52 protein-coding genes and 2 pseudogenes (1 of these 54 only partly in view) are annotated in these 57,276 nt (G+C 60.7%); 32 read left to right on the plus strand and 22 right to left on the minus strand.

Features of this window, described 5'->3' with window-relative positions:
• Positions 1-208: 208 nt before the first annotated feature.
• From KGA97_RS04715 to KGA97_RS04755, 9 genes are all read left to right on the plus strand, one after another.
• A complete protein-coding gene (locus KGA97_RS04715; protein ID WP_008036370.1) occupies positions 209-658 on the plus strand; it encodes a hypothetical protein in 450 nt (149 codons plus the stop codon).
• A gap of 52 nt (positions 659-710) precedes the next feature.
• Positions 711-1,130, plus strand: coding sequence for a hypothetical protein (locus tag KGA97_RS04720; protein ID WP_223480276.1), 420 nt, complete (start codon positions 711-713; stop codon positions 1,128-1,130).
• On the plus strand, positions 1,127-3,826 hold the full coding sequence (mdeB, locus tag KGA97_RS04725) for an alpha-ketoglutarate dehydrogenase (protein ID WP_223480277.1): 2,700 nt from the start codon (positions 1,127-1,129) through the stop codon (positions 3,824-3,826). The genes KGA97_RS04720 and mdeB overlap by 4 nt, the downstream gene beginning before the upstream one ends.
• Positions 3,827-3,866: 40 nt before the next feature.
• Complete coding sequence (locus tag KGA97_RS04730; protein WP_223480278.1) at positions 3,867-5,111, plus strand: dihydrolipoyllysine-residue acetyltransferase; 1,245 nt, start codon at positions 3,867-3,869, stop codon at positions 5,109-5,111.
• Positions 5,112-5,236: 125 nt separating this feature from the next.
• Positions 5,237-5,437 carry a YbdD/YjiX family protein gene (locus tag KGA97_RS04735; protein WP_008033844.1) on the plus strand — a complete coding sequence of 67 codons (201 nt, stop codon included), beginning with the start codon at positions 5,237-5,239 and terminating at the stop codon, positions 5,435-5,437.
• Positions 5,438-5,594: 157 nt separating this feature from the next.
• Positions 5,595-6,101 (plus strand): GNAT family N-acetyltransferase, encoded by a 507-nt coding sequence (locus KGA97_RS04740; RefSeq protein WP_223480279.1) that lies wholly within the window; start codon positions 5,595-5,597, stop codon positions 6,099-6,101.
• Entirely contained in the window at positions 6,092-6,496 is a 405-nt protein-coding gene (locus tag KGA97_RS04745) for an NUDIX hydrolase (RefSeq protein WP_223480280.1), read from the plus strand. Before KGA97_RS04740 ends, KGA97_RS04745 begins: the two co-directional genes overlap by 10 nt.
• A gap of 207 nt (positions 6,497-6,703) precedes the next feature.
• Positions 6,704-7,924 carry a helix-turn-helix domain-containing protein gene (locus tag KGA97_RS04750; protein ID WP_223480281.1) on the plus strand — a complete coding sequence of 407 codons (1,221 nt, stop codon included), beginning with the start codon at positions 6,704-6,706 and terminating at the stop codon, positions 7,922-7,924.
• Between the two features lie 35 nt (positions 7,925-7,959).
• Positions 7,960-8,592, plus strand: a complete 633-nt coding sequence (locus KGA97_RS04755) for a glutaminyl-peptide cyclotransferase (protein WP_223480282.1) — start codon at positions 7,960-7,962, stop codon at positions 8,590-8,592.
• A 30-nt stretch (positions 8,593-8,622) separates the two neighbouring features.
• Here the strand turns inward: KGA97_RS04755 and KGA97_RS04760 are convergent, their stop codons facing one another.
• Both KGA97_RS04760 and KGA97_RS04765 read right to left on the minus strand, forming a co-directional pair.
• On the minus strand, positions 8,623-9,483 hold the full coding sequence (locus tag KGA97_RS04760) for a CAP domain-containing protein (RefSeq protein ID WP_223480283.1): 861 nt from the start codon (positions 9,481-9,483) through the stop codon (positions 8,623-8,625).
• Between the two features lie 333 nt (positions 9,484-9,816).
• Positions 9,817-10,719: a LysR substrate-binding domain-containing protein gene (locus tag KGA97_RS04765; protein ID WP_008033861.1), complete on the minus strand. Its 903-nt coding sequence runs from the start codon at positions 10,717-10,719 to the stop codon at positions 9,817-9,819.
• A 107-nt stretch (positions 10,720-10,826) separates the two neighbouring features.
• Here KGA97_RS04765 and KGA97_RS04770 point away from each other — a divergent pair, with 107 nt between their 5' ends.
• On the plus strand, positions 10,827-12,224 hold the full coding sequence (locus KGA97_RS04770) for an MFS transporter (RefSeq protein ID WP_207284608.1): 1,398 nt from the start codon (positions 10,827-10,829) through the stop codon (positions 12,222-12,224).
• Positions 12,221-13,495, plus strand: coding sequence for a glucarate dehydratase family protein (locus KGA97_RS04775; protein WP_008033863.1), 1,275 nt, complete (start codon positions 12,221-12,223; stop codon positions 13,493-13,495). Before KGA97_RS04770 ends, KGA97_RS04775 begins: the two co-directional genes overlap by 4 nt.
• Here KGA97_RS04775 and KGA97_RS04780 read toward each other — a convergent pair.
• From KGA97_RS04780 to KGA97_RS04790, 3 genes are all read right to left on the minus strand, one after another.
• Positions 13,479-13,787 (minus strand): hypothetical protein, encoded by a 309-nt coding sequence (locus tag KGA97_RS04780; protein WP_223480284.1) that lies wholly within the window; start codon positions 13,785-13,787, stop codon positions 13,479-13,481. The genes KGA97_RS04775 and KGA97_RS04780 overlap by 17 nt on opposite strands.
• A gap of 133 nt (positions 13,788-13,920) precedes the next feature.
• Entirely contained in the window at positions 13,921-14,553 is a 633-nt protein-coding gene (locus KGA97_RS04785) for a response regulator (RefSeq protein ID WP_017339266.1), read from the minus strand.
• 26 nt (positions 14,554-14,579) lie between these two features.
• Positions 14,580-15,941 (minus strand): cache domain-containing protein, encoded by a 1,362-nt coding sequence (locus tag KGA97_RS04790; RefSeq protein WP_223414841.1) that lies wholly within the window; start codon positions 15,939-15,941, stop codon positions 14,580-14,582.
• Between the two features lie 340 nt (positions 15,942-16,281).
• Here KGA97_RS04790 and KGA97_RS04795 point away from each other — a divergent pair, with 340 nt between their 5' ends.
• Complete coding sequence (locus KGA97_RS04795) at positions 16,282-18,339, plus strand: carbon starvation CstA family protein (RefSeq protein WP_008024713.1); 2,058 nt, start codon at positions 16,282-16,284, stop codon at positions 18,337-18,339.
• Between the two features lie 14 nt (positions 18,340-18,353).
• Positions 18,354-18,551, plus strand: coding sequence for a YbdD/YjiX family protein (locus KGA97_RS04800; RefSeq protein WP_007900300.1), 198 nt, complete (start codon positions 18,354-18,356; stop codon positions 18,549-18,551).
• 136 nt (positions 18,552-18,687) lie between these two features.
• Here KGA97_RS04800 and KGA97_RS04805 read toward each other — a convergent pair whose 3' ends face one another.
• Complete coding sequence (locus tag KGA97_RS04805; RefSeq protein ID WP_223480285.1) at positions 18,688-18,915, minus strand: hypothetical protein; 228 nt, start codon at positions 18,913-18,915, stop codon at positions 18,688-18,690.
• A gap of 233 nt (positions 18,916-19,148) precedes the next feature.
• Here KGA97_RS04805 and KGA97_RS04810 point away from each other — a divergent pair, with 233 nt between their 5' ends.
• On the plus strand, positions 19,149-19,880 hold the full coding sequence (locus tag KGA97_RS04810; protein ID WP_223480286.1) for a CPBP family intramembrane glutamic endopeptidase: 732 nt from the start codon (positions 19,149-19,151) through the stop codon (positions 19,878-19,880).
• Between the two features lie 21 nt (positions 19,881-19,901).
• Here the strand turns inward: KGA97_RS04810 and KGA97_RS04815 are convergent, their stop codons facing one another.
• The 5 genes from KGA97_RS04815 to KGA97_RS04835 all read right to left on the minus strand — a co-directional run bounded on the left by KGA97_RS04815 (position 19,902) and on the right by KGA97_RS04835 (position 24,787).
• On the minus strand, positions 19,902-21,113 hold the full coding sequence (locus tag KGA97_RS04815) for an MFS transporter (RefSeq protein ID WP_223480287.1): 1,212 nt from the start codon (positions 21,111-21,113) through the stop codon (positions 19,902-19,904).
• The gene (locus tag KGA97_RS04820) at positions 21,110-21,502 is read right to left on the minus strand and encodes a GlcG/HbpS family heme-binding protein (RefSeq protein WP_008039127.1); all 393 of its coding nucleotides are present in this window, start codon (positions 21,500-21,502) and stop codon (positions 21,110-21,112) included. The genes KGA97_RS04815 and KGA97_RS04820 overlap by 4 nt, the downstream gene beginning before the upstream one ends.
• 84 nt (positions 21,503-21,586) lie before the next feature.
• Positions 21,587-22,306 (minus strand): IclR family transcriptional regulator, encoded by a 720-nt coding sequence (locus KGA97_RS04825; RefSeq protein ID WP_223480288.1) that lies wholly within the window; start codon positions 22,304-22,306, stop codon positions 21,587-21,589.
• A 309-nt stretch (positions 22,307-22,615) separates the two neighbouring features.
• Positions 22,616-23,731: a Gfo/Idh/MocA family protein gene (locus KGA97_RS04830; protein WP_223480289.1), complete on the minus strand. Its 1,116-nt coding sequence runs from the start codon at positions 23,729-23,731 to the stop codon at positions 22,616-22,618.
• Between the two features lie 135 nt (positions 23,732-23,866).
• Positions 23,867-24,787 (minus strand): MurR/RpiR family transcriptional regulator, encoded by a 921-nt coding sequence (locus tag KGA97_RS04835; RefSeq protein ID WP_008039123.1) that lies wholly within the window; start codon positions 24,785-24,787, stop codon positions 23,867-23,869.
• Positions 24,788-25,108: 321 nt separating this feature from the next.
• On the opposite strand from KGA97_RS04835, the gene KGA97_RS04840 reads away from it, so the two are divergent.
• The 13 genes and pseudogenes from KGA97_RS04840 to KGA97_RS29530 all read left to right on the plus strand — a co-directional run bounded on the left by KGA97_RS04840 (position 25,109) and on the right by KGA97_RS29530 (position 41,848).
• Entirely contained in the window at positions 25,109-27,046 is a 1,938-nt protein-coding gene (locus KGA97_RS04840; RefSeq protein ID WP_223480290.1) for a bifunctional 5-dehydro-2-deoxygluconokinase/5-dehydro-2-deoxyphosphogluconate aldolase, read from the plus strand.
• 136 nt (positions 27,047-27,182) lie between these two features.
• On the plus strand, positions 27,183-28,076 hold the full coding sequence (iolE, locus tag KGA97_RS04845) for a myo-inosose-2 dehydratase (protein WP_223435177.1): 894 nt from the start codon (positions 27,183-27,185) through the stop codon (positions 28,074-28,076).
• On the plus strand, positions 28,073-28,882 hold the full coding sequence (iolB, locus tag KGA97_RS04850) for a 5-deoxy-glucuronate isomerase (RefSeq protein ID WP_008039118.1): 810 nt from the start codon (positions 28,073-28,075) through the stop codon (positions 28,880-28,882). The genes iolE and iolB overlap by 4 nt, the downstream gene beginning before the upstream one ends.
• Before the next feature lie 30 nt (positions 28,883-28,912).
• A complete protein-coding gene (locus tag KGA97_RS04855) occupies positions 28,913-30,415 on the plus strand; it encodes a CoA-acylating methylmalonate-semialdehyde dehydrogenase (RefSeq protein ID WP_223480291.1) in 1,503 nt (500 codons plus the stop codon).
• Between the two features lie 25 nt (positions 30,416-30,440).
• Entirely contained in the window at positions 30,441-31,262 is an 822-nt protein-coding gene (locus tag KGA97_RS04860) for a TIM barrel protein (protein ID WP_223480292.1), read from the plus strand.
• Between the two features lie 136 nt (positions 31,263-31,398).
• On the plus strand, positions 31,399-33,330 hold the full coding sequence (iolD, locus tag KGA97_RS04865; protein ID WP_223480293.1) for a 3D-(3,5/4)-trihydroxycyclohexane-1,2-dione acylhydrolase (decyclizing): 1,932 nt from the start codon (positions 31,399-31,401) through the stop codon (positions 33,328-33,330).
• Between the two features lie 32 nt (positions 33,331-33,362).
• Positions 33,363-34,373: a Gfo/Idh/MocA family protein gene (locus KGA97_RS04870; protein WP_223480294.1), complete on the plus strand. Its 1,011-nt coding sequence runs from the start codon at positions 33,363-33,365 to the stop codon at positions 34,371-34,373.
• A 132-nt stretch (positions 34,374-34,505) separates the two neighbouring features.
• Positions 34,506-35,558, plus strand: a complete 1,053-nt coding sequence (locus tag KGA97_RS04875; RefSeq protein WP_223480295.1) for a Gfo/Idh/MocA family protein — start codon at positions 34,506-34,508, stop codon at positions 35,556-35,558.
• A gap of 156 nt (positions 35,559-35,714) precedes the next feature.
• Positions 35,715-36,641: a sugar ABC transporter substrate-binding protein gene (locus tag KGA97_RS04880; RefSeq protein WP_008039109.1), complete on the plus strand. Its 927-nt coding sequence runs from the start codon at positions 35,715-35,717 to the stop codon at positions 36,639-36,641.
• 70 nt (positions 36,642-36,711) lie between these two features.
• Entirely contained in the window at positions 36,712-38,277 is a 1,566-nt protein-coding gene (locus tag KGA97_RS04885; RefSeq protein WP_008039108.1) for a sugar ABC transporter ATP-binding protein, read from the plus strand.
• Between the two features lie 56 nt (positions 38,278-38,333).
• On the plus strand, positions 38,334-39,356 hold the full coding sequence (locus KGA97_RS04890; protein WP_008039101.1) for an ABC transporter permease: 1,023 nt from the start codon (positions 38,334-38,336) through the stop codon (positions 39,354-39,356).
• A 611-nt stretch (positions 39,357-39,967) separates the two neighbouring features.
• A pseudogene (locus tag KGA97_RS29525) lies at positions 39,968-40,990 on the plus strand (HAMP domain-containing protein); the annotation flags it as partial.
• Between the two features lie 102 nt (positions 40,991-41,092).
• Positions 41,093-41,848 (plus strand): methyl-accepting chemotaxis protein, encoded by a 756-nt coding sequence (locus KGA97_RS29530; protein WP_411736698.1) that lies wholly within the window; start codon positions 41,093-41,095, stop codon positions 41,846-41,848.
• Positions 41,849-41,910: 62 nt separating this feature from the next.
• On the opposite strand, the gene chrA is transcribed toward KGA97_RS29530, so the two are convergent.
• The 3 genes and pseudogenes from chrA to KGA97_RS04910 form a co-directional block, all read right to left on the minus strand.
• A complete protein-coding gene (chrA, locus tag KGA97_RS04900; RefSeq protein ID WP_223480297.1) occupies positions 41,911-43,269 on the minus strand; it encodes a chromate efflux transporter in 1,359 nt (452 codons plus the stop codon).
• A pseudogene (locus tag KGA97_RS04905) lies at positions 43,262-43,396 on the minus strand (chromate resistance protein); the annotation flags it as partial. The pseudogene KGA97_RS04905 and the gene chrA, both read right to left, overlap by 8 nt.
• A gap of 19 nt (positions 43,397-43,415) precedes the next feature.
• Entirely contained in the window at positions 43,416-44,333 is a 918-nt protein-coding gene (locus KGA97_RS04910) for a LysR family transcriptional regulator (protein ID WP_008024727.1), read from the minus strand.
• A 278-nt stretch (positions 44,334-44,611) separates the two neighbouring features.
• On the opposite strand from KGA97_RS04910, the gene KGA97_RS04915 reads away from it, so the two are divergent.
• Entirely contained in the window at positions 44,612-45,376 is a 765-nt protein-coding gene (locus KGA97_RS04915) for an SDR family NAD(P)-dependent oxidoreductase (protein WP_223480298.1), read from the plus strand.
• A 45-nt stretch (positions 45,377-45,421) separates the two neighbouring features.
• On the opposite strand, the gene KGA97_RS04920 is transcribed toward KGA97_RS04915, so the two are convergent.
• Positions 45,422-46,324 carry a helix-turn-helix domain-containing protein gene (locus KGA97_RS04920; RefSeq protein WP_223480299.1) on the minus strand — a complete coding sequence of 301 codons (903 nt, stop codon included), beginning with the start codon at positions 46,322-46,324 and terminating at the stop codon, positions 45,422-45,424.
• 154 nt (positions 46,325-46,478) lie between these two features.
• Here KGA97_RS04920 and KGA97_RS04925 point away from each other — a divergent pair, with 154 nt between their 5' ends.
• The 3 genes from KGA97_RS04925 (at position 46,479) to KGA97_RS04935 (ending at position 48,079) form a co-directional block, all read left to right on the plus strand.
• Positions 46,479-46,919: a DoxX family protein gene (locus tag KGA97_RS04925; RefSeq protein ID WP_008024732.1), complete on the plus strand. Its 441-nt coding sequence runs from the start codon at positions 46,479-46,481 to the stop codon at positions 46,917-46,919.
• Positions 46,920-47,068: 149 nt separating this feature from the next.
• Entirely contained in the window at positions 47,069-47,806 is a 738-nt protein-coding gene (locus KGA97_RS04930) for an SDR family oxidoreductase (protein ID WP_223480300.1), read from the plus strand.
• Between the two features lie 15 nt (positions 47,807-47,821).
• Positions 47,822-48,079, plus strand: coding sequence for an Atu4866 domain-containing protein (locus KGA97_RS04935; RefSeq protein WP_223480301.1), 258 nt, complete (start codon positions 47,822-47,824; stop codon positions 48,077-48,079).
• A 42-nt stretch (positions 48,080-48,121) separates the two neighbouring features.
• Here KGA97_RS04935 and KGA97_RS04940 read toward each other — a convergent pair whose 3' ends face one another.
• Entirely contained in the window at positions 48,122-49,033 is a 912-nt protein-coding gene (locus tag KGA97_RS04940) for a LysR family transcriptional regulator (RefSeq protein WP_207284588.1), read from the minus strand.
• Between the two features lie 122 nt (positions 49,034-49,155).
• Here KGA97_RS04940 and KGA97_RS04945 point away from each other — a divergent pair, with 122 nt between their 5' ends.
• Positions 49,156-50,055 (plus strand): pirin family protein, encoded by a 900-nt coding sequence (locus KGA97_RS04945; protein WP_223480302.1) that lies wholly within the window; start codon positions 49,156-49,158, stop codon positions 50,053-50,055.
• A gap of 75 nt (positions 50,056-50,130) precedes the next feature.
• On the opposite strand, the gene KGA97_RS04950 is transcribed toward KGA97_RS04945, so the two are convergent.
• The 6 genes from KGA97_RS04950 to KGA97_RS04975 all read right to left on the minus strand — a co-directional run.
• Positions 50,131-51,072, minus strand: a complete 942-nt coding sequence (locus KGA97_RS04950) for a cupin (RefSeq protein ID WP_192228351.1) — start codon at positions 51,070-51,072, stop codon at positions 50,131-50,133.
• A gap of 89 nt (positions 51,073-51,161) precedes the next feature.
• Positions 51,162-52,478 (minus strand): MFS transporter, encoded by a 1,317-nt coding sequence (locus tag KGA97_RS04955; protein WP_223480303.1) that lies wholly within the window; start codon positions 52,476-52,478, stop codon positions 51,162-51,164.
• Positions 52,479-52,598: 120 nt separating this feature from the next.
• The gene (locus tag KGA97_RS04960; RefSeq protein ID WP_192228349.1) at positions 52,599-53,420 is read right to left on the minus strand and encodes an enoyl-CoA hydratase; all 822 of its coding nucleotides are present in this window, start codon (positions 53,418-53,420) and stop codon (positions 52,599-52,601) included.
• Complete coding sequence (locus KGA97_RS04965; RefSeq protein WP_223435198.1) at positions 53,417-54,856, minus strand: aldehyde dehydrogenase family protein; 1,440 nt, start codon at positions 54,854-54,856, stop codon at positions 53,417-53,419. The genes KGA97_RS04960 and KGA97_RS04965 overlap by 4 nt, the downstream gene beginning before the upstream one ends.
• On the minus strand, positions 54,853-55,644 hold the full coding sequence (locus tag KGA97_RS04970) for an enoyl-CoA hydratase/isomerase family protein (protein ID WP_223480304.1): 792 nt from the start codon (positions 55,642-55,644) through the stop codon (positions 54,853-54,855). Before KGA97_RS04970 ends, KGA97_RS04965 begins: the two co-directional genes overlap by 4 nt.
• On the minus strand, positions 55,641-57,276 hold the 3' portion of the coding sequence (locus tag KGA97_RS04975; RefSeq protein WP_223480305.1) for an acetate--CoA ligase family protein. 455 nt of this gene lie beyond the right edge of the window; only the last 1,636 of its 2,091 coding nucleotides appear in the window; its start codon lies off the right edge, out of view; it ends in the stop codon at positions 55,641-55,643. The genes KGA97_RS04970 and KGA97_RS04975 overlap by 4 nt, the downstream gene beginning before the upstream one ends.

Raw genomic sequence — 57,276 nt, forward strand, 5'->3', positions numbered from 1 at the left:
ATGCAAAACCCACGGGCCCCATCGCCGGCAAGCCGGCTCCTACAGTGGATTGTGTTGTTCACATTTTCGTGCCTGTCACCGAACCCTTGTAGGAGCCGGCTTGCTGGCGATGGCGGCCTTGAGATCGATGCAAAACCCACGGGCCTCATCGCCGGCAAGCCGGCTCCTACAGGAAAGGGGACAACGTTCAACCGCCAGGAGTAGCGCCATGCATGCGATATCGCAATCCGCAGTCTGGATCAAGGAACCCTCGGCGGATGCCGGGGTGGTCATCGTGACCAGTGCCGCATTGCCCAAATACATGATCGACCAGCTGCACGTGGCCATCGACGACTGGGATCAGGTGGCTTACCTGGCCGTCAAGCAATGCAGGGCATTGATGCTCGACTGGTTGCGGGTCGGGTCCAGCCCCGAGCAAGCGTGTGATGCCCGTCAATTGCTGCGCGGCGTGTGCAAAAGCAGTTTTTTACTGGACGTCGAAGTCGGCACGGTGCCGGGCCTGACCTGGCTGGGATCCGTCTGCGGTCACTCGCTGCGCGTCGTCGACCTGGGAACCGTCGCCTCAACCCATGCAGCGATGGATCGACAGGTGGAAGCCGTTTTGTTGGCGACCCGGAGTCTGGCGAAAAGCGTGCTGCAGGAGCGCTACGTTATTTAGCGGATGTTTTCGCCCGCTCAATCAAACACACCCAATAAGAAAGGCAACGCCTATGAGCCGATCTGCCGACTGTCGTAATAACGCCAGGAAATGGATGCGCGAGCCCTCAAGTGGCACGCGCATTGTGGTGATCACTGCTGGACTGGGCAGTGAACATCTAGAGTTGATTCACCACAGTTTCAGTTGCTTTGAAAACATTGCACTGATGCAGGTCGATGTCGCGCCGATGAGCGCTGGAATGTTTGAAGCGCACACATCCACCTGTGATTACTGCCTTGTGGTGGCTGGCGAACTGGATAAGCGCTTTTTACGCGATTTGCCCAAGCGCAGAATCAATATTTACCCGATAGCCCGGGATGCCCGGACCGAGCGCTCCGTCATCGAAGCGGTCGAGCAGGTCAAAAGCCTGGCCCGAGCAAACCCTCCACCGCGCATTGATAACGAATCAGCCTTTTGCAGGAGATGCCCATGAACCCGTCCGATCTTCATGCCCAGTTACCCGGCCAGACCACGGAAGATGCCGAGGAAATCGCTGAATGGCGCGATGCCTTGCTATCGGTCATCGCCCACGGCGGCGCCGGGCAGGCCCGGCAGATCATGGACATGCTGGTGACGCTGGCCAGCACCTGCGAGATGAATTGGCGGCCCCGTCACGGCACACCCTACATCAACACCATCAGCGTTGAGCAGCAGCCCGTGTTCCCGGGGGATCTGGCGCTCGAAGAACGCCTGGCCTCGATCATGCGCTGGAACGCGTTGGTCATGGTGGCGAGAGCCAACCAGGCCTACGGGGAACTCGGCGGCCACATCGCCAGTTACGCGAGCGCCGCCGATTTGTTTGAGGTGGGCTTCAACCACTTCTTCAGGGCGCGCACAGAAGCCAGCGGCGGCGATCTGGTGTTCTACCAGCCGCACTCGGCGCCGGGCGTTTATGCACGGGCTTTTCTGGAAGGCCGCCTCGAAGAGAAGGACTTGCAGCATTACCGGCAAGAGATCGGCGCACGCGCCAATGGCGCCCGGGGGCTGTCGAGTTATCCGCATCCGTGGTTGATGCCGGACTTCTGGCAGTTCCCGACCGGCTCGATGGGCATCGGTCCGATCAGCTCGATCTACCAGGCGCGTTTCATGCGTTACCTGGAACACCGTGGCCTGCAAGACACCGCCGGGCGCACCGTTTGGGGGGTGTTCGGCGACGGTGAAATGGATGAGCCGGAAAGCATGTCGGCCCTGACGCTGGCGGCACGCGAAGGGCTGGATAATCTGGTGTGGGTGGTCAACTGCAACCTTCAGCGTCTGGACGGTCCGGTGCGGGGCAACGGTCGCATCATCGACGAGCTGGAGGCGCTGTTCGGTGGGGCCGGCTGGAACGTCATCAAACTGGTCTGGGGCTCTGACTGGGACGGACTGTTTGCCCGGGATCACGACGGCGCGCTGGTCAAGGCCCTGTCCGCCACGGTCGATGGCCAGTTCCAGACGTTCGCCGCCAAGGACGGACGTTTCAACCGCGATCAGTTCTTTGGCCAGAACGAAGCACTGGCTCATCTGGCCCAGGGCCTGACCGATGAACAGATCGACCGCCTCAAACGCGGTGGCCACGACGTGGTGAAGATTTTCGCCGCCTACCAAAGCGCGATGCGCGAGGGCAGAAAACCCACGGTGATTCTCGCGCAGACCAAGAAAGGCTTCGGCATGGGCGATGCCGGGCAGGGCAAAATGACCGTGCACCAGCAGAAGAAGCTCGACAAGGACGCGTTGATCGCCTTCCGTAACCGTTTCAATTTGCCGTTGACCGATGAACAGGCGACCTCGCTGAGCTTCTTCAAACCCGACGACGACAGCGCCGAAATGCGCTACCTGCATGAACGTCGCCGGGCATTGGGCGGCTATATGCCGTCGCGGCCCACCACGTCGACGCCCTTGGCCGTGCCCGACGTCAACAGTTACGCCGGGTTTGCCATTGCCGCCGAAGGCAAGGAAATGTCCACCACCATGGCCTTCGTGCGGATGCTCAGCGGTTTGCTCCGGGATAAACAGTTGGGGCCGCGCATCGTGCCGATCGTGGCCGATGAAGCGCGCACGTTCGGCATGGCCAGCCTGTTCAAGCAGATCGGGATTTACTCCAGCGTGGGCCAACGTTATGAGCCGGAGGATATCGGTTCGATCCTGAGCTATCGCGAAGCCCTCGACGGGCAGATTCTCGAAGAGGGCATCAGCGAGGCCGGTGCGATCAGTTCCTGGGTAGCCGCCGCGACCAGCTATTCGGTGCATGGCCTGCCGATGTTGCCGTTCTACATCTACTACTCGATGTTCGGCTTCCAGCGCATCGGCGATTTGATCTGGGCGGCGGCGGACCAGCGGGCGCGCGGGTTTCTGCTCGGCGCCACGGCGGGGCGCACGACGCTGGGTGGCGAAGGTTTGCAGCACCAGGACGGCAACAGTCACCTGATGGCGGCGATGGTGCCCAATTGTCGGGCCTACGATCCGGCGTTCGCCGGCGAGTTCGCGGTGATCCTCGATCACGGCATGCGCCAGATGCTGGAACGTCAGGTCGACGAGTTCTACTACGTCACGCTGATGAACGAAAACTACCCGCAGCCCAACCTGCCCGAGGGCGTCGAACAGGCAATTATCAAGGGCATGTACCTGTTCGCCCGGCATGAAGTCGAGGACGCACGCGGCAGCGTTCAGTTGCTGGGTTCCGGCGCGATCCTGCTTGAAGTGATCGCGGCGGCCGAGTTGCTGGCCAGCGACTGGAACATCGACAGCGAGGTCTGGAGCGTCACCAGCTTCACCGAGCTGGCCCGCGAGGCCCGTGAGGTGGAGCGCTGGAATCGCCTGCATCCGGGACAACCGGCGCGGCGCAGCCACGTTCAGGAATCGCTCAACGACGCGGCGCCGATCATTGCCAGCACCGATTACGTGCGCGCCTTGCCCCAACTGATCGCCAGCTACGCGCCGGCGCGTTACACGGTGCTCGGCACCGACGGTTTCGGCCGCAGTGATACCCGCAGCCGGTTGCGCGCGTTTTTCGAAGTGGACCGCCATCAGATCGTCTTGAGCGCCCTGACGTCACTGGTTCAGGACGGGCGCCTCGATGCCGGCGTGTGTGCCGAAGCGATTGCGCGCTACGGGATTGATGTTGACGCCATCGCACCTTGGGACGCTTGAAGCCGGGCTTCAGGTCGAGTCGAATTTTCAGGAAATGGTCATGAAGAATGTGCATGAAGTGCGAATGCCCGACATCGGCGATGCCAAGGATGTCGGTGTCATCGAAATACCGGTCAAGGCGGGCGATGCGGTGGTCGAAGGGCAGACCCTGATCATTGTCGAGACCGACAAGGCGTCCATGGAAATTCCATCGCCGCACACGGGTGTGTTGCAATCGTTGGTGGTCAGTCTGGATGACAAAGTCAGCGAGGGATCGCCGATTGCCTTTATCGAGAGTGAAGGGCTATCGGCGGCGCCGGCACCGCGCATCGAGCCGGTTGCAACGGTCATAGAGCCTCAGCCGATTGCCTCGCCAGGGTTGCTCATCGAAGCGTTTGATCCGCCAACGGACTTGCCGCTGGCATCGCCGTCGGTTCGCAAGTTTTCTCGAGAATTGGGTGTTTCGCTCAAGGCCATTCAGGGCACGGGCCTGCGTCGCCGCATCACCAAGGACGACGTGTTGGCCCATGTGAAAGGCGCACTGACGGTCACTGAAACCCGTGCCCAGCCGTTGGGCGGATTGCTGCCCTGGCCGGTGGTGGATTTTGCCAAGTACGGGCCGGTGGAAACCCGGCCACTGTCGCGCATCCGCAAAATCAGCGGGGCCAACCTGCATCGCAATTGGCTGATGATTCCCCACGTGACCAATCACGACGACGCGGATATCACGCAACTCGAACAGTTCCGCGTGCAGGTGAACAAGGAAAAGGCCGGCAGTGGGGTCAAGTTGACGTTGCTGGCGTTGTTGATGAAAGCCTGTGCGGGCGCGCTGAAAAAATTCCCGGAGTTCAATGCCAGTCTCAATGGCGACGAACTGGTGTTGAAGGGTTATTGCCACATCGGTTTTGCCGCCGATACACCCGAAGGGTTGGTCGTCCCCGTCATCAAGGACGTCGATCAGAAAGGGGTGCTGGCGATTGCCCGGGAAATGTCGGCGCTGGCTGAAAAGGCGCGGGCGGGCAAGTTGAGCGCTGCCGAGATGAGTGGCGGCTGCTTTTCAATCTCGTCGTTGGGCGGCATTGGCGGGACGTATTTCACGCCGATCATCAATGCGCCGGAAGTCGCGATTCTCGGGGTGGGCAAAAGTACGGAGCGACTCGCGCTGGAGGGCGGGCAGGTTGTGACGCGCAACATGCTGCCGTTGAGCCTGAGTTGGGATCATCGCGTGATCGATGGCGCGGCGGCGGGGCGTTTCAACGCCTATCTGAGCAGTGTGCTGGCGGATTACCGCAGGCTGGTTCTGTGAACGGGGGGACGGTTTGTCGGGTTCGTTCAGCCACTTGAACATACAAATTCCCCGATCGCGGACACAATGCAGATACATGAGTGCGGTTTGATGAGGTCGTCCAACACCACAAAGAGGCTTTTGCCATGTTCCGCAAACTGCAGCTTGCCGCCAGGTTCCTCAGCCAGAGCACGCGCCTGATGGTGGGCGTTCCGGATTACGACAACTACGTCGCGCAGATGAAGCTGAATCATCCGGACCAGCCGGTCATGAGTTATTCAGCATTCTTTCGCGAACGTCAGGAAGCACGCTACGGCAAACGCAGCTGCACGACGCGGTGCTGCTGAACGCCGATTGAGCGGCGGCTGCCGAAAAGCCTCGTCCACGCTGAGAGGACGGGGCTTTTTTACGTTTCAGGGTCAGCAAACTGTCCGCATGCAGCCACTTCAAACCGGAGCCTGCAATCAGTAATCTGTCACCCCGATACTTGGATGGAGCCAAATCATGCCACTCACCCACCGCCCCGTACGCGCTGAAGATGTTCTGGCGATCTGCAACTTCCCGAAAACCCCTGAAGAACTGTTTTTCATGTTTCCGAAGGCGCAGTACCCGCTGACGGACGACCAGCTACTGGCATCGATTGCCCAACGTTCTGACTCAACGGTGGTTGAAGAGAACGGTTCCGTGATTGGTTTTGCGAACTTTTACAAGTTCGAGCGTGAGGGCGTGTGCACGATAGGCAACGTGATCGTGTCCCCCAAGGCCCGGGGGAAAGGCGTGGCAAAATTTCTGGTGGAAACGATGGTGGGGCTGGCGATTGATCGTCACCAGGCCAATGAAGTGCAGATTTCGTGTTTCAACGAAAACACCGCGGGGCTGTTGCTGTATCCGCAACTCGGTTTTGTACCGTTTGAGATCCAGGAGCGGTTATCGCCGGATGGTCGTCGGGTCGCGCTTTTAAATATGAGATTGCTCACCCAGGCGCGCCCCGCGGGCATCCCATGCGCGTAGACAAGGCTTGCCCCGTGGTTATACGCAACATCGAGCGGCTGGAAATTTTAGCGTTCCGGCATCCGCTGGCAGGTCTGCAACTGGTCAAGGGAAGCGTGGAGCCGGGAGAGTTGACGGGCACCGCGGCTGTCCGGGAGTTGTTCGAAGAGGCGGGTATCAGGGGCGAAGTAATACGGGACCTGGGCACCTGGAATTCGACGATCACAGGACACACGTGGGCGTTTCACGAGTGTCGCGTGGAGCAGAACCTTCCAGATGCCTGGCGTCATTTTGCAGCGGACGATGGAGGTCATGAATTCGCGTTTTTTTGGCATCCATTGGCGAGCAAGCCCAGTGACGAATGGCATCAGGTTTTCAAGGACGCTCTGGGGTTCTTGAGTCGGCGTCTTTGTTGAAAACAGGGCGCTTGTAGGGGCCTCATCGCGAGCAGGCTCGCTCCCACAGGAATTGCTGGGCTTGCACAAAAAATGTAGGAGTGAGACCGGCTTGCCGGCGATGAGGCCCTTACAAACGCAAACAATCCCGCCCCTTACTCAGCTGCCGCGTGACTAGACTAACCAGGGTTATCGAACGGCAGGGGCGGCAACCGTGGCGCTACTCTTATGGACTCATTGATCACAGCCGCAGCGCGGGCGCTCGCGGCGGGTGATCCGCTTGGTGCGCTGGACCGGGTGGCGTTGCGTGACGATGCGCCCGCGCTCGCGTTGCGCGGCATCGCCATGGCGCAGCTCGGCGATCTGGTTCGGGCGAAAGCGCTGGTGAAAAGCGCCGCGCGCGCATTCGGGCCGAAAGAGCCGTTGGCACGGGCGCGCTGCGTGGTGGCCGAGGCCGAAATTGCGCTGGCTTCGCGTGACCTGGGCTGGCCAGTGAAGGCGCTCGAAACGGCACGCCTGACGCTTGAGGTCCACGGGGATCGAGTGAACGCCGCTCACGCGCGGTATCTGCAGATTCGGCGATTGGTGCTGATCGGTCGGCTCGACGAGGCGGACGTTCTGTTGGCCGCGCTGGATCCCGCAACGTTGCCGCCGGTGCTGCGCGCCGCCCATGAATTGGTGGTGGCGGGGATTGCCATCCGCCGCCTGCAATCGCAAACAGCCCGGTTTGCCCTGGCGAGGGCCGAACATGTCGCACGCGAGGCGGGTGTCCCGGCGCTTATCGGCGAAGTCGAAAACGCCGTTAACGTCCTGAATTCCCCGGCAGCGCGCCTGATCGCCCATGGCGAAGAGCGACCGTTGTGGCTGGATGAAGTTGAAGCCGTGCTCGGGTCGACCGCGTTGGTGGTGGACGCCTGCCGTTATGCCGTGCGTGGCGTTGGTATGTCGATTTCCCTCGCCAGGCGCCCGGTGTTGTTCACCCTCGCTCGGGCGTTGGCCGAAGCGTGGCCGGCGGACGTATCGAGGGAAACCCTGATCCGCCGGGCGTTCCGCCTGAAGCTGTCGGACGAGTCCCATCGAGCGCGCTTGCGTGTCGAAGTCGGGCGCTTGCGTTCGGCGCTGAAACCCTTGGCGGGCGTCATCGCCACTCAACGCGGGTTTGCGCTGGTGGCGCTGGTTTCATCTGACGTAGTGGTGTTGGCGCAACCGGTCGAAGAACGACACGCGGCGCTGTTTGCCTTGCTCGCCGACGGCGAATCCTGGTCGAGTTCGGCGCTGGCGTTGGCGCTCGACACCAGCCAGCGCACGGTGCAGCGCACACTCGACGCGCTGGCGGCGGCCGGCAAAGTGCAGCCATTCGGACGTGGCCGGGCGCGGCGCTGGATGACCCCGCCGGTACCGGGTTTCGCGACGACCTTGTTACTCCCGGCACCACTGCCGAGTGACTAGGATGAACGCCACGAACCCCTGAAGAGGTAACCGAGATGAAACACTCAACCGCAGAAATCCTCCGCGAATATGGCCCGTTCTCCGGTGTCGACAGCGTGCATGGCGTGACCTGGGACGGTGAGCGCGTCTGGTTTGCCAGTGGCGAAAAACTCATCGCCCTCGACCCGGCCAGCGGCAAGACCCTGCGTTCAATCGACGTCAGCGCCGATGCAGGCACGGCCTTCGACGGCCAGCACCTGTTCCAGATCGCCGCCGACCGCATCCAGAAAATCGACCCACAGACCGGCAAAGTGCTCAACACCATCCCGGCACCGGGTGGCGGCAACGACTCCGGGCTGACCTGGGCTGAGGGGACGCTGTGGGTCGGCCGCTATCGCGACCGGAAGATCCACCAGATAGACCCCGAGACCGGCGCGATTTTGCGCACGATCGAGTCCAACCGCTTCGTTACCGGCGTGACTTGGGTGGACGGGCAGCTGTGGCATGGAACGTGGGAAGGGGATGAAAGCGAGCTGCGCCGCGTGGATGCCAAAACCGGGGAAGTGCTGCACAGCGTCAAGATGCCGACCGGAGTCGGCGTGTCGGGCCTTGAGTCCGATGGCGGCGATCAGTTCTTCTGCGGCGGCGGTGGCAGCGGGAAGGTGAGGGCGGTGCGGCGGCCAGCGTGATGCATCACGCTGGCCATGGTGTGACCGGCCTCAAGGCGCTCCAAACAACATCGTCCAGTAAACCCCTTGGTCACTGCGAGCGTCCGTCGCGTAGGCGGCTCCCACTTGGGTGAACAGCGGGCTCATCAGGTTGGCGCAATGTCCGGGGCTGGCGAGCCAGCCTGCCATTGCCTTGCTCGGTGAGCCTTGGCCTGCGGCGATGTTTTCGCCGATTTGGCGGCCACGGAATCCGGCAGCCCGCGCCCGGTCGGCAGGCATATCGCCGTCGGGATCGCGGTGTGCGAAGTAATTCCCGTAGGCCATTGCCTTGCTGTGGCCCTGTGCCGCTGCCCCGAGGCTGGCATTCCAGGCCAGTGGCCGGGCGGCGGCAAAGCGCTGGCGTCCGCAGAGACGCGGTTTCGCCCGCGCGGCGTTGACCTGGGCGAGCAACGCCTTGCTGACGGCTCGCGCGTCGTTCATTTGACTGTCCAGCACCGGCCGCGCCAGTACCACTTGCCATTCGCTGCGGCTGCGGCTGACGCCGATATCGGCGTATTGGCTATCCAGCAATGCCGAGCAGTAATCGCTCTGCAGCAGGTCGAAGGCCTCTTCGGCATCCTGCGCACCGACCACGCGCAGGCTGCGCACGGTCACTGCCTGATAACCGGACGCTTTCAACCGGTCCCGCAAGCCGCCGCCGTAGCCGACCGGCAAGGCCAGATTCGATTTCAGCGCCAGCGGTGCCAAGCGTTGGGCGGGACGCCGCTCGCAGCGCTGTGGGTGGGCGCGGTAATCGTTGATGGCTTCCACCAGTTGCCGTTCCGCGCCGGCGTGGGCGGGGCGGGTGGTAATAGAAAGCAAGGTAAACAGGCACAGCGAAGTCAAGCGCAAGGCGTAGGCGGTTTGGCGCATGGAGGGACAGCTCTGAAGAGATGGCAGCGGTTAGGGGAGGAATTGGCGCCGCTGTAAGACTGGGGAGTTGAAACAAGGTTCACGGGGCAGGAGTGCATATTTACCGGCGACTTCGTGTGTCCGACAGACGTACCTTCACCGCTACATCTTCAGGTGCAAGGATTGCCGGCGATGGCGATTTTACGGACGCCTTCGCGGGCAAGTCGGGTCGCCGCATCGCACGCTCCTACAGGGTTGGTGTCGTTCACAAAATTGTGTTTCAACTCAAACCCGTAGGAGCGAGGCTTGCCCGCGAAGGCGGCAGCACAAACACCGACGAAATCAGCTCAGCCCTCACAACCCCCAGCCTTCACGAACAGCCGTGCGAATCCCTTCCAGCAACATGGCAAACGCCGGGTTGTCATTGTTCTCGCGCCAGATCAGATGCAACTCGCTCTGCACGCCTTCCCCCAGGTCGATATCGCGAAACACCACGTTCTTGAACACCACGCTGCTGGCGCACCGTGGCACCAGCGCCAGGCCCATGCCGGCGTTGACCAGCGCCAGAATGGTCAGCGACGAACCCAGCCACTGCACGTATTCCGGGGCGACGCGGGCCGAGCGCAGCATACCGGTCAGCAGTTCGTTGAACGGTGGGTAGGCGGCGTGGGAGTACATTAGAAAAGGTTGTGCATCGAGGTCTTTGACCGACACGGTTTCGGCGCTGGCCAATCGATGATGGCTGGGCACGGCCAGGACAAACGGCTCGCGCACCAGGCACTCGGTGGCATATCCCGGTTCCAGCAACGGCGCGCGGACGATCCCCAGGTCGATGCGGCGGGCGCGCAGGGCTTCGTGCTGCTGGTAGGTATTCATCTCCGACAGGTCGATTTTCACGTGCGGTTGCTTGAGGCGGGCTTCGGCGATGACCTTGGGCAGGAATTCATACACCGCACTGCCGACAAAACTGATGTTGACCGTGCCGATATCGCCCTCGGCAAAACGCCGGGCGGTGGCAGCGGCTTGCTGGGCGCGTTCAAGCAGGTTCTGCGCTTCGATGAAAAAGGCGCGGCCAGCGGCGGTCAGGGCGACGCTGCGGGTGGTGCGGGTGAACAACTCGACGCCCAGGTGATGTTCCAGCAGCTGAATCTGTCGGCTGAGCGGCGGCTGGGTCATGTTCAACCGTTCGGCGGCGCGCCGGAAGTTCAGTTCGGTGGCCACCGTGGTGAAGCAGCGCAGTTGGGTCAGTTCGAACATTGATCTAATCCAGGTATCAATCGAATGCCAAGTTAGATTAGACGGGATCAATGTCGGCGTCCATGATCGGCGCGTCCCTAAAAAAACAATGAACGGGAGTCGCCCCCTTGAATACCCTCCAGAGTCCGCCCGATCCAACTGTGCTCGCCCGCGCAGCGGCCAAGGTGAAGCGCCATGTGCTGCCGCTGTTCGTGGTGATGTTCATCGTCAACTACATCGACCGGGTCAACATCGGCTTCGTGCGCAGTCACATGGAAACCGACCTCGGCATTGGCGCCGCGGCCTATGGCCTCGGTGCCGGGCTGTTCTTCATCGGTTACGCAATCTTCGAAGTCCCCTCCAACCTGCTGCTGCAACGCTACGGCGCCCGCGCCTGGCTGACGCGCATCATGTTCACCTGGGGCGCAGCGGCCATGGCCATGGCGTTCGTGCGCGGCGAAACCAGTTTCTATGTGCTGCGCTTCATCCTCGGCGCGGCCGAAGCCGGGTTCTTCCCCGGCATCATTTATTACTTCACCCAATGGTTGCCGTCGACCGAACGCGGCAAGGCCATGGCGATCTTCCTCAGCGGCTCGGCCATTGCCTCGGTGATTTCCGGGCCGGTGTCCGGTGCGCTGTTGCACGTCAGCGGTTTCAGCCTGCACGGCTGGCAGTGGATGTTCCTGATCGAAGGTTTCGCCTCGATCGTGCTCTGCGGGTTTGTCTGGTTCTGGTTGCAGTCCCATCCACGCCAGGCGAACTGGCTGAGCGAGGAAGAAAAGGACGCACTGGTGGGCGCCATCGCCCTCGAACAGCAGGCCCGCGAAGCCACGCAGACGGTCAAGCCGTCGATGTTCAAATTGCTCGCCGACAAGCAGATCGCACTGTTCTGCTTCATCTACTTTTCCATTGCCCTGACCATCTACGGCGCGACGTTCTGGTTGCCGAGCATGATCAAGAAAATGGGCAACCTCGGCGACTTCCAGGTCGGTCTGTTCAACTCGATTCCGTGGATCATTTCCATCGTCGCGATGTACGGCTTCGCCGCCATGGCCAGCAAATGGAAACACCAGCAAGCGTGGGTTGCGTTGACCCTGGTGATTGCCGCATTCGGCATGTTCATGTCCACCACTGGCGGGCCGGTCTTTGCCTTCGTCGCCATCTGTTTTGCCGCGATTGGTTTCAAGGCCGCCTCGGCGTTGTTCTGGCCTATTCCGCAAGGCTATCTGGATGCGCGCATCGCCGCGGCGGTGATCGCGTTGATCAACTCCATCGGCAACCTCGGCGGCTTTGTCGCCCCGACGGCGTTCGGTTTCCTCGAACAAAAAACCGGCTCCATCGAGGGCGGTCTCTATGGGCTGGCGGCCACCTCACTGGTGGCGGCGGTGGTGATCTTCTTTGCCCGCACCGCCCCGCGTGGTGATCCCGTTCGCGTGTTGAGCGGCCAACCTGCCGACATCGCAGCGTCAGAAAAATCAGTCAGTCATCAAGCCTTGAGCTCAGGTCCAAAGGGAGCAGCCTCTTGAAAATCAAACGAGTCACCGTCACCCCCATCGCTTTCCGTGATCCGCCGCTGCTCAACGCCAGCGGGATTCACGAGCCGTTCGCGCTGCGTTCGATCATCGAGATTGAGAGCGACAATGGCTACATCGGTCTCGGTGAAAGTTACGGCGATGCGCCGGCGCTGTTGATCCAGCAGCAACTGCAATCGCAATTGATCGGTCTCGATCCGTTCGACCTCAATCAACTGCGGCGCATCGTCCAGGCCACCGTGGCGGCGCACAAACCGGCGAGCATTGCCGGCGCGGAACTGGCACCGGGCTCCCATGCCAGCAAAGCGGTGAGCAACGCCTATTCGGCGTTCGAAGTGGCGTTCCTGGATTTGCAGGCGCATTCGTTGAACGTGCCGTTGGTGGACTTGCTGGGCGGGGCGATTCGCGACGAGATTCCGTTCAGCGCCTACCTGTTTTTCAAGTACGCGCAGCATGTCGATTCGCCGTACAAACCGGACAATTGGGGCGAGGCGCTGAACGAAGAGCAGATCGTTGCCCAGGCTCGGCGGATGATCGAGGCCTACGGTTTCAAGAGCATCAAACTCAAGGCCGGCACGCTGCCGCCGGAGCACGAAGTGTCGTGCATCAAGGCGCTGAAAAAGGCCTTCCCCGGTTACCCGCTGCGCATTGACCCGAATGGCAACTGGTCATTGGAAACATCGATTCGCATGGCTGAGTTGCTGGGCGATGACCTGCAATATTACGAAGACCCGACGCCGGGCCTCGACGGCATGGCCGAGTTGCACAAGCGTACCGGGCTGCCGCTGGCGACCAACATGGTGGTCACCGATTTCGATGAGTTCCGGCGTAGCGTGGCGTTGAACAGCGTGCAGATTGTCCTCGCCGATCACCATTACTGGGGCGGGCTGCGCGACACGCAGGCGCTGGCGAAAATGTGCGACACCTTTGGTCTTGGCGTGTCGATGCACTCCAACTCGCACCTGGGCATCAGCCTGATGGCGATGGCGCATGTTGCGGCCGCGGTGCCCAATCTGGATTACGCCTGCGACACGCATTACCCGTGGCAGGAGCCGGATGAAGAAGTGATCAAGGGCGGCAAGCTGCCGATCGTCGATGGCTGCGTGAAAATCACTCGCGCCCCGGGGTTGGGTCTTGAGCTGGATCACGATCAACTGGGCAAGCTGCATGACCAATACCTGACCTGTGGCATCCGCCAGCGCGATGACGTGAAACAGATGCAGCGTTACAAACCGGACTGGAAGGCGGTCAAACCGCGTTTTTGAACTCGGTCAGCAGGCGTTCTATCTGCGCCAGTTCCCAGGTGCTGAGCAGACTGACCGGGTCGGTGCCGTAACGTTGCCAATTGTCGAACAGGCCCTCGCGGCCGTCCGGGCTCTGGCAGCGTTGGCAGTGGCGCAAGTGGTTATCGTCGATGTCGAGGGTCAGTTGCCAACCCTCGATGTCGACTTGCACCAGGCCGGATGCGGAAGGTTCGCCTATCAGCCGCAGGGGACGAACCTCCAGGGCGGCGTCGCGCAATAGCTGGTAAATTTCGCGAGTGGTCAACGGTGGCACGGGTGTCTCCGGTGGCTCAGAAAAAAATCGGCAACGACACCCCCCCCTGTAGGAGCCAGCTTGCTGGCGATGGCGATCTTGAGGACGCCATCGCCGGCAAGCCGGCTCCTACAGGGGGTAGTGTTCGGCAGGTTTATGGGGAAATGATCCCGTGGTCGATGGCGTATTTGACCAGCGCCGCCGGTTTGTCGATGTTGAGTTTGCGGCGGATGCTCAGGCGATGGGTTTCAACCGTGCGCACGCTGATGTCGAGGTCGCGGGCCATTTCCTTGTTGTTCATCCCCTGTGCCATTTTGTACAACACCTGGCTTTCACGCGGCGTCAGCTCGTTGTCGGTACTTTTATCAGCAATGAGCCGCTGGGCAATTTCCGCGCTGTAGAACGTGCCGCCGCTGGCAATGGCTTCGATGGCGGCGATGATTTCCCGTGACGGCGCGTTCTTCAGCACATAACCGCTGGCACCCGAACGCACGGACTCGCTCACGTATTCATAATTGTCGTACATGCTCAGCACCAGCACTTTGAGCGACGGGTACTGGCTGCGCAGCAACCGGGTCAGCTCCAGCCCGTTCATGTCCTTGAGGCTGATGTCGACCAGCAACAGGTCAGGCTGGCAGCGTCCGACCATCTCGATGGCGTCCGCGCCATTCTCGGCTTCACCCACCACTTCCAGCGGGGCCATGACGGACAGCAGCGCCTTGATCCCGTCGCGAACCAGGGAGTGATCGTCGACCAGGGCGACGCGGATCGGGGAGGGCAGGTTTATCACGGGCATTCACTCTTGTTGTCTGATCAGCGTTTTGCGCCGGGCATTTTCATGGGCAGCAGCACGTCCAGCTCACTTCTTCCCGGCACCGAGATCAGCTCGAACCGGCCGCCAAAGTGCTCGACACGCTCACGGATATTACGCAGGCCGATGCCGGCATGGCCACGTTCGACCTGGGCGACGTTGAAGCCGATACCGTCATCGATCACCGTCAGCCGGATGGACTCTTCAGAACCGTGCAGGTTGATGGAAACGTTTTTTGCCTGTGCATGGCGTTCAATGTTGGTCAGGCCTTCCTGCACAATGCGAAACAACGAAACCGCCGCGCCATCGACCAGATGGCAGTCGAATTCGTTGTCGTTATAGGTCACTGTGAGGCCGCTGCGTTGCTCGAATTCCTCGGCAAGTTGACCGATGGCCGCCGACAGCCCCAGGGTGTCGAGCAAGGATGAGCGCAGGTCGTGGGAGAGGCTGCGCACCTCGCCAATCGCTTCGCCGAGACGTTCCGTGGCCTCTCTTAAAATGCTCAACCCTTTGTCTTGTCCATTCTCCAGCACATGGCTGGCGAGTTCGAACTGGAACTTGATGGAGACGAGCACCTGACTGATGCCGTCGTGCAGTTCACGGGAAACCCGCGAGCGTTCTTCCTCCTGCAAACTGACGATTCGCTGGGTCAGGCGTTGCAGTTTTTTGTCGGCCAGACGGTGCTCGCTCACGTTCAGCGTCATGCCGCTGGCAAAGACAAACAGCACCGCCACGAGGGCCACGGCGGCAATCGCCAGCATGGTTTTGCGGATGCCCTGGGCCACTTCGTCACGCGCCTGTTGGGTCGCGCGTTCGACGTCCTCAAGGTAAATGCCGGTGCCGAGCATCCAGCCCCAGCGATCCAGCATCACCACATAGGCGAGCTTGTCGGTGACCTGGCCGGAAGACGGCTTGTTCCAGGCGTAGCGTTGAAAGCCTTCGCCCGATTGCGCACTTTTGAGCAATGCCTGTATCACCGGCAGGCCGTGCGGGTCCTTCATGTCCCACAGGTATTGGCCGACCAGTTCCGACTGTCGCGCGTGCATCAGGCTGCGACCTTCGCGGTCGTACACGAAGAAGTAGCCATTGATGCCAAAGCTGAGTTTGCGCAGTTCTTCCAGCACGCGTTGCTGGGCGTGTTCGTCTCCGTGGCCGTCGTCGTACAGCGGCGCGATCAGGCTTTGCGCCATTTCCACGTAGTTTTTCAGTTCGGCGCGTTTGCTCGCCAGGATGCTGTCTTCGATCAATTGCGCCTGTTGATCACCCACCTGGCGGTTCAGGGAAATCACCAGCCCGCAGATGACAGCGATCGCCAACACCAGCGGCAGAATCCCGAGCGCGACGATTTTGTGTTTGAGCTGCATCTGGGCTCCTGTCCGGATCGGGGGAAGGCGAAGGCCGGCATCATATGCCAAAGATGCGCACGTCCAGTAGCGCTGCTGGACGGAATGACCGGACAACGCCGAATTGTAGGAGCCGGCTTGCTGGCGATGGCGGCGTGACTGATACACCGCGTCGCCTGGATCGCCAGCAAGCCGGCTCCTACAGGTTTTGCGCGTCTACGTAGAACTACGTAGAGAGCGCGTACGTAGTAACGCGGATTTATTTGTAGACGGCATGCGCGGATATTGGGCCAGCTCCGCACAGCGGACACAATTATAAAAATTACCGCCGCAGTCACAAGCTGTCGGCAGGAGACACGCTATGCCCCGTCTGGCTAAACACCTCGCCTGGTTTGCCGTGGCTGTTCTGGGAGCGTTTGCGCTAAGTGTCGTGGCCCTGCGCCGCGGCGAAGCGATCAACGCCCTCTGGATCGTAGTCGCAGCCGTCGCCATCTACCTCGTCGCATACCGCTACTACAGCCTGTTCATCGCCAACAAGGTGATGCAACTGGACCCCAATCGAGCCACTCCCGCCGTACTCAATAACGATGGTCTGGACTACGTTCCGACCAACAAACACGTACTCTTCGGTCACCACTTCGCAGCCATTGCCGGCGCAGGTCCGCTGGTCGGTCCGGTGTTGGCGGCGCAGATGGGCTATCTGCCCGGCACGCTTTGGCTGATCGCCGGCGTGGTGCTGGCCGGTGCGGTTCAGGACTTCATGGTCCTGTTCATGTCCACTCGCCGCAACGGTCGCTCCCTGGGCGATATGGTCCGCGAAGAAATGGGCCGCATCCCCGGCACCATCGCGCTGTTCGGCTGCTTCCTGATCATGATCATCATCCTCGCGGTGCTGGCGCTGATCGTGGTCAAAGCCCTGGCCGAAAGCCCTTGGGGCATGTTCACCGTGATGGCGACCATCCCGATCGCGATGTTCATGGGCATCTACATGCGCTACATCCGTCCGGGCCGCATCGGTGAAATCTCGATCATCGGCGTGTTCCTGCTGCTGGGCTCGATCTGGCTGGGCGGGCAGATTGCCGCTGACCCGGTCTGGGCCAAGGCGTTCACCTTCACCGGCATTCAAATCACCTGGATGCTGATCGGCTACGGTTTCGTTGCCGCGGTACTGCCGGTGTGGCTGATTCTGGCACCGCGTGACTACCTCTCCACGTTCCTGAAAATCGGCACCATTGTGGCATTGGCGATCGGCATTCTGATCACCATGCCCGAGCTGAGAATGCCGGCACTGACCCAGTTCATCGATGGGACCGGTCCGGTGTGGAAGGGCGGTATGTTCCCGTTCCTGTTCATCACCATTGCCTGTGGCGCGGTATCGGGTTTCCACTCGCTGATCGCTTCCGGCACCACGCCGAAGCTGCTCGCCAGTGAAGGTCATGCCCGCTACATCGGTTACGGCGGCATGCTGATGGAATCCTTCGTCGCCATCATGGCCATGGTTGCGGCATCGGTGATCGATCCGGGCGTGTATTTCGCCATGAACAGCCCAGCGGCGATTGTCGGCGCGGATGCTGTTTCGGTTGCGCAGACCGTCAGCAGCTGGGGCTTTGCAATTACCCCGGAAGCGCTGCAAGCAGTGGCCAAGGACATCGGTGAAACCACCATCCTGGCCCGTGCCGGCGGTGCACCGACCCTGGCGGTCGGTATCGCGCAGATCCTGCACCACGTCCTGCCGGGTGAAAACACCATGGCGTTCTGGTACCACTTTGCGATCCTGTTTGAAGCGCTGTTCATCCTGACCGCAGTCGATGCCGGTACCCGTGCCGGTCGCTTCATGCTCCAGGACTTGCTCGGCTCCTTCGTGCCGGCGCTGAAACGCACCGAATCCTGGACCGCCAACCTGATCGCCACCGCCGGTTGTGTGGCGATGTGGGGTTACTTGCTCTACCAAGGCGTGATCGATCCGCTGGGTGGCATCAACACCTTGTGGCCGCTGTTCGGCATCTCCAACCAGATGCTGGCCGGTATCGCGCTGATGTTGGCGACGGTTGTGCTGATCAAAATGAAGCGCCAGCGCTACGTCTGGGTGACCATGCTGCCTGCGGTCTGGCTGCTGATCTGCACCACCACCGCCGGTTTCATCAAGCTGTTCGACGCCAACCCGGCGATCGGCTTCCTCGCGCTGGCCAAGAAGTACAGCGATGCCTTGGCCAACGGCCAGGTACTCGCGCCGGCCAAGAGCATCGAGCAGATGCAGCACGTGATCTACAACGCCTACACCAACGCGACGTTGACCGCGCTGTTCCTGTTGGTGGTGTTCAGCATCCTGTTCTTTGCCCTCAAGGTCGGCATTGCCGCGTGGGGAACCAAGGAGCGCACGGATAAAGAAGCGCCATTCCAGGCCCTGCCGAATGCGTGATCGAGGAGTGCAGCATGTTCAATGACCTGAGTCGCCTCGGTAAATACCTCGGTCAGGCCGCGCGCCTGATGGTCGGCATGCCCGACTACGATACTTACGTCGAGCATATGCAGACCAAACATCCGGACAAACCGGTGATGAGTTACGAGGTGTTCTTCCGGGAACGCCAGGAAGCGCGTTACGGAAGCAAGGCCGGGCCCAAGTGCTGTTGACCCGGTTGTCGGGTTAACAGCAATCCCTGTGGGAGCTAGCCTGCTGGCGATGGCGGCTGAACATTCAACATCACTGTTGATTGACAGTCCGCCATCGCCAGCAGGCTAGCTCCCACATTGTTTTGCGCAGTAATTTTCAGGGTTTACGTTCGATGAGGGTTCGCCCCGGTTCATTGCGGCACACAAGCTTGTCCCGATAGTTGTCACACAGCGATTTCAGCACATCACTCGCGCAAGCCCCGCTGATCCGCCGATCAATCGCAAAACCCGCCACGTCGCCCTTCAGTTGAATATCTACCCCCGACACCGTCTCCAATCGCTGTTTGATCGGTGCTTCTGCTATTTGCACGGCTGCGCGGAACATTGAACTGTGCAAATGGCCGCACGTCCAAGCCATTAAGCCGGTTTGAGCATTTCAATGTTTCTGGAGGCGGGTGATGTCGAGGCGGGCGCTGATTCGGTTTTTTGCGGTTTATCTGTCCGCTTTCCTGGTGTTCGGATTGGGCGTGGCCGCGGCGTCTCCCTGGATTGCCACTCACATTCTTCTGAAGTGGATGCTATAACCCGGCACTCGCCTCGACGCCAACGGACAGACACATGATTGAAGAGGGACTTTCGCTACTGATCGATTACGGCACTTATCTGCTGCCCGGTTTTAGCCTCTGTGCTCTCTGGTTCTGGTTGACGCCGAAGACGCAACCCGGTTTGCGTATTGCGATCCTGCTGCTGACCTTCGTCCTGCTGCGCGATGTGATGACACCGCTGCGTTTATGGTCCCTGAGTGGCGATGTGCAGATCGGCTTTGTTGCGAATCCGTTTGTCCTGGCCGTGCTGGGTGCACTGTCGTTGGCGATCGTCGCCGCGCTGGCAAGGATCGCCCCACAGCTTTGGCAACTCGTCGTCTGGAAGCAGGGCAATCTGGCTGCAGGGCTAGCGCTGGGTGTTGCTGCCGGGTGTGCGCTCGGCGTTCCGCTGCGGCTCTATCAAGGCATCGGTGTAGGCGAAATAGCCGGATACTGGCCTTGGTTGATGGGCATGGTCGTGCTGGCCTACGGCGGGAATGCGTTGGAAGAAGTGCTGTTTCGCGGGTTCCTGCAAGGTCACCTCGAACACCACACCTCTGCGATACGAGCCGCCTTGATCAGCGCTGTCGCGTTCTCGGCCAGCCATTCGTTTCTGGCACTGAGCGTCACCCGGATTGGCTGGCCGATTCTACTGTTCACGTTGCTGGAGGGGGTGGTCTGTGCTTTCGTCCGCATGCGCTACGGCGTGATCGCCGCCACCGCTGCACACGGGACGGCGATATTGCTCATCGCCGCTCCCATGTGATTGATCAACATTGGGGGCTGCTCAGGGGTTGCAAATCTCGACCCGGTGCTCAATCGAGTCTTTTCGGTTGAGCGACAGCAGCCAGATCAGCGGCAACTGCGCAAGGATCACGGTCACGACACCGGCCCAGGGCGTGAGAGCCATTTGCCCATTGGCGACCAGGGCACTGCCGCTGGTTTCGCCCAAGGCGATACCCAGGTTGAAGGCCGAAATGTTCAGCGCCGAAGCGAACGCCACGGCGTGCGGGGTATAGCGTTCGGCGGTGGCCAGCATGCCGGCCTGGGCGGCGGGAGAGAGACCGAAGGCCAGCGCGCCCCAGAAAAACAGCATCACTACCATCGGCAGTTGATAGGGCAACAGCAGTGCGACCGCCGCCAGCACGAGTGTCAGTAGCACAAAGATCATTCGCAGCGCCGATTGCCAGCCCATCGAGGCCGCGAGTCGGCCCCCGACCAGATTGCCGACCAGGGTCGCAACACCGAATACGACCAACAACAAACTGGCGGTCGCGGTGGAAAAGCCGCTGATGTCGGTGAGGATCGGGGTGATAAAGGTGAAGGCGGCAAAGCTTGAACCGAAACCCAACACGGTCACGGCCATCATCGCCAGAATGGCCGGGTGCCTGAGTGCCGCCAGCTGAGTGAGAGCTTTGCCCGACGGTGGCGTCGGCACGTTCGGCAACCACCGCGCACTGGCTATCAAGGCCAGGGCAGCCAGCAGCGCGACCGCATAAAACGGCAGCCGCCACCCCATCGCGTTACCCAGGATGCTGCCAATCGGCACACCGATGACCATCGCCAGCGTCAGGCCGGCGAACATCACGGCAATGGCTTTGCTTGCCTGTCCCTTTGGCGCCAGGCTGGCGGCGACGGTGGCACCGATGGCAAAAAAACTGCCATGAGCAAGCGCGGTGATGATGCGTCCTGCCAGTAACCAAAGGTAATCGGTGGAGAGCGCTGCCAGCAGATTCCCGCCCAGAAACAACGCAATCAATGCCAGCAGCACCGGTTTGCGCGGCAGGCGCGCCAGTGCCAGAACGGTTAGCGGCGTGCCCAGTGCCAGCGCCAACGCGTACAGCCCGACCAGGCTTCCCGCGCGCGCCAGTGGGATGTCGAGGTCAGAGGCGATAGCCGGGAGAATGCCGACGACAATGAACTCGGCCATTCCGATAGCGAAAGCGGTCACCGCCAGCGCCACCACGCCAGGGTGAATACGTTGCGTGGTCGGATTCATGGGCGACCCGCTGCCTGCAGGGCAATCACCTGATCCGCCTCGACGGTCGCCCCGGCAACGCCAACGGCGCCGATGACCTTGCCGTGTTCATCACGCAGCACCACGCCACCGCCAAAGCTGATCAGGCCGCCGTTGGTAGCCTCCAGCGAGTAAATGGCTCCGCCCGGTTGCGCTTCCATACCCAGTTCGGCGCTGTCGGTGCGAAACAACGCAGCCGTGCGTGCTTTCTTCAGCGAAACATCGATGGCGCCTGGCACAGCGTCATCCATGCGCACGAAATGGCGCAGAAGTCCGGCATCGTCGACCACGCTGATGCAGACGGCGAAACCCTGATCACGTGCCTGCGCTTGTGCACGGTTAATGACCTGCTGGGACAATTGCTCAAACATTCGGGACTCCATTGAATAAAACGACAGGACCGCGATGATCCCGACGATTGCTTTTCAAGGGAATATGCCCCAGGCGATTGGCGGCTAAAGTTTGAGCATGTCGAACATTTCGCGCATGGCGTGGTTCGCCAACGTGCACAACGCTGTCTTGGGCAGGCGTGAGGCGGGCGCGGCAACACCGAGCGCCGCCACCACGCGACCTTGCAAACGCAGGGGCAGGGCGACGCAGTTAAGCCCCGGCTCGGCTTCTTCAAGGTCTAACGCATAGCCAAGGGTGACGATACCGGCCAACTCGATTTCCAGTTCCGCAGGTAGCAAGTCCGCTCGACGCAGACTGCGACGCAGGTCCTCGTCAAAGGCCAGGAATATTTTACCGATGGCCGAGGTGGTCAGCCCGGCGCGACGCCCTCGCGGGCTTGCAACGCGCAAGTTGCCGCTGCCTTCCAGGGCATCCATGTAGAGGTATTCGCGGGTGCCACAGGGCGCTGCGAGGAAACAGGTTTCGCCACTGCGTTCGGCCAGCGAGCGTAGCGCAGGGGCAAAGGCTTCGCGCAGCAACGCATCGGCGTCGTTCAACGGTTGAGCGATTTCGCGCAGGCGCAAACCCAACGCATAGTGGGTGCCACGGCGGGCAATGTAGCCCATGGTGGCCAGTGTATTGAGCAGGCCGTGCAAGGTGCTCTTGTGCAGTCCGGATTGCGCCGCAAGGTCCACCAAGCGGATTTCGCCCTCCGCCGCTGCGATGGTTTCAAGGATCATCATCGCGCGCTCGACGGACTGTATGCCTTTGTTCTCGTTGATCATGTGAGGGACGTTCGTTGGCCAGTAATGAGTCTGAGGTCCACGAGGAATAGTGCCTCGTGGTTCGGTGAAAGCCCATGAGTCGCAGGATTATCCACGCTGACAGGATTGGGCAGCCGTCCTGATCATCCGGGGGGCTTGATGCTGGCGTGAAGGTGGCCGGAGCGATTGGCGGGGAAAGTTTGATGATGTCGGAGTTTAGCGCGGGTGATTGTCTGCGCCGCTCGCAAAACGCCCGCAGCACGCAGAGCAATTGTGGGAGCGAACAGGCTCGCTCCCACAGGAATTGGCGTTCTTCAACGCCTATTGCGATCAGACCTCGCTGATATTGACCCAGCGCTGTTCCCGCGCCGCCAATCGAATTGCCGTCGCCAGTCGCTCCACTTCAAAGGCTTGCTCGAAATCGGTGCCGGCTTGTCCGTGGCCGGCCAAGGCCATGATCAGCTCATGCACTTCCAGCGTCTTCAACTCGTTGTAGCCCAACTGATGCCCCGGCGCTGGACTGAACGCTGCGTAACCGGGCAAGTCCGGTCCGGCGAGTAAACGCTGGAAACCGTCCTGGCCGGCGCGGCACAGGCGTAACTCATTCAAGCGTTCCTGATCGAACGCCAGGGTGCCTCGGGTACCGCTGATCTCGAAGCTCAGATGATTCTTGTAGCCGTGCTTGAGCCAACTGCTGCTGAAGGTGCCACGAGCGCCGCTGGTGAAGCGCAGCAAGGCATGGGCGTGATCGTCAACAGCAATGCTGCGTTGATCCTGGCTACCGGCCGTGACCGGGCGCTGGCGGTGCACGGTCTGGGAGTCGGCGCACACCGCTTCGACATTACCCAGCAGATGGCGCGCCATGGCGAGCAAGTGACTGCCCAGATCCGCCAATGCCCCGCCGGCATGCCCGGCCTCACAGCGCCACGACCAGGGGGACGCTGGATCGGCCATGAAATCTTCGCTGAATTCGCCTTGAAAACTAATGATCTCGCCGAGTTCGCCGCTCAGAATCAACTCACGTGCCAGGCCAATGATCGGGTTGTGCTGGTAGTTGTAGCCGACACGGGTGACCACGCCGGCATCCTTGGCCGCCACGTGCATGGCATTCGCCTGTTCAAGGTTCACCGCCAGCGGTTTTTCGCAGTACACCGGCTTGCCGGCGGCAAGAGCGGTCATGGCCATCGGGTAGTGCAGATGGTTGGGGGTGGTGATGGCGATCAGGTTGACCTTGGGGTCATCGATCAATTGCTGCCAGTCGCCATGGGCCTGCTCAAAGCCCCAGGCAGTGGCGCATGCTTGCGCACGAACGGGATCGGCGTCGGCCAGGGCGGCGAGGCGAAGCGTGAAGGGCAGTTCGAATGCCGCACTGACGTTGCGAAAGGCCAGTGCATGGGCACGGCCCATGAAACCCGTGCCGATAAGTCCGATTCCGAGTTCGCGCATGACAGGATCCTTTGGATTCTTGTTTTCAGAGATCCAATTTATAGAATAAATATTCTCTTGTTTCAATTTTTAGAATAAATATTTACATCTGATCGCTGAGTCGCCGTATGCGGAACCGTAACACCTGTGTCCGGGTCAGTCGTCGAACCCGACCTGTTCGTGAATCTCATCGACCTTCAACTCCAGTCGATAGGCCACGGCGATAAACAGCGCCTGGCACAGGCACAGGGTCGCACTCAATGAACGGAACGCAAACGAACTGCCTTCGTTGACCAGCAGCAGGGTGTTGGCGCGCTTGGCCAGGGGCGAGAGATTGCTGTCGGTGATGATCAGGGTTTTCGCCTGATGATGCTGGGCGATGCGCAGGCAGTGCTGGGTTTCCTTGCCGTATGGCGTGAAGCTGATGGCGATCACCAGGTCATTGGCGCGCACGCTGCGCATCTGCTCGCGGTAGCTGCCGCCGAGCCCAGACACCAAATGAATGCGCTTGTTGGTGTGTTGCAGGTTGTAGACCAGGTAATCGGCTACCGCGAACGAACGACGCACGCCGACCACGTAGATGTTGTCGGCGTTGACCACCAGGTCCACGGCCTTGTCGAAGGCCTGGTCATCGAGTTCCAGCCCCAGTCGCTCGATGCCCGACAGGGTCGCGTCGATGCACTCGCGCGCCAGGTCGCCGCCGCTGGCTTTCTGCGACTTGTTGGCGATCATGCTGCGAATGCGCTGCTGGTAGTTCTGTACCGGCGTGGTTTTGTGGGTATACGCCTCGCGGAACAGCGCCTGCATTTCGCTGAAACCGCTGAAGCCGAAACGCTGGGAAAACCGCACGATGGCCGACGGGTGCACTTCGCACTCGCGAGCGATGTCGCTGATGCGGTCGACCATGATCCGGTCGCTCTGCTGGCTCATGTAACTGGCAATGCGTTTGAGCTGGCGCGGCAGGCTTTCGTATTCATTGGTGATCAGCTGCAGCAGACGCTCGGCATTGATCGGGGGGCTGACAAGATCGCTCTCGGGCGTGCTCTCGGTCGTATCCGGCTGATCGGTGCGGGACATAAGGAATCCTTCTGGCTTGTTCTTGGCTTGTTCTTATAGCGACGATGTTTCACCGCGTCCCAGGACAATAGGTTGGCTGTGCGCAGTCTACAGGGTAGGCCCGAACAAAATCATGAGCTTGCGGTAGTGTGAGGCTTGCTGAAACGATGCACCGCGTCTGGAGTGCTTGTAATGAAGCTTATTGGAAAAAATATTCCACGTAAAAATTATTTGGAATAATTATTGATTATTCGGTCCCGGTCGTTTTAGTCTGCATCCACCAAGAGTGTTCGGCACGGTCATCGTCCTGAACACAGGCTGATAAAAATAACAGGAGCCAGCATGGGCCAGACTCGTTTTGCCAGTGGACGCCAATTGGATCTGATTTGCCTGGGGCGACTGGGTGTCGACCTCTATGCGCAGCAAGTCGGGGCGCGGTTGGAGGATGTGAGCAGCTTCGCCAAGTACCTCGGTGGATCGTCCGCCAACATCGCTTTCGGCACCGCCCGGTTGGGGCTCAAGTCGGCGATGCTGAGCCGGGTAGGGGACGACCACATGGGGCGTTTCCTGGTCGAATCCCTGGCCCGCGAAGGCTGCGACACCAGTGGTATCAACGTTGATCCGGAGCACCTGACGGCGATGGTGTTGCTCGGCCTCAAGGACCGCGAGACCTTTCCTTTGGTGTTCTATCGCGAAAACTGCGCCGACATGGCGCTACGGGCCGAAGACATCAGCGAAGCCTTTATCGCCTCCAGCAAAGCCTTGCTGATCACCGGCACGCATTTCTCCACCGACGGCGTCTACAAGGCGAGCATCCAGGCGCTGGACTATGCCGAAAAACACAACGTCAAACGGGTTCTGGACATCGACTACCGCCCGGTCCTGTGGGGGCTTGCCGGCAAGGCCGATGGCGAAACCCGCTTCATTGCCGACCAGAACGTCAGTCAGCATGTGCAGAAAATCCTCCCGCGTTTCGATCTTATTGTCGGCACCGAAGAAGAGTTTCTGATTGCCGGTGGTTCCGAGGACTTGCTCACCGCGCTGCGCAACGTCCGTCGATTGAGCGACGCGACCCTGGTGGTTAAGCTCGGCCCGCAAGGCTGCACGGTGATTCACGGGGTGATCCCGGAGCGTCTGGAAGATGGCGCGATTTATCCCGGCGTGCGGGTCGAAGTGTTGAACGTACTGGGGGCCGGCGATGCCTTTATGGCCGGCTTCCTCAGCGGTTGGCTGGAGGATGCCAGCGACGAGCATTGCTGCCGGATGGCCAATGCCTGCGGTGGCCTGGTGGTGTCACGCCATGCCTGCGCCCCGGCGATGCCGACCCGTGCCGAGCTCGATTACCTGTTCAACAGTCCGGTGCCGATTACCCGGCCGGATCAGGACGCCACGTTGCAACGCCTGCATCAGGTCAGTGTGTCGCGTAAGCCGTGGAAGCAACTGTTCATCTTTGCCTTCGACCATCGCTGGCAACTGGTGGAACTGGCGCAAAAGGGCGGTCGCGACCTCGGCGTCATCAGCGAACTCAAACAGCTCTTTATCAAAGCCGTGGAGCGGGTCGAACGCGATTTGCGCGAGCAGGGCATCGAGGCCGATGTCGGGCTGCTGGCGGACCAGCGTTTCGGCCAGGACTCGCTGAACGCGGCCACCGGTCGTGGCTGGTGGGTGGCGCGGCCGGTCGAGATACAAAACTCCCGTCCACTGGCCTTCGAACACGGGCGTTCGATCGGCAGCAACCTGATTGCCTGGCCACAAGAGCAAATCATCAAATGCCTGGTGCAATTTCACCCGGACGACGAGCCAATGCTACGTCTGGAGCAGGAAGCGCAGATCAAGGGTTTGTACCAGGCGTCGCAAGTCAGCGGTCATGAACTGCTGCTGGAAATCATCCCGCCCAAGGATCATCCCTCGACGCACCCGGACGTGTTGTATCGCGCGCTCAAGCGCCTCTACAACCTGGGCATCTACCCGGCGTGGTGGAAGATCGAAGCCCAGAGCGCCGAGGAATGGAAGCAACTCGACGAGCTGATCCAGGAGCGCGATCCGTACTGCCGAGGCGTGGTGTTGCTGGGCTTGAATGCCCCGGCGGCGACATTGGCCGAAGGGTTTCAACAGGCGAGCCAGAGCCGGACATGCCGAGGGTTCGCCGTGGGGCGAACTATTTTCCAGGAGCCAAGCCGTGCGTGGCTGGCCGGGGAAATCGACGACGAGGCGCTGATTCGACAGGTGCAGGGCACGTTTGTCGAATTGATCGATGCCTGGCGCACCGCCCGCGCTTGACGCGACACCGCGTTATCGTTGTTCGCGGGCAAGCCTCGCTCCTACAGATCACCGTAGCTTCCCGTAGGAGCGAGGCTTGCCCGCGAAGGCGGCCTCAGATTCAACGGAAATTCAGAAAACAATAAAAGGTGCAGCCATGCCCGCTATCCGAATTGGCATCAACCCGATCTCCTGGAGCAACGACGACCTGCCGTCCCTCGGTGGCGAGACGCCGCTGAGCACCGCCCTCGGCGAAGGCAAGGAGATCGGCTACGAAGGCTTCGAACTCAACGGCAAATTCCCCAAGGACGCCAAAGGCGTTGGCGATGTACTGCGCCCGTATGACCTGGCGCTGGTGTCCGGCTGGTATTCCAGTCGCCTGGCACGCCGCTCCGTGGCCGAGGAAATCGACGCCATTGCCAGCCATGTCGAGCTGCTGGCGAAGAACGGCGCCAAGGTGCTGGTTTACGGTGAAGTCGCCGATTCCATTCAAGGGCAACGTATTCCTCTGGTCGAGCGCCCGCGTTTTCACACCGAACAGGCGTGGCAGGAATACGCTGACAAACTGACCGAGCTGGCGCGCTTCACCCTGTCGCAGGGTGTACGTCTGGCGTATCACCACCATATGGGCGCCTACGTCGAATCCCCGTCGGACATCGACACCCTGATGGCGTTGACCGGCAGTGAAGTCGGCCTGCTCTTCGATTCGGGTCATTGCTACATGGGGGGCGGTGAACCCTTGCAGGTGCTGCGCAAACACATCTCACGCATTTGCCACGTGCATTTCAAGGACGTGCGCAAACCGGTAGTGCAGTTGGCGCGCAACAATCTGTGGAGCTTCCCGGACTGCATCATCAACGGCACCTTCACCGTGCCGGGAGATGGTGACATCGACTTCGCCGAACTGCTCGACGTGCTGCTGGCGGCCGATTACCAGGGCTGGCTGGTGGTCGAGGCCGAGCAGGACCCGGCGGTGGCCCCGAGCTACGTCTATGCCAAAAAAGGCTTCGACACCTTGCGTGCGCTGCTCGACGAGAGGACGGCACGATGAGCCTGCTGGTCAAAAGCAATGCCCGTGGCCGGACCATGGTCGAGTTGGGCAAAGGTGAACTTGAATACGTCGGTTTCGCCGCTTACCGCTTGAGCCTCGGCGAAACCCTGCCGGTCTCTGCCGGTGACAAGGAACTGTGCCTGGTGCTGCTCAGCGGCCGGGTCGGCATCAAGGGTGAAACGCCGGGGCAGGGCGTGTTCGACTGGGACAACCTTGGGGATCGTCAGTCGGTGTTTGAAGACAAATCCCCGTTCGCCGCGTACTTGCCACCCGGCAGTCAGGCCCGGATTGTCGCGTTGAGTGATGTGCAGATCGCCGTTTGCGCGGCGCCCGGTGCGCCAACCGAGAACCTCGGCCCACGGCTGATCAAACCCGAGACCATGAAACGCAGCGTGCGCGGCAAGGGCGCCAATACCCGCTACGTCTGCGACATCTTGCCGGACACCGAGCCGGCCCATTCGCTGCTGGTGGTGGAAGTGCGCACGCCTTCGGGGCACTCGTCGAGCTACCCGCCGCACAAGCACGACACCGACGACCTGCCGCACCAGAGCTTTCTCGAAGAAACCTATTACCACCAGATCAACCCGCCCCAGGGCTTCGTGTTCCAACGGGTCTACACCGACGATCGCAGCATCGATCAGGCCATGGCCGTGGAAAACAACGACCTTGTGGTCGTGCCCAAGGGTTATCACCCGGTCAGTGTGCCGTACGGCTACGAGTCGTATTACCTGAACGTGATGGCGGGCCCGAAACGCGTCTGGCAATTCCATAACGATCCGCAGCACAGCTGGCTGCTGGATCTCTGAATTCCAACCTCTGCACGGAGAACAAGCACAATGAGCGACGCCCAGGTTGTAGGTCATTACATCGATGGTCAGGTGCAAGACAGCGGCAGTGAAAGGTTCAGCAACGTCTTCAACCCGGCCACCGGCAGCGTCCAGGCGCGGGTCGGGCTGGCCAGCCAGAAGACCGTGGAACAGGCTGTCGCCTCGGCCCTGAAAGCTTTTCCGGCCTGGTCCGAGCAATCGTCCCTGCGACGCTCGCGGGTGATGTTCAAGTTCAAGGAACTGCTCGACCGCCATCACGATGAGCTGGCGGAAATCATCAGCCGCGAACACGGCAAGGTCTTTTCCGACGCCAAGGGCGAGGTCACCCGCGGCATCGAAATCGTCGAATACGCCTGCGGTGCGCCGAACCTGCTGAAAACCGAGTTCAGCGACAACATCGGCGGCGGCATCGACAACTGGAACCTGCGTCAGCCGCTCGGTGTTTGCGCCGGGGTTACGCCGTTCAACTTCCCGGTGATGGTGCCGCTGTGGATGATCCCGCTGGCGCTGGTCACCGGTAACTGCTTCATCCTCAAGCCGTCCGAGCGCGATCCGTCCGCCAGTTTGCTGATGGCTCGCCTGCTGACCGAAGCCGGCTTGCCGGACGGTGTGTTCAACGTGGTCCAGGGGGACAAGACGGCGGTCGACGCCTTGCTGCAACACCCGGACATCGAAGCGATTTCGTTTGTTGGTTCAACGCCGATCGCCGAGTACATCCACCAGCAGGCGACCTCGCGTGGCAAGCGTGTACAGGCGCTGGGCGGGGCGAAGAACCACATGATCGTCATGCCCGATGCGGATCTGGATCAAGCGGCGGATGCCCTGATCGGCGCTGCTTATGGTTCGGCCGGTGAGCGCTGCATGGCGATTTCGATTGCCGTGGCAGTCGGTGATGTGGGGGACCGGCTGATTGCCAAACTGTTGCCGCGCATCGATCAGTTGAAAGTCGGCAATGGCCTGCAGGGTGACACCGACATGGGGCCATTGGTGACCGCCGAACACAAGGCCAAGGTTGAAGGCTTCATCGATCAGGGCGTGGCCCAGGGCGCGCATCTGATCGTTGACGGGCGCAACTTCAAGGTGCCGGGTGCCGAGAATGGTTTCTTCGTCGGCGCGACGCTGTTCGACAACGTCACGACCGGGATGAGCATCTACCAGCAGGAAATTTTCGGCCCGGTGTTGGGCATCGTTCGCGTGCCGGATTTCGCCAGTGCCGTGGCCCTGATCAACGCCCATGAGTTCGGCAACGGCGTGTCGTGTTTTACCAGCGATGGCGGGATTGCCCGTGCCTTTGCGCGCAGCATCAAGGTCGGCATGGTCGGCATCAACGTGCCGATTCCGGTACCCATGGCCTGGCATTCGTTCGGCGGCTGGAAGCGTTCGCTGTTCGGCGACCACCATGCCTACGGCGAGGAAGGCATCCGCTTCTACAGCCGCTATAAAAGCGTGATGCAGCGCTGGCCCGACAGCATCGCCAAGGGCCCGGAATTCAGCATGCCGACGGCTAAATAATTCACCTGTGCGGAGAACAACAATAATGAGCAAGCCGCTGCGTTTCGCCTTGAACCGTATGGTCGCCCCACGCTTGTGCCTGCCTGCGTTCATCGAGTTGGCGGTGACCCTCAAGGCCGACGCCATTGAGATCCGCAACGACCTCAAGGGCATCGAGATCGAGGATGGGACCGCGCCCGGGCACGTCCGGGAGTTGTGTGCGGCCCAAGGCGTCACCGTGCTGTCGATCAACGCGTTGTATCCGTTTGATGTGTGGAATGACGAGCGCCGTGCGCAGGCGTTGAAACTCGCCGCTTACGCACGTGATTGCGGCGCGCAGGGGTTGGTCATGTGCCCGTTGAACGACCGGGCCGATCCGCGCAGCGAGGCCGAACGCGCTTCGGGCCTGCGCACGGCGTTGAGTCAGCTGGCGCCGATCCTGCGCGATCACGGCATCCTCGGTTTCATCGAACCGCTGGGCTTCGAAGACTGTTCGGTGCGGCGCAAACGCACGGCGGTCGATGCGATCAAGGCCATCGGCGGGCTGGATGTGTTCCGTCTGGTGCACGACACCTTTCATCATCACCTGGCCGGTGAACAGGAGTTTTTCCCTGAGTTGACCGGGCTGGTGCACATCTCCGGCGTCGAGGATACCGAAGCGCCGTTGGCGACCATCCGCGATGGCCATCGGGTGCTGGTGGGCGAGGGCGACATTCTCGGCAACGCGGTGCAGATCGAGACCTTGCTCGGCAGCGGCTACAGCGGCTACCTGTCGTTCGAACCGTTTGCCGACAGCGTGCATGGGCTGGTGGATATCGAGCAGGCGATCGGCGCGAGCATGGATCACCTGCAAAAATCCCTGGGCTGAGGCCAACGCGGTTCAAATGTGGGAGCGAGCCTGCTCGCGAAGCGGCGGCACAATCAATATTGATGTCGCCTGACACAACGCTTTCGCGAGCAGGCTCGCTCCCACAAGGGTTTCTTCGTGTATTGAAGGATCAGATATGACCACAACAAGACTGACCATGGCCCAGGCCCTGGTGAAATTCCTCGATAACCAGTACATCGAGGTCGATGGGGTTCAGAGCAAATTCGTCGCCGGGATATTTACCATCTTCGGCCACGGCAACGTGCTGGGTCTGGGGCAAGCCCTGGAGCAGGACAGCGGCGACCTGATCGTCCATCAGGGCCGCAACGAACAAGGCATGGCCCACGCCGCCATCGGGTTCGCCAAGCAGCATCTGCGACGCAAGATCTACGCCTGTACTTCGTCGGTGGGGCCAGGCGCGGCGAACATGCTGACCGCTGCCGCCACCGCGACAGCCAACCGCATTCCCTTGCTGTTGTTGCCGGGTGATGTCTACGCCTGCCGCCAGCCGGACCCGGTGCTGCAACAGATCGAGCAGTTCCACGACCTGAGCATCAGCACCAACGATGCGTTCAAGGCCGTGAGCAAATACTGGGATCGCATCAACCGTCCCGAGCAACTGATGACCGCCGCGATTCACGCCATGCGCGTGCTCACCGACCCCGCTGAAACCGGTGCCGTAACCCTGGCCTTGCCGCAAGATGTGCAAGCCGAAGCCTACGACTACCCCGATTACTTCCTGCAAAAACGCGTGCACCGCATCGAGCGCCGTCCGGCGACCGAAGCGATGCTCGACGATGCCGTGGCGTTGTTCAAAGGCAAGCGCAAACCGCTGATCATCTGCGGCGGCGGAGTTAAATACTCTGGCGCCAACGCGGCGTTACAGGCCTTTGCCGAGCGCTTCGATATTCCCTTTGCCGAAACCCAGGCCGGCAAAAGCGCGGTGGTCTCCAGCCATGCCCTGAACGTCGGCGGCATCGGTGAGACTGGCTGTTTGGCGGCAAACCTGTTGGCCAGGGATGCAGATCTGATCATTGGTATCGGCACTCGTTACAGCGACTTCACTACCGCGTCGAAGTCCTTGTTCCAGCATCCTGAAGTGCAATTCCTCAACCTCAATATCAGCCCGTGCGACGCCCTGAAACTCGACGGCGTACAACTGCTGGCGGACGCCCGAACCGGTTTGCAGGCACTGGCGGAAGCGCTGGGCGACTACCGCTCCGATTGGGGTGATCAACCCCGTCAGGCCAGGGCGCAGCTGGATGAGGAAGTCGATCGCCTTTATCAGATCGAATACCAGACCCAGGACTTCACCCCGGAAATCAACGATCACCTGGACCCGGCAGTGTTGCGCGAATTCATCGAGTTGACCGGCTCGTGCCTGACCCAGAGCCGCGTACTCGGCGTGCTCAATGAAACCCTCGCGGATGACGCGGTGATCGTTGCCGCCGCCGGCAGCCTGCCGGGTGACTTGCAGCGCAGCTGGCGCAGCAAAGGCGTGAACACCTATCACGTCGAGTACGGATATTCGTGCATGGGCTATGAGATCAACGCCGCATTGGGGGTGAAACTCGCCGAGCCTGAGCGCGAGGTCTATGCGCTGGTGGGCGATGGCTCCTACATGATGTTGCACTCGGAATTGGCGACCTCGATTCAGGAGCGACGCAAGATCAACGTGGTGCTGCTCGACAACATGACCTTCGGCTGCATCAACAACCTGCAGATGGGCAACGGCATGGACAGCTTCGCTACCGAGTTCCGTTTCCGCAACCCGCAAACCGGCAAGCTCGACGGCGGTTTCGTTCCGGTGGATTTCGCCATGAGCGCGGCGGCCTATGGCTGCAAGACCTACAAAGTGAACACCGTTGAAGAGTTGCACGCCGCGTTGGCGGATGCGCGCTTGCAGACCGTGTCGACCCTGATCGATATCAAGGTCCTGCCCAAAACCATGATTCACGGCTACCTGTCCTGGTGGCGGGTCGGCGTGGCGCAAGTCTCCACCAGCGCCCGCACCGATGCGGTGGCCAAGACCCTGAACGAACGACTGGCCAAGGCCCGTCAGTACTGATTGCCCTGAAACGAACAAACAGGAGTGTTTATATGTCTTTGAAGCTTGGCGTCATCGGCACCGGGGCCATCGGCCAGGACCACATCCGTCGTTGCAGCCAGACCTTGCTCAACAGTCAGGTGGTCGCGGTCACCGACATCAATTTGCAGCAAGCGGCCAAGGTCGTTTCCGATCTGAAACTGACTGCCGAGGTCTATCCCGACGGTCATGCGCTGATCAAGGCGCCGGAAGTCGAAGCGATCCTCGTCACCTCCTGGGGGCCGAGCCACGAAGAGTTCGTATTGGCAGCGATTGCCGCGGGCAAACCGGTGTTCTGCGAGAAACCTCTGGCGGTCACCGCCGAAGGCTGCCGCAAGATCGTCGAGGCCGAAGTGGCCCATGGCAAGCGGCTGGTGCAGGTCGGTTTCATGCGTCCGTACGATGAAGGGTATCGCGCGTTGAAATCAGTGATCGACAGTGGCCAGATCGGCGAACCGTTGATGCTGCATTGCGCTCACCGTAACCCCACGGTGGGCGAGAACTACAAGACCGACATGGCGATCACCGACACGCTGATCCATGAGCTGGACGTGCTGCGCTGGTTGCTCGACGACGATTACGTTTCGGTGCAGGTAGTGTTCCCGCGCAAGAGCAGCAAGGCCCTCGCGCATTTGAAAGACCCGCAGATCGTTCTGCTGGAAACCGCCAAGGGCACACGCATCGACGTGGAAGTTTTCGTCAATTGCCAGTACGGCTACGACATCCAGTGCGAAGTGGTGGGGGAGACCGGCATCGCCAAACTGCCGGAGCCGTCCCAGGTTCAATTGCGTAGCGGGGCGAAGGTGTCCAACGCGATTCTGATGGACTGGAAGGATCGCTTCATCGCGGCGTACGACGTCGAGTTGCAGGCGTTCATTGATGGTGTAAGGGCCGGGCAGGTGGGTGGGCCTTCGGCGTGGGATGGCTTTGCTGCCGCTGTCGCCGCCGATGCATGCATCGAAGCGCAAAACAGCGGGGCGATCGTCAACGTCGCACTCCCTGATCGCCCCCGCTTCTACGGCTAACAATTATCCCCTGTGGGAGCGAGCCTGCTCGCGATAGCGGTGTATCAGGCGACATCAATGTGGAATGTGCCGCCGTCATCGCGAGCAAGCTCCCTCCTACAGGGTTTGCGTTCTTTCAGGGGAAATACGTGTATGCGCATCGGACTTGTCGGTTACGGCCATGGCGGCCGGTTTTTCCATGCTCCGCTGATCAGCAGTTTGTCAGCGGCGACCTTCGTGGGCGTGGTTACCCGCTCCCCCGAGCGCCGACAATTGCTGGCCGCGGAGCATCCCGGCGTGCCAGCCTTCGACAGCATCGGCCAATTGGTGGAAGCCGGAATCGATGTGTTGGTGGTGTCGACACCACTCAAGGGCCGCCCGGCACTGGTGCTCGACGGCATTGAGTACGGCGTGGCAGTGGTCAGCGACAAGCCGTTCGCTGCCGATGCGCAACAGGCACAAACCCTGATTACCATGGCCGAGCGCCAGGGTGTGCGGCTTAGCGTCTATCAGAATCGGCGCTGGGATTCGGATTTCCTCACCGTACGCAAACTCATCGAGTCCGGCGCGCTGGGCCAGGTCACCCGTTTTGAGTCGCGGATCGAGCGCTACTCGCCGCAGTCGGTGAACAACGGCAGTGGCGGCGGCTTCCTGCGGGATCTGGGCAGCCATCTGGTGGATCAGGCGTTGTTGCTGTTCGGTCCGGTGACACGGGTCTATGCCGAACTGGATTACCTGGAGAAAGGCCAGACGTTCGATAACGGCTTTTTTATGTCCCTGACTCACGCCAGCGGTGTGACCTCGCACCTGGGTGGCAGTTGCCTGCAAAACACCCCCGGCCCGCGCTTTCGGGTGACCGGCACACAAGGCTGTTACAGCGTCGATGGTCTGGACGGGCAGGAGGCGTCGGCGCTTGCCGGGCTCTCGCCTAAAACCGAAGGCGAACGCTGGGGCGTGGAGGAGCACCGACGCTGGGGCTGGTTCGAGCAGGGCGAAGAGCGCGAACGGGTTCCCTCCGAGCGGGGCTGTTGGAATCAGTTCTATTTACAGCTACAAACCGCGTTGCAGAGCGGTGGCCCACTGCCTGTGGACGCCCGTGATGCACTGGCGACCACCCGTGTGCTAGACGCCGCGCGGCTGAGTTTCAAGCGCCATCAAGCGGTGGAGTTGAGCCCGTTCGAAAGCCATGGAATAAAATCAGAATAAAATTCTAAAATTGGTTGATATAGAAAATATTTTCCAATAAAGTCATTTCCAGCGAGCTGCCTCGCGTTATGTTTCAACACTTTTCCTGCTTGTCCGCTTACTGAAATCGTCACGCCTCATCCATAAAACCAACAAGAATGTGGAGAAAGACTTTTCATGAAGACCAAGATCCGTTTTGCCTCACTTGCCCTGTCCCTGATGGTCGCCAGCGGCGCTGTGCTGGCCGATGTGAAGATCGGCGTCAGCATGTCCCAGTTCGATGACACCTGGCTGACCTACCTGCGTGAATCCATGGACAAGAAAGCCAAGTCCTACCCCGACGGCGTCCAGCTGCAATTCGAAGATGCCCGCAGCGACGTGGTCAAGCAACTGAGCCAGGTCGAAAGCTTTATCAGCCAGAAAGTCGATGCCATCGTGGTCAACCCGGTGGATACGGCCGCAACCAAAAAAATCACTGAAGCCGCCGTAAAGGCCGGTATTCCACTGGTCTATGTCAACCGCCGCCCCGATGACCTGAACCTGCCCAAAGGCGTGGTGACTGTCGCTTCCAACGACCTGGAGGCCGGTGAAATGCAAATGCAGTACCTGGCGGACAAGATGGGCGGCAAGGGCGATATTGTGATTTTGCTGGGCGACCTCGCGAACAACTCCACCACCAATCGCACCAAGGGCGTCAAGGAAGTACTGGCCAAATACCCGAACATCAAGATCGAGCAAGAGCAGAGCGGTATCTGGCTGCGGGATAAAGGCATGACCCTGGTCAACGACTGGCTGACCCAGGGCCGCAAGTTTGACGCGATCGTCTCCAACAACGACGAAATGGCCATTGGCGCCGCGATGGCCCTGCAACAGGCGGGCGTCGAAAAAGGCAGTGTGTTGATTGCGGGTGTCGACGGTACTCCGGACGGTTTGAATGCCGTGAAGAAAGGCTCGCTGGCGGCTTCGGTGTTTCAGGACGCCAAGGGGCAGGCCGACGGTTCCATCGATACTGCAGTGAGAATGGCGAAAAACGAGCCGGTCGAGTCGGCTGTCTGGGTGCCGTTCCGCCTGATCACACCGCAAAACGTTGACCAGTTCAAATAGTCCGTCCGTTCAATAACAACAATAAGTACGCAAGGTGGCGAGCGCGACCTTGCTGATGGAGTACCTGATCATGTTCGCTTCAGCGACTGCTTCGAGCACCCCTTTGAAGGGTGCCCAGCCCACTGCAACACCTGTCGATGAGCCGTACCTGCTGGAGATCGTCAACGTCAGCAAGGGTTTTCCCGGTGTAGTGGCGTTGTCCGATGTGCAGCTGCGGGTGCGCCCCGGTTCCGTGCTGGCGCTCATGGGCGAAAATGGCGCCGGCAAGTCTACCCTGATGAAAATCATCGCCGGCATCTACCAGCCAGACGCCGGCGAACTGCGCCTGCGGGGCAAGCCGGTGGTGTTTGAAACGCCGCTGGCGGCGCTTCAGGCCGGGATCGCAATGATCCACCAGGAACTCAACCTGATGCCGCACATGAGCATCGCCGAAAACATCTGGATCGGTCGTGAGCAGCTCAACGGCTTCCACATGATCGACCACCGGGAAATGCACCGCTGCACGGCGAAATTGCTGGAGCGCCTGCGGATCAACCTCGACCCCGAAGAGCTGGTCGGCAACCTGAGCATCGCCGAGCGGCAGATGGTCGAGATCGCCAAAGCCGTGTCCTATGACTCCGATATCCTGATCATGGACGAACCGACTTCGGCCATCACCGACAAGGAGGTCGCTCACCTGTTTTCGATCATTGCCGACCTGAAAAGCCAGGGCAAAGGCATCATCTATATCACCCACAAAATGAACGAAGTGTTCGCTATCGCCGATGAAGTGGCGGTGTTCCGCGATGGCGCCTACATAGGCCTGCAGCGGGCCGACAGCATGGACAGCGACAGCCTGATTTCGATGATGGTCGGTCGTGAGTTGAGCCAGTTGTTTCCGGTGCGCGACGAGCCGATTGGCGATCTGTTGCTGTCGGTGCGCGACCTCAAGCTGGATGGCATCTTCAAAGGCGTCTCTTTCGACCTGCATGCCGGGGAGATCCTTGGCATTGCCGGGTTGATGGGCTCCGGACGGACCAACGTGGCCGAAGCTATTTTCGGCATTACCCCAAGCGATAGTGGCGAGATTCGCCTCGATGGCGAAGTGGTGCGCATCAGCGATCCACACATGGCGATCGAGAAGGGTTTCGCACTGTTGACCGAGGATCGCAAGCTCAGCGGCCTGTTCCCATGCCTTTCGGTACTGGAGAACATGGAAATGGCGGTGCTGCCGCACTACGCCGGCCACGGCTTCATTCAGCAGAAAGCCTTGCGGGTGTTGTGCGAAGACATGTGCAAGAAGCTGCGGGTGAAAACCCCTTCACTGGAGCAGTGCATCGACACCTTGTCCGGCGGCAATCAGCAGAAGGCCTTGTTGGCGCGCTGGCTGATGACCAACCCACGAATCCTGATTCTCGACGAGCCGACCCGCGGTATCGATGTCGGCGCCAAGGCCGAGATTTACCGACTCATCTCCTACCTCGCTGGCGAAGGCATGGCGGTGATCATGATTTCCTCGGAACTGCCGGAAGTGCTCGGCATGAGCGACCGGGTGATGGTCATGCACGAGGGCGAACTGATGGGCACCCTCGACCGCAGCGAAGCGACTCAGGAACGAGTGATGCAACTGGCCTCGGGCATGTCCTCGGTTCATTAATGATGCGGGTGGTGGCTACGGCCGCCGTCGATGACGCAATAGAAAGGTGAGTGGCTATGAACGCGATACTGGAAAACAAACCGGCAGCGGCACCGGCCAAGAGTCGCCGGCGCTTTCCGACCGAGCTGAGCATCTTCCTGGTGCTGATCGGGATCGGCCTGGTGTTCGAAATGTTCGGCTGGATCGTGCGCGACCAGAGCTTCCTGATGAACTCCCAGCGGTTGGTGTTGATGATCCTGCAAGTGTCGATCATCGGCCTGCTGGCGATTGGCGTGACCCAGGTGATCATCACCACCGGCATCGACCTGTCGTCGGGCTCGGTGCTGGCCTTGTCGGCGATGATCGCTGCCAGCCTGGCGCAGACCTCGGATTTCACTCGGGCGGTATTCCCGTCGCTGACCGACTTGCCGGTGTGGATTCCAGTGATTGTCGGGCTCGGCGTCGGGCTGCTGGCGGGGGCAATCAACGGCAGCATCATTGCCATCACCGGGATCCCGCCGTTCATTGCTACCCTGGGCATGATGGTCTCGGCCCGTGGCCTGGCGCGTTACTACACCGAAGGCCAGCCAGTGAGCATGCTGTCGGATTCCTACACGGCGATCGGTCACGGTGCGATGCCGGTGATCATTTTCCTGGTGGTGGCGGTGATCTTCCACATCGCGCTGCGCTACACCAAGTACGGCAAATACACCTACGCCATTGGCGGCAACATGCAGGCGGCGCGTACGTCGGGTATTAACGTCAAACGCCATCTGGTCATCGTCTACAGCATCGCCGGGTTGCTGGCGGGACTGGCGGGCGTGGTGGCTTCGGCCCGTGCCGCCACCGGGCAGGCCGGGATGGGCATGTCCTATGAGCTGGATGCGATTGCCGCAGCGGTCATCGGCGGCACCAGCCTGGCGGGCGGGGTGGGGCGCATCACCGGCACGGTCATCGGCGCACTGATCCTTGGGGTGATGGCCAGCGGGTTCACTTTCGTCGGGGTCGATGCCTACATCCAGGACATCATCAAGGGCTTGATCATCGTGGTCGCAGTGGTTATCGACCAATACCGCAACAAGCGCAAACTCAAGCGCTGACATTGACTGCAAGCAGCGGGGGCCAGCTCTGGCTCTCGCTGCCATGTCCGTTGCCGCCTTGTCTCGCAAGCCGCGCATGTGGAGGTCGGTCAGGTAGTGATTCAAGTAGAGATAGTCTGTCGCAAAATTTTACACAGGGGCCCTCTGTCTGCGGCGATGAGGTTCCAGTTTTCTTATTAAGTAATTGTAATTTAAGGTGTTTATGTCTTTGGCGTGAAAAGTGCTGGTGATTGATGTCAGGGGGCCAGTACTGCTTGCTGAGCTGACCCGATCCACGTTGCCGTCGGGTTCCGCCGTCAATGCGCGCATCGTCGGACCTCAACCAGTATCTCCGCAAAAGGACTGCTTCAATGCCTCTTGACCGACTTTCCATCCAATGGAAGATCACCTTGCTGACCGGCTTCTGTCTGGTGGCTATCGTTGCCATGCTCATCGGCATCTCGCTCTACCGCATGGGGGCCGGGACCACGCTGGTCAAGGCGAGCAGTGCGCAGATGCTCGAAGCGTCGGCCCGCGAACGCATGCAAGGGGAGGGCAAGGTTCAGGCGTTGACCATCCAGCGTTACTTCATGTCGGCCTACCAGGATGGCCTGAACTTATCCCGCGAAGTAATGCGCCAGCGTCGCCAGGCGCAGAAACTGAATCTGGACGGCCAGGCCCTGCGTGATTCGCTCAACCAGCAGATCAAAGAGGCGTTGCAGGCCAACCCGCAACTGCTCAGCCTCTACCTGGTGTTCGAACCTGATGCGCTGGGCGGCGACGATTCCGCCTTTGCCGGCCGTGCCGAAACAGGCAGTAACGAACAAGGCCGCTTCGCCACTTACTGGGCGCAGCGCGGTGCAAGCCTGAACACCCTGGCGGTGACCGAAGACATGATCAGCGACGCCACGCCCATGCTCGACGGCAGCCCTTTCAATACCTGGTTCAACTGCCCCAAGCAAAGCCTTAAGCCCTGCTTGTTGAATCCCTACTTTGATGACGCTTCGGGGCAGAAGACGCTGATCACCACCTTGACCTTTCCGGTCATCGAGAACGGTCGCATGATCGCGGTGGTCGGCATGGACATCAGCCTGAGCAATCTTCAGCAGTTGGCGACGGCGGGCAGTCAGGGCCTTTATCAGGGGCAGGGCGCCATCAGTATCCTCAGCCCGGCCGGCTTGCTGGCCGGTCACAGTGTGGACGCCGGCCTGCTCGGCCAGAGCCTGTCCAAGGCCTACCCGGGCGAAGCGGCCGAGCTGCTGGACTTGCAACGTCAGGGGCAGGGGCATGAGCAGCAGACGAAGGACCACTTGCAGGTGCTGGCACCGCTGCAACCCATTCCAGATGCCAAGCCCTGGGCCGTGTTGCTGGACGTGCCCATGACGACCCTGCTGGCGCCGGCCATGGCCTTGCAGAACGATCTGGACGTGCGCAACACCCAGGGAACCTGGCTGGAGCTGCTGCTCGGGATAGCCGCCGCCATCGCCGGTCTGCTCCTGGTGTGGCTGACCGCGCGTGGCGTGACCCGACCGATCCTTGGGGTCGCCAGCATGCTCAAGGACATCGCCAGCGGTGAAGGCGACCTGACCCGTCGCCTCGACTACTCGCGCAAGGACGAGCTGGGCGAACTGGCCGGCTGGTTCAACCGCTTCCTCGACAAGCTGCAACCGGTGATTGCCGACGTGAAACGCTCGGTGCAGGACGCCCGCAGCACCGCTGACCAGTCCGCGGCGATCGCCAGCCAGACCAGCTCCGGCATGCAGCAGCAATATCGCGAAGTGGACCAGGTGGCCACGGCCTCCAACGAGATGAGCGCCACCGCCCAGGATGTCGCCCGCAGCGCGGCGCAGGCCGCTGAAGCGGCGCGTGGTGCCGATCTCGCCACCCGCGAAGGCCTCGGCATCATTGGCCACACCACCAGCGCCATAGATGCCCTGGCTCGCGACATGAGCAGTGCCATGGCGCAGGTCGAAGGCCTGGCGGCCAACAGTGAACAGATTGGGTTGGTGCTGGAGGTGATCCGCAGCATCGCCGAACAGACCAACTTGCTCGCCCTCAATGCCGCCATCGAAGCTGCGCGTGCCGGTGAGGCCGGGCGCGGCTTTGCGGTGGTTGCCGACGAGGTGCGCAACCTGGCCAAGCGGACCCAGGACTCGGTGGAGGAAATCCGTCAGGTCATCGAAGGTTTGCAGAAGGGGACCCGCGAGGTCGCCAGTTCAATGAACAGCAGCTACCAGCAAGCACAGGGCAGCGTCGTACACGTCGAACAGGCGGTCGCCGCCTTGCGTCGAATCGGCGAATCGGTATCGGTCATCTCCGACATGAACCTGCAGATTGCCAGCGCCGCCGAGGAGCAGAGCGCCGTGGCCGAAGAGATCAATACCAACGTGGCGACCATCCGCGATGTCACCGAATCCCTGTCGGGGCAGGCCGAGGAATCGGCCCAGGTGAGCCAGGCGCTGAACCGCCTGGCCAACCATCAGCAGGGGCTGATGCAGCAATTTCGGGTCTAGTCTGGTTCAGGGTGTGGGTGAAGGCCATTTATGCGATTCACCCTCGCATTCCTTGCACCAGGCTAACGCAACAGATGCGCGGTCAAACCGACGAGCGCGCAGGCCATCAGCACCTGAATGACGCCCCGCTTGAAGCGGAACAAGGCAACCGCCGCCGCAATCGCGATCAGCGCGGAGGGCCAGTCCAGGTTACCGCTGAAGCCTGTTGGCCAAAGCACGTGATAGCCGAAGAAGCACGCCAGATTGAGGATCACTCCAACCACGGCGGCTGTTATGGCGGTAAGCGGTGCCGTGAACTTGAGTTCGTTGTGGGTCGACTCCACCAGCGGGCCACCCGCAAGGATGAACAGGAACGAGGGCAGGAAGGTGAACCAGGTCACCAGCGAGGCCGCCACGGCCCCGGCCAAAAACACCTGATCGGCTCCGAACACCTGCGAGACATAGGCGCCAACAAAGCCGACGAAGGCCACGACCATGATCAGCGGCCCCGGCGTGGTTTCCCCCAGCGCCAGCCCGTCGATCATCTGTGTCGGGGTCAGCCAGCCATAGTGTCCGACCGCGCCCTGGTAGACATACGGAAGCACGGCATATGCACCGCCAAAGGTCAGCAACGCGGCTTTGGTAAAGAACCAGCTCATTTGAGTCAAGGTGCCTTCCCAGCCGAAGAGGAGGGTCAAGATGCCCATCGGCAATGCCCAGAGCGTGGCGCCGATAAGTGCGAGCGACGCCAGTTTCAGCCAGTTAAAACGGGCATGCTCAGGGGTGGGGGTGTCGTCATCGATCAAGGCTGGCCCGAAGGATTTTTTGGCGGAACCATGGCCCCCGGTCCTGAACTTCTCGGGCGCCAGACGCCCTCCGACATAGCCGATCAAAGCGGCGCTCAGCACGATCAGCGGGAATGGAACGTTGAATGCGAAGATCGCGGTAAATGACGCCGCCGCTATCGCCCACAGCCAATTGTTCTTCAGTGCCCGAGAGCCGATCCTGTGTGCCGCTTGCACCACGATGGCCGTCACGGCGGGCTTTATCCCATAGAAGAGCCCGGCCACCACGGGCATTTCGCCGAACGCGATGTACATCCACGACAACGCAATCAGGATGAACAGCGAGGGCAACACAAACAGTGCACCCGCAATGACTCCTCCCCATGTCCGATGCATCAGCCAGCCAATGTAGGTCGCCAACTGCTGTGCCTCAGGGCCGGGCAGCAACATGCAGTAGTTGAGGGCATGCAAAAATCTCCGTTCCGAAATCCAGCGCCGCCGTTCTACCAACTCCTGGTGCATGATCGAGATCTGTCCTGCCGGCCCGCCGAAACTGATGAAGCCGAGCTTTAGCCAGAACCAGAACGCCTCACGCAAACTGACCGGCTGGGGCCTCGACAGATTCTCGTCAACGTCCAATGTGGAAACCTTACTCATCGGGTTGTTCCTCTTTCACAAATTCGTCGAGCAGGCCGTCGAAGATGGCGCTTGCCGCAGCGAGCAAGTAGTCGTCATGGGAAATGGTTTCACGCAGCCCTGCCAGCACCCGTTCGAGAGCTGATGCAGGCAGGGCGAAATCGTCCTCAAGCGGCGCTATCCAGCACCGAGCCTTGTTGTACGAACCGGTCGATCAACCACCTTGCCGCAGGGCCCGGTGGCAGATCCGTACGGTAGATGACGTCGAAGGTATATTGGCCGCTTTTGTATTCCGGTATGTTCAATTGCACGAGCCGGCCGCTCTCCAGATCTTCCTGGACCATCGGCAACGGCATATTCCCCCAACCGATGCCTTCACGCAGCAGCATGTGCTTGGCACCCAGGTCCGCCAGGCGCCAGGTGCGGTTACTGAGCACGGCGAAATCCTTGCCTTTGGTCAGAAGCGAGCGATCGGACAGCACCAGTTGCGTGAACTCTCGCCCGGCACCGGGCACATTCGAGTCGCTTGAAGCCAGTGGATGATTCGGGGCTGCCACCGGAATCAACTCCACGCTGCCGACGCCAATTCTTTCGATACCGTCGATGCCTTCGTTCATCGGCCCACTGACGCCGACGATTGCACCACGGTTGATCACCAGTTCCGTGACGGCACCGAGCGCTTCCATATGCAAGTGCAGGGCAACCGTAGGAAATTCTTCGCGAAAGGATTTGAGTGCGTCGACCACGCGCTCCGGGGGAAGCATCACATCGAGCACCACGTGGACTTCGGCTTCAAGCCCCTGAAGCAGCCCTTTCACTTTGGCGCGTAAACCATGAATGCCATTGGCGATGGTCCGGGCTTCGGCCAGAACGGTGCGGCCAGCGTCGGTGAGCTGCGGCTTGCGTGTGGTCTGACGGTCGAACAGCGACACGCCGAGCTGCATTTCCAGGTTGGCAATCGAGTAGCTGATGACCGAAGTGGCTCGATGCAGCTTTCTGGCAGCCGCTGCAAAACTGCCAACTTCAACGACCGTCAGGAACACGCGCAGTTGGTCCAGTGTCGGTGTTCCGGGATCAGAAATCATGCGTGTTTCCTCGAACGTAATGGTCAATATTATCCCGGTATTGCTAACCGTTTCATCAGCATGGATCGCCTGCCCGGCTTGCGCTTTCAACCCGACCCTCAGGGAACCTGAAACGCCGGACAGATAAGCGCAAAGCCCCGACAGGGTGAGCAAGGCTCCTAAAGAGTGGCGGGTCGCAATCGGCGACAGTTGAGTCGTCGATTGCGACACCCCCATACGTTCAGGCGTATGCGCAGCGGCTGGAATTATTCAGCTGCGTTCTTAACAGGAGAAACAAGATGACTGATTTCATTCCTACCCCCAACGAGATCGCCGGCAAAGTCGTGATTGTGACGGGCGCCGCCAGCGGTATCGGCCGTGCCATCGCCGAGCTGTTTCATGCCCGTGGCGCCAGGATCATAGCCGAAGACATCAACCCCGAAGTGAATGCACTTGAGCGACCGGGGCTGGTGCCTTTGGTGGCGGATATCACGGTCGATGGCTCGGCTGAACAGGCTGTTGCACTGGCCGTTCAACACTTCGGCACGCTCGATGTGCTGGTCAATAATGCGGGACGGATCATCTACAAACCTCTGGTCGAGATGACCCGCGAGGACTGGAGCTGGCAGATGGAGACAAACGTGACGGGCGCATTTCTCCATTCCCGCGAAGCGGCGAAAGAAATGATGAAGAAAAAGTCAGGCGCTATCGTCAACATTGCCTCCTATGCCTCTTACTTTGCCTTCCCCGGTATTGCGGCCTACACCGCGTCGAAAGGGGCACTGGCGCAGCTGACCCGGACCCAGGCGCTGGAGGCGATAGAACACGGTATCCGGGTCAACGCGATTGGCGTGGGTGACGTGGTCACCAATCTGCTCAATCACTTCATGGAAGACGGCCCGGGTTTTCTGCAAGAGCACGGGAAATCCGCCCCCATTGGCCGTGCCGCCTCGCCCGGGGAGATCGCCGAAATCGTGGCATTCCTGGCCTCCGAGCGCGCCAGTTTCATTGTCGGCTCGGTGGTCATGGCCGATGGCGGCATGAGCATTCCCGTGGGCGGTTGATGGGTCGGTTGTACCTGCGGCACGGTGCACGCCGTGCCGCGTTTTTCATTTGCGGTAGTGACTGGGCAGGACGCCGACTTCCCGTTTGAACGCTTGAGAGAAATGGCTGGCGCTGCTGTACCCGACTTCCAGTCCGGCATCGATGATGCTCATGTCGGTTTCAATCAGCAGTTGCCTGGCTTTGGTCATTCTCAACCTGATGAAGTAGCGCGAGGGTGAAAGCCCCGTGGCGCGTTTGAACAGGCGGCTGAAGTGGTACTCGCTCATGCCGGCTTCGTCGGCCAGGTCACCCAGACAAAACGCCTCACTCAATGACCTCTCCATCGCGTTCAGCACACGCTTGAGCTTGAAGGCCGGCAGGGCGTTGCGCTGCACGATGTTGTCCGCTTGCGTATCAAGGTACCGGCGCGCCAGATGCACGGCGATGCACTGGGCGATGCCGTGCATCAGCAGGGGGCTGGATTCTCCCTGGGTAGTCAGTTCAACTCTGAATTGTTCGAACAGCACTGACAGCGCTTCATCTCGACCGCCGGATATTTCCCGCAGGCAAATCGCACCGGTGACCTCTTTGTGGGTTTCCTGGATTGCACGTTCAAGCAATGGCAGACCGAGGTAAATGTGCATCACCACGAAAGGCTCCGCACTGTTCACGTGCCAGCGCATTTCGTAGGGCACAGCACTGGTGGTCAGGAAAAAATCACCCTTTGTCACCTCACTCGCCAGCCACTCTTTGCCGGGCTCCCGTTCTTCAATGGTGGCGCTCCCGCAAAGCACCCAGACAATCAGCGGTTCAGCCACGGCGGGAACGACAAAGCTCTGTTCGATCCTTTCCCGGGTAAAGATCTGCACCAGCACATCGTTGGAAAAAACATCCTCGGAGGCGGCCAGGCGTTGACCGCGAATGTGCGATTCCAGGCCTGTTGCAGAGGTTCGCTCAACGATTTGCACGATTGAACTCCCTGTTGATGGGGTGAATTACTTGCCTATTTATTCGAATCTAATGATCTAAATTAGTCGGCTATTCAGATGAGAGGACAAGACGCAAAATTTCTTCACAGCAGCGATTCATGGCGAGTCGCACAAACTTTGAAGGAAATACCTCATGACTACTTCTGCAAACATCGCTCATTCCACCGGCTCTGAACAGAGCCGCCGCGACGTGACCCAAGCCTCGGCTTCGTTGATCGGCCGCGTACTGCTCAGCGCAATCTTCATTCTCTCCGGTTTTTCGAAACTGGCCGCTCCCGCGATGATGGTCGGCTACATCAGCTCCGTGGGTCTTCCGCTTCCGGAACTGGCGCTGGCGTTGGCGATCATTGTCGAAGTCGGTGGTGGCCTGGCACTGATCGCCGGTTACCGCACTCGCACCGTTGCCGCTGTACTGGCCGTGTTCAGCGTATTTACCGCACTGGCTTTCCATAACGCACTGGGCGATCAAAACCAGTTCATCCACTTCTTCAAGAACATCGCGATGGCTGGTGGCCTGTTGCAGGTCGTGGCCTTCGGTGCCGGTCGCTTCAGCCTCGACGCTCGCCGTCGTTGAACCGGTAAGTCGCAGCCCGTTATCCCGACAGGATCAGGCAAGTTGTCAGAAGGATCTGACTAACTGGCTGCCCACCGTTATCCCTAATCTGGACTGGCAGCGAGACACCGCTCTCGCGTCACCAGCCACTCAAGTGAGGGATTAGGGTCATGTCGAATATCTCGAAAAAAGTCGTTCTGATTACGGGCGCGAGCAGCGGAATAGGTGAGGCGACAGCGCGCCTGTTGGCCAGTAGCGGTGCACATGTCGTGCTCGGGGCACGTCGTACGGAGCGCCTCGAAATGCTCTGCGCGCAGATCAATTCCAGCGGGGGAAGTGCCCACTTCCAGGCATTGGATGTCACCCGTCTGACCGACGTACAAGCGTTCGTGGATTTTGCGTTGAACCTGCATGGCCGGGTCGATGTATTCGTCAATAACGCCGGGGTCATGCCGCTGTCGAAACTCGAGGCGCTGAAGGTCTCTGAATGGGATCAGATGATCGACGTCAATATTCGCGGCGTCTTGCACGGTATCGCTGCAGGTTTGCCGTTGATGCAAAAACAGAAATCAGGCCAGTTCATCAACATTGCATCGATTGGCGCCTACACCGTCAGCCCAACGGCGTCGGTCTACTGCGCGACGAAGTTTGCAGTGCGCGCCCTATCTGAGGGATTGCGTCAGGAGGTCGGCGGGGACATTCGTGTCACGGTGATTTCACCCGGCGTAACCGAGTCCGAGCTGGCCGAGAGCATTTCCGATGAAGGCGGGCGTGCCGAGATGCGCGAGTTCCGCAAGATCGCCATCCCGGCAATGGCCGTCGCTCGCGCTATCGCTTACGCCATCGAACAGCCTGCCGATGTGGACGTCAGTGAGCTGATTGTCCGCCCGACCGCCAGCGCGTTCTGAACCGAGGACTTGAACATGACGGTAAAAAAATCCGCTGATCAGGACAAGTATGTCGGTATGTGGGTCACGGCAGACGGGCTCATCCGCCATGAGCTCTTGCCGGGTGGCCGATACGATGAAGCCCGGGGCCGGAAGGCGAGTGCCTACCAGGGGCGGTATTGGCTGGAAGGTGACCACATCGAGTACGTCGATGACACCGGGTTCACGGCTGATGGCGACTTCCGCGACGGGATTCTGTACCACGCGGGCATGATTCTTTATTGCGAGGTGTAGAGGCCTGGCACTGCCGTGACGGGTTGCCCGCAATGGGTGCCGTTACTGATGCACAGGCGAAGAGTCGGCCGCATTCATCTTCTGGATGACCAACTCGATGAACGCTGATACCGCCAGCGGTAACTGTCGGCGGCTCGGATACAGCACGTTCAGGCCGTAACCGTTGGGTTGGTATTGAGGCAACACCGGGACCAGTGCGCCGGCCTCCACCTCAAGCTTGGCCATCACCGGCGGCAGCAGCGCGATGCCGAGGCCCGCCACGGCGGCCTTGCGCAACGCCTGGGCGGTATTGCCGCTGAAGCGTCCGCTCACTTGCACTTCTTCCTCACCGTTCGGGCCGACCAAGCGCCAAGTGGCATGGCCGCCTGGATGCGCCGAGATCACACAATCGTGGTTTACCAGGTCATGCAGCGTGCGGGGTGAACCCCGCGCCGCGAGGTAGGCGGGGCTGGCGACCATCCCGACGCTGCGCGGGTCAAGGATCTGACGACCGACATAGCCTGAATCGCGCAAGGGGCCGCCGCGAAAGGCGACGTCGATCTGCTCGGCGATCAAGTCGGCCTTCGCGTCGCTGAGCACGAAGTCGAGTCGCACGCGCGGATGCGCGGTCAGAAACTCCGTCACCCATTGCATCTGAAAAAAGTCGAAAAAGTCGGCCGGGGCCGCCACGCGCACCCGACCACTGGGCTCGTGACTGCCCGTCATCAACGCCTGTCCCGCTTCGAGCAGGCCCTCGACGGCGCCCACGCAACGCTCATGAAAGCCAAGGCCGGCACTGGTGAGCGTGAGCTTGCGAGTGGAGCGCTGCATCAGCCGAGTGCCGAGCTGCGTTTCGAGCTGCTGGATGCGCCGACTCACGGTATTGGGGGGCATGCCCAGCTGTCGCGCGGCTTCTGCAAAGCTGCCGCAACGTACTACCTGCACAAACATGGCGATGTCATTGAGGTCGAGCATGGCGAGTCATTCCTGATGCTGGTGGACGAGTGCAATCCAATTGTACCGGCTTATCAAGTAATCGCTCCGGGCCTATTGTCTGGAGCATCGGGCCGAAAGGCTTCCAACTTCGAGTCATCAAGATGTCTTTCAAGCAACAAGCTCAGTTCGCTACACAAGAAACCGTTACCCAGCGGGCCATCCGTTACCGCACCACCGGCAATGGGCATGGCTCGATTGTCCGGTTGATGAGCCCCTCAGACCTCGGCCAACTGCTCAAGCCTTTTGTGTTCCTTGACCTGTTTGAAGGCGAGAGCTCGTTCATCAACGGCATGCAGATGCATCCGCATTCCGGCATCGCCACGGTCACCGTCATTACCGAAGGGAATTTGCGTTTTGAGGAGGCGGATTCGGGTTCGGGGATGATTGACTATGGTGGTGTCGAATGGATGCGCGCGGGTGGCGGGGTCTGGCATGGCAAGGAAATGTCGGTCGGTACATCGAAGCGCATTCAGGGTTTTCAACTGTGGGTTGCACTCCCGCCAGCGCTGGAAAATGCCAGTGTCGATAGCCAATACCTGGAGTCAGGCGTGATGCCAGAAGTGGGGCCGGCGCGTGTGATTCTAGGTGCATACCAGGGTGTCCAAAGCCCGGTTCGCGCTCCCGCCGGCATGAACTACCTGCTGGTCACGCTACCTGCCGGAGAATCCTGGAGTTATGTGCCGCCCACGGGTCATGAGTCGTTGTGGTTGAGTGTCAGTCGTGGATCGCTTTGCGCTCCGGAGGTGGTCATGGCGGGAGAAATGGTCGTTTTCGAACCCGGTAGCGGCACCGTTACGCTCAAGGCCATGCACAAGGAAACGGTCTTCGTGATCGGCTCCGCGCAGCCACATCCTTATGATCTCGCGCTGGGAAGTTACTCGGTGCATACCAACCCGCAAGCCTTGCGGGCGGGGGAGGCAAAAATTGCCGAGATCGGTGCACGGCTGCGTGAATACCTGAGAAAGCCGAGCGGGTCAGCCAGCGTGCCCGTTTTCAAGTAACCCGGCTTTCAGGTGATTAAACCGGTGTTGCCTGACCGCTCGTGCGGGGCGAGCGGGGGCAATGAACAACCTGTATCAGCTGAAGCGAATATCCAGCGAGCGAAGATGCGTCTGCAGCCCCGCGTCCTGAATCGGGATCAGGAACGCTTCCTGATCCGACTCGTTGAAGTGGGCGTGCCAGTAACCAGGTGGCGTTACAAAAGCCAACCCCGGGGCCCAATCCACACGAACCGGGTTACGTATCTGGCCATCGGCATCCAGTTCGGTGCCCACCAGTGAGTAGCAACCTGCCGGGCAGTCGATGATGAAATCCAGCGCAATGGACTGATGCCGGTGAGGCTTCTGGATCGAGCCGGCAGGCAAGATTCCATACATTGCCCAGAGCACATGGGTCACGGTTCGGGTTTGAGGAAAATTGCGATTAGCCAACAAAATGCTGATACGGCTGCGGTCTTGCGCGCGCGGGTCATCGGCCGCTTCACGCAGCTTCGCGTTGGCTGTATGCGCCGGATACAACGTAGGCATGAACCGATCGATGCTGCGGGTCACGCCGAGATAACGCAGCAGTGGTTCGTCATGCACGTAGTAGAGACGGGCATCCTCGGTCGCGCTAAAACGGGCGTCCAGAAGACCCGGCAGCGCAATGAAGCAGCCTTTGGACCATTCAAGGGTGTGCTCGCCCTGGGTGACTTCGCCTGCGCCGGCAATCACATAAAAAACCTGCGAGGTGGCGTTGGGCTGGAGCGTAAGGTTATCGCCCGCATTGAGGCGGATGAAGTTTGCACAAAGCCCGGGCCCGGTTGCCGGCCCTTCACAGCCCAGTGCTTCGCTCAGGTCCAGCGGCACGATCCGCGAGGGGCCAGTGGCACAGAGTGACGCTGGAAAGTTGTGGTAGGGAACGCGGGTAATGAGCTTGGCGCTGATCGGATTCGCCGCTTTGCTGTACTCGAAATACTCGGCTTCCCGCTCGTTTGTCGGCACGGCGTCTACTGCATCGATCCTGAATGTGCTGTTCACGGTTATCACCTCGATCTTTGATCCTTTGACGCAGCTTCTGTTGGATTGCTGTCAGAAGCTGCGAGGGGGGGTACAACGGGAAGTGGTGATTATCGGTTGACCATTTTCGCCGGTACGAACACCAGGATGATCATGGCCGAGACGAACACGCAGCCCGCGACAATGACCAACCCTGTGGTCATCGATTGCGTCAGGTCCTTCAGGTAACCGTGCATTGCAGGGCCGGCGAAGCTGGCCAGATTGCCCGTGGAGTTAATCAGCGCAATTCCGGCCGCCGCACCTGCACCGCCCAGAAACGAGGTCGGCAGCGCCCAGAACATGGGCAGTGAGGTGATGATCCCGGCAGTCGCGATGATCAGACCGGTAATGGCCAGCCAGGGTGTCAACGGGAAGAGCGCGCAAATCAGAAAACCAGGCACGGCCACCAACAGCGGAATGATTGCATGCCAACGGCGCTCCCGATGGCGATCAGAGCTTTTACCGGCCAGGTACATGCCCAGCAGTGCCGCCAGATAGGGCACCGCCGAAATGATCCCGATCGTTCGCGGGTCGGTAATGCCGGAGTTGCTGATGATGCTTGGCTGCCAGAAGCCAATGGTGCTGGTGCCCATCACCAGCAGGAACAGAATGGCGCACATCAGCCAGACCCGACCGCCGAGCAATCCTTGACGCACCGAGCTGTGGGTTTTGGAGCGGTTGTCCTGGCTGATTTCTTCGGCAACCAAGGCGCGTTGTTCTTTGCTCAGCCAATGAGCGTCGTCGACTTTGTCGGTGAGAAAGAACATCACGACAAAACCCAGTATCAGTGCCGGTGCGGCTTCGATAATGAACAGCCATTGCCAGCCGGCCAGCCCATGGACCGCGTTCATGGTGTGCATGATGTAGCCCGACACCAGGCCGCTGAGGATGCCGGACACCGGATTGCCCGCCATCAGCAGCGCGACCATCTTGCCCCGGCGATGGGCCGGAAACCAAAGGGTGAGATAGAGCACGATGCCGGGGAAAAAGCCTGCTTCGGCGATGCCCAGGAAAAACCGGGCGATGTAGAACTGCATCGGCGTCTGAACCAGTGCAGTCGCTGCCGAGATGAGCGACCAGGTGATCATGATCCGGGCGATCCAGCGTCGCGCGCCGACGCGGTGCAGGATCATGTTGCTGGGCACTTCAGCGAAGAAGTAGCCAATGAAGAAAACACCGGCGCCCAGGCCGTAGACCGCATTGCTGAAGGACAAATCGTTGAGCATGGTCAGCTTGGCAAAGCCGACGTTGATCCTGTCCAGGTAACTGACGACATAGCAAAGGAACAACAGCGGCATGAACCGCCACATGATTTTCTTGAACGTTGATTCGGCGAGGGCAGGGTCCTGTACGCCGATGTGCTGTTCTGCGGTATTGAGGATAGTCATCGCTGACTCCTTGTTATTTTTATGGAGTGCTCGTGATATCAATGCCCTGTGATCGCCAGCGAGCAGTCGAAGCGGCTGTACTCTGGCGATTGTGGCAGCTCTGAAGGTTGTCTGGATAAATCAGGTGCCGCTAAAGCGTGCCGGTCGTCGTTCCATGAAATGCGCCACGCCTTCCTTGAAGTCATCGCTCTGGATGCTCAGGAACATCTCCCGGTTGGCCTGGGCGATGGACTCGGTGAGTGTCTGGAAAGGCGACTCGCCCAACTGCTGTTTGATGACGCGTACAGAGCGGGGCGAGACATTGAGGGCCAGTTCTTCGGCGTATTTCAGGGTCTGATCCAGCAGGGCATCCGCTGCAAACAGGCGTTCGACCAGGCCCATGCTCAGTGCTTCCTGCGCCGATACCTTGCGTGACGAAAGCAACAAATCCGCGGCGTGCCCCGGCCCGACAATGCGCGGCAACAGCCAGGCAATGCCGTGTTCGGCAATCAACCCGCGTTTGGCGAAAGCCGTGGAAAACACCGCGGTTTCACTGGCGAAACGCATGTCGCTGTACAGCGCCAGTACCAACCCCAAGCCGGCTGCGGCGCCGTTGATTGCGCTGATGACGGGTTTGCGGACGCCGGGGAAATACGAGTAACGGCTTTGGTAGTCGGCGCGACGGTTCATGTCATAGGCGCGCATCCAGGCCATTTCACTGATGTCGTCGGGTGGCAGCACCTCAAGTTCATCGATGTCCATGCCGGCGCAGAATGCACGACCGTTACCGGTCAATACGATGACGCGAACGGTGTCGTCGCGATCCAGTTGAGCGAACGCTTCGCGCAGCTCTGCCTCCATCACCTTGGTCAGTGCATTCATTTTCTCGGGGCGCATCAGGGTCACGACGGCAACGTGCTCTTGAGCGCCGAAACGGCTGAGTTCGATCTGATTGAAATTCATGATTTTTCCCTCGTGCTGGCGACGGGCATTTGAATGGCGCGTATTTCCACAAACTCCTCGATTCCGTACGTACCGCCCTCACGACCAAGGCCGGAATCACCAAAGCCACCGAACGGCGCTGCCGGGTTATAGGGCGCGCCATTGACGTCGACCTGACCGGCGCGTAGTTGAAGGGCGAGGCTCAGGGCGTGATCGGTATCGGCCGCCCACACCGCGCCGGCCAGGCCATACGCTGTGCCGTTGGCAATCTCGACGGCCTGCTGTTCGCTTTCATAGGTGGTCACACTGAGTACAGGGCCAAACACTTCCTGCTGTGCCAGTGCCGATTGAGGCGGAACGCGGCCGAAAATAGTCGGCGCAATGTAGTAACCGGTCGCCGGCACTGGCGCTTGGCTGCCGCCGGCAATCAGGTCAAAACCCTGGGATTCGCTATCAGTGATCATGGCGTGAACACGGTCCCGATGCGCCGCAGACACCAGGGGCCCCATGCGTGTGGTCGCCTCCATGGGGTCGCCTAGCGTCAGGCGAGTCACCGCGTCAGCCAGCAAGGCACGGTAGGTGTCATACAACTCGACGGGGACGAGCAAGCGCGTCAGTGAGTTGCACGATTGGCCCGAGTTCAGAAAGCATGACGCGACCACGTGGCGTACGACGTTTTCGGCAGGGGCATCCGCTGTCGCGATGCAGGCTGATTTGCCACCCAACTCCAGTGAAACCCGCTTCAGTGCCTGGCCTGCCGAGGCGGCGATACGTCGGCCCACTGCGGTGGAACCGGTAAACGAGAGCAGCGCGATGTCTGGATGATCGACCAAAGCCTGGCCGGTCGCCGCGTCGCCCAGAACAATGTTCAGCACACCGTTGGGCAGGCCGGCGGCCAGTGCCGCTTCACCCAGTGCACGTGCTGTGCAAGGCGCCAGTTCCGACGGTTTGAGGACCACGGTGCAACCGGCGACCAATGCCGCGGCGACCTTGCCGGTGATCTGGTGCAACGGGTAGTTCCACGGGGTGATAGCACCGACGACGCCGACCGGGACATGGGTGATGGTGGAGTTGCCGACCTGGGCATCCGCCAGGCAATCGACCGCCAGATCAGCCGTCGCCCGCCACGCCAGAATCGGTGCCTGCACCTGTATGCGCTGCGACAGCTTGAGCGGCATGCCGACCTCGGCGGCGATCCCCTGCGCAAGCTGAGCAACGTGTTCTTCCAGTTGATTGGCGATGCCGCGCACGAAGTCAGCCCGTGTGCTGACAGGCAGCGTTGACCACGAGGCAAAGGCATTTTTTGCGGCCTCGACGGCGAGGTCGATTTCCGATGATGTGCCATGGGCGACCTGGCCCAGCCCGGCTTCGCTCGCCGAGTCGTAGACGCGAGTGCTGTCGGCGGATTGTGCGGGCGTCCAGCGTCCGTTGATCAGGTGATGTTGATAGGCAGTCATGGTGTATTTCCTTTGCGTGCACGGGCGTCGAGAAACGCGCTCATCAAGGTCTGTGGCTCACCGCTGGCATAGCATTCGAGTTGGGCGCGGATGCCGGCGGTACAGGCGTCGTCGAAACCGGGTTGAGTGAGCGCCCGGAAGCGTTGTTTGGACAGGCGGATGGCCGTCGCGGGTAGCTGCGCCAGCGAGTGTGCACGGACGATGGCTGCACCCAGGACGTCTGACGCAAGCTCTGTCACCAGCCCGATCTCGTGAGCGCGCTGGCCGTTGATGAGTTCGCCGGACAGGGACAGTTGCGCGTTGTGGGTCAGGCCGACATGCAAAGAGAGCAAGTAGGAGCCGACGATGCTTGCCAGGCCCGCTTTCACTTCAGGCTGACCGATGCGGGCGTCCGGCGTGGCAACCCGCCAGTCGCCACACAGCGCGAGTTGCATGCCTGCGCCAGCGGCGACGCCGTTGATGGCGACCACGCAGGGTTTGTCCAGGTCGCGTACGGCCTGGTACATGGCGCGTTGCGCGTTCAGCCAAGGCGCAATCTGCTTCCAGTCGACCGCGCTGGCTTCTTCCAGATCCTGACCCGCACAAAACGCCCGGTCGCCGGTACCCGTCAGAACGACCGCTTTAACAGCCGGGTCGTCATTGAGTTGTGTCAGCGCGGTGATCAATGCGCTGCGCAGGTTTTGATTCACTGCGTTCAGGTTGGCGGGGCGGTTGAGCGTGACCAGCGCCACCTGATTCTCGATTTCAACCAGGACGCTGCGCTGTTGATCGATATGACTGATGCTCATGGTGCCTCCCGATATTCGATAACGGCGTCGACCGCTACTACGCCTTCGGCCATGACCATGACCGGGTTGACGTCGACGCTCAGCAGGTTTGCCTGGTGTTGCAGGGCGAAATCACCCAGCGCCACCGCTGCCCGGGCCAGGGCCTTGGCGTCGAGTGGTGGTTGACCGCGTGCGCCCTTGAGTACTGGGGCAATGCGCAGTTGATCGATCGCTTCCAGCGCTTGTGCCTCAGTGAACGGGGCGAGCAGCGAAACGGTGTCCTTGCGGATCTCGACCAGGGTTCCCCCTTCACCGATCACGACCAGCGGGCCGAACAATGGATCTACTACGACGCCAAGCATGAATTCATGCAGCCCTTTGACCGAGCGCGCGACGATCAGCCGGCCGTGGGGAACACCCAGCGTGTCCAGGGCGCCCAGGCAACGATGCGCCGCGTCCTGAACCGCTTGCGGGTCGGGGAGGTTGAGATGAACCAGACCGTGCTCGCTCTTGTGGGGAACCTGCGCAGCGCAGCCTTTGATGACGATGCGCCCGCCGAAATCAGCGGCGATACGGGCCGCGCTATCCGCGTCATGGCAAACCCGATGCTCGACGACCGGCACCCCGGCGTTTGCCAGGAGGGCCAGGCTGTCTGCCTCATCAAGCAGGCCGGCGCAGGCGTTCACGGTTGTTGCCGTGGGCGCGGTGAGTGGCGAACCTTGCCATTGGCAATGCCGGGCGTACTGACGAAGCGCCGCTACCGCTTCGCTTTCGTTGCGGAAGGCCGGCACTCCGGCTTGCTGGAATTGCGCCCGGACATCCGCTTGAGGCGCGGTCATTACCACGGGTTTGCCGGTGTGTTGCATGAACCTCGCAGTGGTCTGAGCCAGCCCCGGCACATCGTAGCCGGGGCCTGCCACGGGGATCCCGATGAGAAACATGTCCGCTTCCGGGTCTTGGCCAAGCACGTCGAGAACGGCAGGAAACATCCCGCCGTTGCCGAGCAGGGCGGCGGTGAGGTCCAGCGGATTTGCGGCGCTGGCGAAGTCAGGGATCAGACCTTTCAGGCGTTCCAGGGTTGGCGGCGCCAGCTCGGTCAGCGGCAGACCGACACGTTCGGCGGCATCGGCGCACAGCACACCCACTGCACCGCTGTGACTCATCACGACCGCTCGACCAGCCCCTGGGGCAAACCCGCTCAGGTACAGCGGTGCTGCGTTGACCAGTTCGTGGATATCGTGTGCACGCCAGATTCCATGCTTGTCGAGAAACGCATCGAGGGCGCCATCCTGGCCCACCATGGCCCCGGTGTGGGACGCGGCGGCAGCAGCGCCCTTGTTACTCACGCCGCCTTTGAGCAGCACGATGTGGCAGCCGTTTTGACGAGCGATGTGTGCCGCCTCCGCGAGCAGCATCGGGTTCGAAACCGTTTCCACGTACACCAGAATCAGGCGGATCTGCGGGTCGTCCACGAGGACGCGAGTCAGCTCCGACACGCCCAGGTCAGCGTCGTTGCCAGTGGCTGCCAGGTAGCGAACGCCATAACCCTGCTCACGCAACATCGCGTACGGCATGACGCTCGCCGCACCGCTTTGGCTGACAATGGCGATAGGTCCGTCGGCGGGCGCCACTTCCATGAACATGGTGCTGAAA

This window comes from Pseudomonas sp. BF-B-15 (genome assembly GCF_019946675.1).
Taxonomy (GTDB): Bacteria; Pseudomonadota; Gammaproteobacteria; order Pseudomonadales; family Pseudomonadaceae; genus Aquipseudomonas; species Aquipseudomonas migulae.

Coding starts and splice junctions, on each gene's coding strand:
- KGA97_RS04715 (WP_008036370.1), top strand. CDS start 209: ATGCATGCGATATCGCAATCCGCAGTCTGGATCAAGGAACCCTCGGCG.
- KGA97_RS04720 (WP_223480276.1), top strand. CDS start 711: ATGAGCCGATCTGCCGACTGTCGTAATAACGCCAGGAAATGGATGCGC.
- mdeB (WP_223480277.1), top strand. CDS start 1,127: ATGAACCCGTCCGATCTTCATGCCCAGTTACCCGGCCAGACCACGGAA.
- KGA97_RS04730 (WP_223480278.1), top strand. CDS start 3,867: ATGAAGAATGTGCATGAAGTGCGAATGCCCGACATCGGCGATGCCAAG.
- KGA97_RS04735 (WP_008033844.1), top strand. CDS start 5,237: ATGTTCCGCAAACTGCAGCTTGCCGCCAGGTTCCTCAGCCAGAGCACG.
- KGA97_RS04740 (WP_223480279.1), top strand. CDS start 5,595: ATGCCACTCACCCACCGCCCCGTACGCGCTGAAGATGTTCTGGCGATC.
- KGA97_RS04745 (WP_223480280.1), top strand. CDS start 6,092: ATGCGCGTAGACAAGGCTTGCCCCGTGGTTATACGCAACATCGAGCGG.
- KGA97_RS04750 (WP_223480281.1), top strand. CDS start 6,704: ATGGACTCATTGATCACAGCCGCAGCGCGGGCGCTCGCGGCGGGTGAT.
- KGA97_RS04755 (WP_223480282.1), top strand. CDS start 7,960: ATGAAACACTCAACCGCAGAAATCCTCCGCGAATATGGCCCGTTCTCC.
- KGA97_RS04760 (WP_223480283.1), bottom strand. CDS start 9,483: ATGCGCCAAACCGCCTACGCCTTGCGCTTGACTTCGCTGTGCCTGTTT.
- KGA97_RS04765 (WP_008033861.1), bottom strand. CDS start 10,719: ATGTTCGAACTGACCCAACTGCGCTGCTTCACCACGGTGGCCACCGAA.
- KGA97_RS04790 (WP_223414841.1), bottom strand. CDS start 15,941: ATGCAGCTCAAACACAAAATCGTCGCGCTCGGGATTCTGCCGCTGGTG.
- KGA97_RS04795 (WP_008024713.1), top strand. CDS start 16,282: ATGCCCCGTCTGGCTAAACACCTCGCCTGGTTTGCCGTGGCTGTTCTG.
- KGA97_RS04800 (WP_007900300.1), top strand. CDS start 18,354: ATGTTCAATGACCTGAGTCGCCTCGGTAAATACCTCGGTCAGGCCGCG.
- KGA97_RS04805 (WP_223480285.1), bottom strand. CDS start 18,915: ATGTTCCGCGCAGCCGTGCAAATAGCAGAAGCACCGATCAAACAGCGA.
- KGA97_RS04810 (WP_223480286.1), top strand. CDS start 19,149: ATGATTGAAGAGGGACTTTCGCTACTGATCGATTACGGCACTTATCTG.
- KGA97_RS04815 (WP_223480287.1), bottom strand. CDS start 21,113: ATGAATCCGACCACGCAACGTATTCACCCTGGCGTGGTGGCGCTGGCG.
- KGA97_RS04820 (WP_008039127.1), bottom strand. CDS start 21,502: ATGTTTGAGCAATTGTCCCAGCAGGTCATTAACCGTGCACAAGCGCAG.
- KGA97_RS04825 (WP_223480288.1), bottom strand. CDS start 22,306: ATGATCAACGAGAACAAAGGCATACAGTCCGTCGAGCGCGCGATGATG.
- KGA97_RS04830 (WP_223480289.1), bottom strand. CDS start 23,731: ATGCGCGAACTCGGAATCGGACTTATCGGCACGGGTTTCATGGGCCGT.
- KGA97_RS04835 (WP_008039123.1), bottom strand. CDS start 24,787: ATGTCCCGCACCGATCAGCCGGATACGACCGAGAGCACGCCCGAGAGC.
- KGA97_RS04840 (WP_223480290.1), top strand. CDS start 25,109: ATGGGCCAGACTCGTTTTGCCAGTGGACGCCAATTGGATCTGATTTGC.
- iolE (WP_223435177.1), top strand. CDS start 27,183: ATGCCCGCTATCCGAATTGGCATCAACCCGATCTCCTGGAGCAACGAC.
- iolB (WP_008039118.1), top strand. CDS start 28,073: ATGAGCCTGCTGGTCAAAAGCAATGCCCGTGGCCGGACCATGGTCGAG.
- KGA97_RS04855 (WP_223480291.1), top strand. CDS start 28,913: ATGAGCGACGCCCAGGTTGTAGGTCATTACATCGATGGTCAGGTGCAA.
- KGA97_RS04860 (WP_223480292.1), top strand. CDS start 30,441: ATGAGCAAGCCGCTGCGTTTCGCCTTGAACCGTATGGTCGCCCCACGC.
- iolD (WP_223480293.1), top strand. CDS start 31,399: ATGACCACAACAAGACTGACCATGGCCCAGGCCCTGGTGAAATTCCTC.
- KGA97_RS04870 (WP_223480294.1), top strand. CDS start 33,363: ATGTCTTTGAAGCTTGGCGTCATCGGCACCGGGGCCATCGGCCAGGAC.
- KGA97_RS04875 (WP_223480295.1), top strand. CDS start 34,506: ATGCGCATCGGACTTGTCGGTTACGGCCATGGCGGCCGGTTTTTCCAT.
- KGA97_RS04880 (WP_008039109.1), top strand. CDS start 35,715: ATGAAGACCAAGATCCGTTTTGCCTCACTTGCCCTGTCCCTGATGGTC.
- KGA97_RS04885 (WP_008039108.1), top strand. CDS start 36,712: ATGTTCGCTTCAGCGACTGCTTCGAGCACCCCTTTGAAGGGTGCCCAG.
- KGA97_RS04890 (WP_008039101.1), top strand. CDS start 38,334: ATGAACGCGATACTGGAAAACAAACCGGCAGCGGCACCGGCCAAGAGT.
- KGA97_RS29530 (WP_411736698.1), top strand. CDS start 41,093: ATGCAGCAGCAATATCGCGAAGTGGACCAGGTGGCCACGGCCTCCAAC.
- chrA (WP_223480297.1), bottom strand. CDS start 43,269: ATGAGTAAGGTTTCCACATTGGACGTTGACGAGAATCTGTCGAGGCCC.
- KGA97_RS04910 (WP_008024727.1), bottom strand. CDS start 44,333: ATGATTTCTGATCCCGGAACACCGACACTGGACCAACTGCGCGTGTTC.
- KGA97_RS04915 (WP_223480298.1), top strand. CDS start 44,612: ATGACTGATTTCATTCCTACCCCCAACGAGATCGCCGGCAAAGTCGTG.
- KGA97_RS04925 (WP_008024732.1), top strand. CDS start 46,479: ATGACTACTTCTGCAAACATCGCTCATTCCACCGGCTCTGAACAGAGC.
- KGA97_RS04930 (WP_223480300.1), top strand. CDS start 47,069: ATGTCGAATATCTCGAAAAAAGTCGTTCTGATTACGGGCGCGAGCAGC.
- KGA97_RS04935 (WP_223480301.1), top strand. CDS start 47,822: ATGACGGTAAAAAAATCCGCTGATCAGGACAAGTATGTCGGTATGTGG.
- KGA97_RS04940 (WP_207284588.1), bottom strand. CDS start 49,033: ATGCTCGACCTCAATGACATCGCCATGTTTGTGCAGGTAGTACGTTGC.
- KGA97_RS04945 (WP_223480302.1), top strand. CDS start 49,156: ATGTCTTTCAAGCAACAAGCTCAGTTCGCTACACAAGAAACCGTTACC.
- KGA97_RS04955 (WP_223480303.1), bottom strand. CDS start 52,478: ATGACTATCCTCAATACCGCAGAACAGCACATCGGCGTACAGGACCCT.
- KGA97_RS04960 (WP_192228349.1), bottom strand. CDS start 53,420: ATGAATTTCAATCAGATCGAACTCAGCCGTTTCGGCGCTCAAGAGCAC.
- KGA97_RS04965 (WP_223435198.1), bottom strand. CDS start 54,856: ATGACTGCCTATCAACATCACCTGATCAACGGACGCTGGACGCCCGCA.
- KGA97_RS04970 (WP_223480304.1), bottom strand. CDS start 55,644: ATGAGCATCAGTCATATCGATCAACAGCGCAGCGTCCTGGTTGAAATC.